The organism is Pseudomonas hormoni, assembly GCF_018502625.1.
Classification (GTDB): domain Bacteria; phylum Pseudomonadota; class Gammaproteobacteria; order Pseudomonadales; family Pseudomonadaceae; genus Aquipseudomonas; species Aquipseudomonas hormoni.
In genome coordinates this window covers 4,598,263-4,653,665 of the sequence record NZ_CP075566.1, presented here as the reverse complement: position 1 = coordinate 4,653,665, position 55,403 = coordinate 4,598,263, and the positions used below count along the sequence as shown (strand labels likewise).

56 protein-coding genes, 1 other RNA gene and 1 riboswitch (2 of these 58 only partly in view) are annotated in these 55,403 nt (G+C 59.7%); of the genes, 40 read left to right on the top strand and 17 right to left on the bottom strand.

The window, feature by feature from the left end:
- Both KJF94_RS21635 and hemH read left to right on the top strand, forming a co-directional pair.
- A protein-coding gene (locus KJF94_RS21635) for a TIGR01777 family oxidoreductase (protein WP_214378640.1) crosses the window boundary here: on the top strand, window positions 1-113 show its final stretch. It extends 790 nt beyond the left edge of the window; 113 of the gene's 903 nt are visible here — the last part of the coding sequence; the start codon falls outside the window, past its left edge; the stop codon is at window positions 111-113.
- Between the two features lie 13 nt (window positions 114-126).
- Entirely contained in the window at window positions 127-1,152 is a 1,026-nt protein-coding gene (gene hemH, locus KJF94_RS21630) for a ferrochelatase (RefSeq protein ID WP_214378638.1), read from the top strand.
- 155 nt (window positions 1,153-1,307) lie between these two features.
- On the opposite strand, the gene KJF94_RS21625 is transcribed toward hemH, so the two are convergent.
- Both KJF94_RS21625 and upp read right to left on the bottom strand, forming a co-directional pair.
- A complete protein-coding gene (locus KJF94_RS21625; RefSeq protein ID WP_008025891.1) occupies window positions 1,308-2,582 on the bottom strand; it encodes a uracil-xanthine permease family protein in 1,275 nt (424 codons plus the stop codon).
- Between the two features lie 2 nt (window positions 2,583-2,584).
- Window positions 2,585-3,223 (bottom strand): uracil phosphoribosyltransferase, encoded by a 639-nt coding sequence (gene upp / locus KJF94_RS21620; protein ID WP_008025893.1) that lies wholly within the window; start codon window positions 3,221-3,223, stop codon window positions 2,585-2,587.
- 164 nt (window positions 3,224-3,387) lie between these two features.
- On the opposite strand from upp, the gene KJF94_RS21615 reads away from it, so the two are divergent.
- The 4 genes from KJF94_RS21615 to KJF94_RS21600 all read left to right on the top strand — a co-directional run bounded on the left by KJF94_RS21615 (window position 3,388) and on the right by KJF94_RS21600 (window position 5,430).
- Window positions 3,388-3,945 (top strand): hypoxanthine-guanine phosphoribosyltransferase, encoded by a 558-nt coding sequence (locus tag KJF94_RS21615; protein WP_109634772.1) that lies wholly within the window; start codon window positions 3,388-3,390, stop codon window positions 3,943-3,945.
- Between the two features lie 3 nt (window positions 3,946-3,948).
- Complete coding sequence (locus KJF94_RS21610; RefSeq protein WP_214378636.1) at window positions 3,949-4,422, top strand: WbuC family cupin fold metalloprotein; 474 nt, start codon at window positions 3,949-3,951, stop codon at window positions 4,420-4,422.
- Between the two features lie 171 nt (window positions 4,423-4,593).
- Window positions 4,594-5,079, top strand: a complete 486-nt coding sequence (locus KJF94_RS21605) for a hypothetical protein (RefSeq protein ID WP_214378635.1) — start codon at window positions 4,594-4,596, stop codon at window positions 5,077-5,079.
- Window positions 5,080-5,142: 63 nt separating this feature from the next.
- Window positions 5,143-5,430 (top strand): PA4642 family protein, encoded by a 288-nt coding sequence (locus tag KJF94_RS21600; RefSeq protein WP_084320437.1) that lies wholly within the window; start codon window positions 5,143-5,145, stop codon window positions 5,428-5,430.
- A gap of 191 nt (window positions 5,431-5,621) precedes the next feature.
- On the opposite strand, the gene mqo is transcribed toward KJF94_RS21600, so the two are convergent.
- Both mqo and KJF94_RS21590 read right to left on the bottom strand, forming a co-directional pair.
- Complete coding sequence (gene mqo / locus KJF94_RS21595; protein WP_214378633.1) at window positions 5,622-7,130, bottom strand: malate dehydrogenase (quinone); 1,509 nt, start codon at window positions 7,128-7,130, stop codon at window positions 5,622-5,624.
- Between the two features lie 737 nt (window positions 7,131-7,867).
- Entirely contained in the window at window positions 7,868-8,101 is a 234-nt protein-coding gene (locus KJF94_RS21590) for a hypothetical protein (protein ID WP_214378631.1), read from the bottom strand.
- 206 nt (window positions 8,102-8,307) lie between these two features.
- Here KJF94_RS21590 and KJF94_RS21585 point away from each other — a divergent pair, with 206 nt between their 5' ends.
- Window positions 8,308-8,892, top strand: a complete 585-nt coding sequence (locus KJF94_RS21585; protein ID WP_214378629.1) for a YajG family lipoprotein — start codon at window positions 8,308-8,310, stop codon at window positions 8,890-8,892.
- Between the two features lie 195 nt (window positions 8,893-9,087).
- Here KJF94_RS21585 and KJF94_RS21580 read toward each other — a convergent pair whose 3' ends face one another.
- Window positions 9,088-9,294, bottom strand: coding sequence for a hypothetical protein (locus tag KJF94_RS21580; protein WP_214378627.1), 207 nt, complete (start codon window positions 9,292-9,294; stop codon window positions 9,088-9,090).
- Window positions 9,295-9,489: 195 nt separating this feature from the next.
- On the opposite strand from KJF94_RS21580, the gene KJF94_RS21575 reads away from it, so the two are divergent.
- Window positions 9,490-9,768: a hypothetical protein gene (locus tag KJF94_RS21575; RefSeq protein ID WP_017340724.1), complete on the top strand. Its 279-nt coding sequence runs from the start codon at window positions 9,490-9,492 to the stop codon at window positions 9,766-9,768.
- Between the two features lie 143 nt (window positions 9,769-9,911).
- Here KJF94_RS21575 and KJF94_RS21570 read toward each other — a convergent pair whose 3' ends face one another.
- Entirely contained in the window at window positions 9,912-11,075 is a 1,164-nt protein-coding gene (locus KJF94_RS21570; RefSeq protein WP_214384928.1) for a 1-acyl-sn-glycerol-3-phosphate acyltransferase, read from the bottom strand.
- A gap of 142 nt (window positions 11,076-11,217) precedes the next feature.
- Between KJF94_RS21570 and KJF94_RS21565 the strand changes: the two genes are divergently transcribed.
- The 3 genes from KJF94_RS21565 to KJF94_RS21555 are packed head-to-tail and all read left to right on the top strand — an operon-like array spanning window position 11,218 to window position 12,329.
- On the top strand, window positions 11,218-11,400 hold the full coding sequence (locus KJF94_RS21565) for a CPXCG motif-containing cysteine-rich protein (protein ID WP_214378625.1): 183 nt from the start codon (window positions 11,218-11,220) through the stop codon (window positions 11,398-11,400).
- Window positions 11,401-11,409: 9 nt separating this feature from the next.
- Window positions 11,410-11,670, top strand: coding sequence for a putative signal transducing protein (locus KJF94_RS21560; protein ID WP_031319115.1), 261 nt, complete (start codon window positions 11,410-11,412; stop codon window positions 11,668-11,670).
- Between the two features lie 35 nt (window positions 11,671-11,705).
- Window positions 11,706-12,329, top strand: a complete 624-nt coding sequence (locus KJF94_RS21555; RefSeq protein WP_214378623.1) for an SOS response-associated peptidase — start codon at window positions 11,706-11,708, stop codon at window positions 12,327-12,329.
- 102 nt (window positions 12,330-12,431) lie between these two features.
- Here the strand turns inward: KJF94_RS21555 and KJF94_RS21550 are convergent, their stop codons facing one another.
- Window positions 12,432-14,573, bottom strand: a complete 2,142-nt coding sequence (locus KJF94_RS21550) for a methyl-accepting chemotaxis protein (protein WP_214378621.1) — start codon at window positions 14,571-14,573, stop codon at window positions 12,432-12,434.
- A 272-nt stretch (window positions 14,574-14,845) separates the two neighbouring features.
- Here KJF94_RS21550 and KJF94_RS21545 point away from each other — a divergent pair, with 272 nt between their 5' ends.
- The gene (locus KJF94_RS21545) at window positions 14,846-15,664 is read left to right on the top strand and encodes a M48 family metallopeptidase (RefSeq protein ID WP_214378620.1); all 819 of its coding nucleotides are present in this window, start codon (window positions 14,846-14,848) and stop codon (window positions 15,662-15,664) included.
- Window positions 15,665-15,787: 123 nt separating this feature from the next.
- Here KJF94_RS21545 and KJF94_RS21540 read toward each other — a convergent pair whose 3' ends face one another.
- The 3 genes from KJF94_RS21540 to KJF94_RS21530 form a co-directional block, all read right to left on the bottom strand.
- Window positions 15,788-16,372: a TMEM165/GDT1 family protein gene (locus KJF94_RS21540; RefSeq protein ID WP_214378618.1), complete on the bottom strand. Its 585-nt coding sequence runs from the start codon at window positions 16,370-16,372 to the stop codon at window positions 15,788-15,790.
- An 88-nt stretch (window positions 16,373-16,460) separates the two neighbouring features.
- A riboswitch (yybP-ykoY riboswitch) is annotated at window positions 16,461-16,586 on the bottom strand.
- A 39-nt stretch (window positions 16,587-16,625) separates the two neighbouring features.
- Complete coding sequence (locus tag KJF94_RS21535) at window positions 16,626-17,624, bottom strand: methyltransferase (RefSeq protein WP_214378616.1); 999 nt, start codon at window positions 17,622-17,624, stop codon at window positions 16,626-16,628.
- A gap of 34 nt (window positions 17,625-17,658) precedes the next feature.
- Window positions 17,659-18,624 (bottom strand): 2-hydroxyacid dehydrogenase, encoded by a 966-nt coding sequence (locus KJF94_RS21530; protein WP_214378614.1) that lies wholly within the window; start codon window positions 18,622-18,624, stop codon window positions 17,659-17,661.
- 307 nt (window positions 18,625-18,931) lie between these two features.
- On the opposite strand from KJF94_RS21530, the gene KJF94_RS21525 reads away from it, so the two are divergent.
- The 7 genes from KJF94_RS21525 to KJF94_RS21495 all read left to right on the top strand — a co-directional run bounded on the left by KJF94_RS21525 (window position 18,932) and on the right by KJF94_RS21495 (window position 29,646).
- Window positions 18,932-19,561, top strand: coding sequence for a LysE family translocator (locus KJF94_RS21525; RefSeq protein ID WP_214378612.1), 630 nt, complete (start codon window positions 18,932-18,934; stop codon window positions 19,559-19,561).
- Window positions 19,562-19,794: 233 nt separating this feature from the next.
- A complete protein-coding gene (locus tag KJF94_RS21520) occupies window positions 19,795-21,477 on the top strand; it encodes a fatty acid--CoA ligase (protein WP_214378610.1) in 1,683 nt (560 codons plus the stop codon).
- Between the two features lie 337 nt (window positions 21,478-21,814).
- Window positions 21,815-23,782 (top strand): DUF1302 domain-containing protein, encoded by a 1,968-nt coding sequence (locus KJF94_RS21515; RefSeq protein ID WP_214378592.1) that lies wholly within the window; start codon window positions 21,815-21,817, stop codon window positions 23,780-23,782.
- 28 nt (window positions 23,783-23,810) lie between these two features.
- On the top strand, window positions 23,811-25,175 hold the full coding sequence (locus KJF94_RS21510) for a DUF1329 domain-containing protein (RefSeq protein WP_017340712.1): 1,365 nt from the start codon (window positions 23,811-23,813) through the stop codon (window positions 25,173-25,175).
- Between the two features lie 174 nt (window positions 25,176-25,349).
- Window positions 25,350-28,088, top strand: coding sequence for a winged helix-turn-helix domain-containing protein (locus KJF94_RS21505; protein WP_214378590.1), 2,739 nt, complete (start codon window positions 25,350-25,352; stop codon window positions 28,086-28,088).
- A gap of 86 nt (window positions 28,089-28,174) precedes the next feature.
- Window positions 28,175-28,816: an MBL fold metallo-hydrolase gene (locus KJF94_RS21500; RefSeq protein ID WP_214378588.1), complete on the top strand. Its 642-nt coding sequence runs from the start codon at window positions 28,175-28,177 to the stop codon at window positions 28,814-28,816.
- Between the two features lie 101 nt (window positions 28,817-28,917).
- Entirely contained in the window at window positions 28,918-29,646 is a 729-nt protein-coding gene (locus KJF94_RS21495) for a YiaD family glycine zipper/OmpA-like lipoprotein (RefSeq protein WP_214378586.1), read from the top strand.
- 266 nt (window positions 29,647-29,912) lie between these two features.
- Here KJF94_RS21495 and KJF94_RS21490 read toward each other — a convergent pair whose 3' ends face one another.
- Complete coding sequence (locus tag KJF94_RS21490; RefSeq protein ID WP_214378584.1) at window positions 29,913-30,347, bottom strand: Z-ring associated ZapG family protein; 435 nt, start codon at window positions 30,345-30,347, stop codon at window positions 29,913-29,915.
- Window positions 30,348-30,491: 144 nt separating this feature from the next.
- Here KJF94_RS21490 and KJF94_RS21485 point away from each other — a divergent pair, with 144 nt between their 5' ends.
- The 3 genes from KJF94_RS21485 to zapE all read left to right on the top strand — a co-directional run bounded on the left by KJF94_RS21485 (window position 30,492) and on the right by zapE (window position 33,686).
- Entirely contained in the window at window positions 30,492-31,121 is a 630-nt protein-coding gene (locus KJF94_RS21485; protein WP_214378582.1) for an alpha/beta hydrolase, read from the top strand.
- 24 nt (window positions 31,122-31,145) lie between these two features.
- Window positions 31,146-32,501, top strand: coding sequence for a tryptophan--tRNA ligase (locus tag KJF94_RS21480; RefSeq protein ID WP_214378580.1), 1,356 nt, complete (start codon window positions 31,146-31,148; stop codon window positions 32,499-32,501).
- Between the two features lie 90 nt (window positions 32,502-32,591).
- The gene (gene zapE / locus KJF94_RS21475; protein WP_084320460.1) at window positions 32,592-33,686 is read left to right on the top strand and encodes a cell division protein ZapE; all 1,095 of its coding nucleotides are present in this window, start codon (window positions 32,592-32,594) and stop codon (window positions 33,684-33,686) included.
- Window positions 33,687-33,861: 175 nt separating this feature from the next.
- Here the strand turns inward: zapE and KJF94_RS21470 are convergent, their stop codons facing one another.
- Window positions 33,862-34,758 carry a GlxA family transcriptional regulator gene (locus KJF94_RS21470; protein WP_214384927.1) on the bottom strand — a complete coding sequence of 299 codons (897 nt, stop codon included), beginning with the start codon at window positions 34,756-34,758 and terminating at the stop codon, window positions 33,862-33,864.
- Between the two features lie 244 nt (window positions 34,759-35,002).
- Here KJF94_RS21470 and KJF94_RS21465 point away from each other — a divergent pair, with 244 nt between their 5' ends.
- A complete protein-coding gene (locus KJF94_RS21465) occupies window positions 35,003-36,139 on the top strand; it encodes an acyl-CoA dehydrogenase family protein (RefSeq protein WP_084320466.1) in 1,137 nt (378 codons plus the stop codon).
- Between the two features lie 136 nt (window positions 36,140-36,275).
- Here the strand turns inward: KJF94_RS21465 and KJF94_RS21460 are convergent, their stop codons facing one another.
- A complete protein-coding gene (locus tag KJF94_RS21460) occupies window positions 36,276-37,316 on the bottom strand; it encodes an NADP(H)-dependent aldo-keto reductase (protein ID WP_017340698.1) in 1,041 nt (346 codons plus the stop codon).
- Between the two features lie 245 nt (window positions 37,317-37,561).
- Between KJF94_RS21460 and rplM the strand changes: the two genes are divergently transcribed.
- The 7 genes from rplM to KJF94_RS21425 all read left to right on the top strand — a co-directional run bounded on the left by rplM (window position 37,562) and on the right by KJF94_RS21425 (window position 42,449).
- Entirely contained in the window at window positions 37,562-37,990 is a 429-nt protein-coding gene (gene rplM, locus KJF94_RS21455) for a 50S ribosomal protein L13 (RefSeq protein ID WP_007905295.1), read from the top strand.
- 14 nt (window positions 37,991-38,004) lie between these two features.
- A complete protein-coding gene (gene rpsI, locus KJF94_RS21450) occupies window positions 38,005-38,397 on the top strand; it encodes a 30S ribosomal protein S9 (protein WP_002555064.1) in 393 nt (130 codons plus the stop codon).
- A 267-nt stretch (window positions 38,398-38,664) separates the two neighbouring features.
- On the top strand, window positions 38,665-39,258 hold the full coding sequence (gene petA, locus KJF94_RS21445; RefSeq protein ID WP_008060255.1) for a ubiquinol-cytochrome c reductase iron-sulfur subunit: 594 nt from the start codon (window positions 38,665-38,667) through the stop codon (window positions 39,256-39,258).
- Entirely contained in the window at window positions 39,258-40,469 is a 1,212-nt protein-coding gene (locus tag KJF94_RS21440; RefSeq protein WP_007943720.1) for a cytochrome b, read from the top strand. Before petA ends, KJF94_RS21440 begins: the two co-directional genes overlap by 1 nt.
- Window positions 40,469-41,251, top strand: coding sequence for a cytochrome c1 (locus KJF94_RS21435; protein ID WP_214378578.1), 783 nt, complete (start codon window positions 40,469-40,471; stop codon window positions 41,249-41,251). Before KJF94_RS21440 ends, KJF94_RS21435 begins: the two co-directional genes overlap by 1 nt.
- Window positions 41,252-41,401: 150 nt before the next feature.
- A complete protein-coding gene (locus KJF94_RS21430; RefSeq protein ID WP_007905304.1) occupies window positions 41,402-42,019 on the top strand; it encodes a glutathione S-transferase N-terminal domain-containing protein in 618 nt (205 codons plus the stop codon).
- A 16-nt stretch (window positions 42,020-42,035) separates the two neighbouring features.
- Window positions 42,036-42,449 (top strand): ClpXP protease specificity-enhancing factor, encoded by a 414-nt coding sequence (locus tag KJF94_RS21425; RefSeq protein WP_214378576.1) that lies wholly within the window; start codon window positions 42,036-42,038, stop codon window positions 42,447-42,449.
- 117 nt (window positions 42,450-42,566) lie between these two features.
- Here KJF94_RS21425 and KJF94_RS21420 read toward each other — a convergent pair whose 3' ends face one another.
- From KJF94_RS21420 to KJF94_RS21405, 4 genes are all read right to left on the bottom strand, one after another.
- Complete coding sequence (locus KJF94_RS21420; RefSeq protein WP_214378574.1) at window positions 42,567-43,145, bottom strand: BON domain-containing protein; 579 nt, start codon at window positions 43,143-43,145, stop codon at window positions 42,567-42,569.
- Complete coding sequence (locus KJF94_RS21415) at window positions 43,142-43,735, bottom strand: phosphoheptose isomerase (protein ID WP_008025961.1); 594 nt, start codon at window positions 43,733-43,735, stop codon at window positions 43,142-43,144. The genes KJF94_RS21420 and KJF94_RS21415 overlap by 4 nt, the downstream gene beginning before the upstream one ends.
- A gap of 104 nt (window positions 43,736-43,839) precedes the next feature.
- Window positions 43,840-44,202 (bottom strand): YraN family protein, encoded by a 363-nt coding sequence (locus KJF94_RS21410; RefSeq protein ID WP_214378572.1) that lies wholly within the window; start codon window positions 44,200-44,202, stop codon window positions 43,840-43,842.
- Window positions 44,202-46,013, bottom strand: a complete 1,812-nt coding sequence (locus tag KJF94_RS21405) for a penicillin-binding protein activator (RefSeq protein WP_214378570.1) — start codon at window positions 46,011-46,013, stop codon at window positions 44,202-44,204. Before KJF94_RS21405 ends, KJF94_RS21410 begins: the two co-directional genes overlap by 1 nt.
- A gap of 176 nt (window positions 46,014-46,189) precedes the next feature.
- Here KJF94_RS21405 and rsmI point away from each other — a divergent pair, with 176 nt between their 5' ends.
- The 10 genes from rsmI to murD form a co-directional block, all read left to right on the top strand.
- A complete protein-coding gene (rsmI, locus tag KJF94_RS21400; RefSeq protein ID WP_214378568.1) occupies window positions 46,190-47,095 on the top strand; it encodes a 16S rRNA (cytidine(1402)-2'-O)-methyltransferase in 906 nt (301 codons plus the stop codon).
- Between the two features lie 75 nt (window positions 47,096-47,170).
- Window positions 47,171-47,524, top strand: an RNA gene (gene rnpB / locus KJF94_RS21395) — RNase P RNA component class A.
- A gap of 354 nt (window positions 47,525-47,878) precedes the next feature.
- Window positions 47,879-48,334 carry a division/cell wall cluster transcriptional repressor MraZ gene (mraZ, locus tag KJF94_RS21390; protein ID WP_008025967.1) on the top strand — a complete coding sequence of 152 codons (456 nt, stop codon included), beginning with the start codon at window positions 47,879-47,881 and terminating at the stop codon, window positions 48,332-48,334.
- Complete coding sequence (rsmH, locus tag KJF94_RS21385) at window positions 48,331-49,278, top strand: 16S rRNA (cytosine(1402)-N(4))-methyltransferase RsmH (RefSeq protein ID WP_084320472.1); 948 nt, start codon at window positions 48,331-48,333, stop codon at window positions 49,276-49,278. The genes mraZ and rsmH overlap by 4 nt, the downstream gene beginning before the upstream one ends.
- Window positions 49,275-49,568, top strand: a complete 294-nt coding sequence (ftsL, locus tag KJF94_RS21380; RefSeq protein WP_032828607.1) for a cell division protein FtsL — start codon at window positions 49,275-49,277, stop codon at window positions 49,566-49,568. Before rsmH ends, ftsL begins: the two co-directional genes overlap by 4 nt.
- A complete protein-coding gene (locus KJF94_RS21375; RefSeq protein WP_214384926.1) occupies window positions 49,568-51,307 on the top strand; it encodes a peptidoglycan D,D-transpeptidase FtsI family protein in 1,740 nt (579 codons plus the stop codon). Before ftsL ends, KJF94_RS21375 begins: the two co-directional genes overlap by 1 nt.
- Window positions 51,307-52,770 carry a UDP-N-acetylmuramoyl-L-alanyl-D-glutamate--2,6-diaminopimelate ligase gene (locus KJF94_RS21370; protein ID WP_214378566.1) on the top strand — a complete coding sequence of 488 codons (1,464 nt, stop codon included), beginning with the start codon at window positions 51,307-51,309 and terminating at the stop codon, window positions 52,768-52,770. Before KJF94_RS21375 ends, KJF94_RS21370 begins: the two co-directional genes overlap by 1 nt.
- Window positions 52,763-54,130 (top strand): UDP-N-acetylmuramoyl-tripeptide--D-alanyl-D-alanine ligase, encoded by a 1,368-nt coding sequence (locus tag KJF94_RS21365; protein ID WP_214378564.1) that lies wholly within the window; start codon window positions 52,763-52,765, stop codon window positions 54,128-54,130. The genes KJF94_RS21370 and KJF94_RS21365 overlap by 8 nt, the downstream gene beginning before the upstream one ends.
- Window positions 54,130-55,212: a phospho-N-acetylmuramoyl-pentapeptide-transferase gene (gene mraY, locus KJF94_RS21360; protein ID WP_008037292.1), complete on the top strand. Its 1,083-nt coding sequence runs from the start codon at window positions 54,130-54,132 to the stop codon at window positions 55,210-55,212. The genes KJF94_RS21365 and mraY overlap by 1 nt, the downstream gene beginning before the upstream one ends.
- 6 nt (window positions 55,213-55,218) lie before the next feature.
- Window positions 55,219-55,403: the start of a UDP-N-acetylmuramoyl-L-alanine--D-glutamate ligase gene (gene murD, locus KJF94_RS21355; RefSeq protein WP_214378562.1), read on the top strand. 1,162 nt of this gene lie beyond the right edge of the window; 185 of the gene's 1,347 nt are visible here — the first part of the coding sequence; its start codon is at window positions 55,219-55,221; its stop codon lies beyond the right edge, outside the window.

Genomic DNA, 55,403 nt, shown 5'->3' with positions numbered 1-55,403 from the left:
TGCTGTTGCTGGGCGGCCAGAAAGCCGTGCCGGCGCGTTTGCTGAAAGCGGGTTTCACATTCCAGTTCACTGATTTGCGCGCGGCCCTGGACGACCTGTCCAGCCGCCTTTGAAATAGGACGTTGCATGACCGATCACGCGTTGCTTCTGGTCAACCTGGGTTCACCTGCCTCCACCTCGGTGGCGGATGTGCGCAGCTACCTCAATCAATTTCTGATGGACCCGTATGTGATCGACCTGCCGTGGCCGGTGCGACGCTTGCTGGTCTCGCTGATTCTGATCAAGCGCCCGGAGCAGTCGGCCCACGCCTACGCCTCGATCTGGTGGGAGGAGGGCTCGCCGCTGGTGGTACTCAGCCGTCGCTTGCAGCAGGCCATGGCCACACAGTGGACCCACGGGCCGGTGGAACTGGCAATGCGTTACGGCGAGCCGTCAATTGAATCGAAACTGGTGCAGCTCGCTGCCCAGGGCCACAAGAAAATTACCCTCGCGCCGCTTTATCCACAGTTCGCCGACAGCACCGTAACTACGGTGATCGAGGAAGCCCTGCGGGTCGTGCGGGAGAAGCAACTCGACGTGCAGTTCTCGATTCTCCAGCCGTTCTACGATCAGCCGGAATACCTCGATGCGTTGGTGACCAGCGCCAGGCCTCATCTGGAGCAGGATCATGATCACCTGCTGCTGAGCTTCCACGGTTTGCCGGAGCGGCACCTGACCAAGATCGATCCGACAGGGCATCATTGTTTCAAAGGCGATAATTGCTGCCAGAACGCTTCACCAGAAGTACTGGCGACGTGTTACCGCGCCCAATGCCTGCGCACGGCGTCCGAGTTTGCCAAGCGCATGGGCTTGCAGGATGGCAAGTGGTCAGTGTCGTTTCAGTCGCGATTGGGTCGGGCGAAATGGATCGAACCCTACACCGAAGCGCGCCTCGATGAACTGGCGGGAATGGGCGTGAAGAAGGTGTTGGTGATGTGCCCGGCGTTCGTTGCCGATTGCATCGAGACGCTTGAGGAAATCGGCGATCGTGGGAGAGAACTGTTCCGCGAAGCGGGGGGAGATGAGTTGGTGCTGGTGCCGTGTCTCAATGATGATCCGCAGTGGGCGCGGGCGTTGAACACTTTGTGCGAAAGAGCGCCATTGGCGCTGTAATTAGCACCACTGTGGCGAGGGAGCTTGCTCCCGCTGGGTCGCGAAGCGGCCCCAAAATTCTCGCAGTCGATGAGGATTTTGTGAGTGCTGCGCACTCAAGCGGGACGGTGCGGCGATCCGACAAGCTCCCTCGCCACAGGGTGTCGCGTCAAGGTTTAGAGCAGCGGCTCATCCGCCTTCTTGTGCTTCCAGCTGTCATTCCCCGGCAGCAACAGGTTCAGCGCAATCGCCACCACCGCGCACAGCGCGATGCCTTTGAGGCCGAAGTCATCCGGGCCGGTGCCGGTGCCGACCAGCACACCGCCAATCCCGAACACCAGCGTCACCGACACAATCACCAGATTGCGCGCTTCGCCCAGGTCGATCTTGTGGCGAATCAGGGTGTTCATCCCCACCGCTGCAATCGAACCGAACAACAGGCACAGAATCCCGCCCATCACCGGCACCGGAATGCTTTGCAGCAGCGCGCCGAACTTGCCGATGAACGCCAGGCTGATGGCAAAGATCGCCGCCCAGGTCATGATTTTCGGGTTGTAGTTCTTGGTCAGCATCACCGCGCCCGTCACTTCGGCGTACGTGGTGTTGGGCGGACCGCCGAACAAACCGGCTGCAGTGGTGGCAATGCCGTCGCCGAGCAGGGTGCGGTGCAGGCCGGGCTTTTTCAGGTAGTCGCGACCGGTCACGCTACCGACGGCGATCACGCCGCCGATGTGCTCGATGGCTGGAGCCAGGGCTACCGGAACGATGAACAGAATCGCCTGCCAGTTGAATTCCGGCGCGGTGAAGTTCGGGATCGCGAACCACGGTGCAGCGGCAATCTTCGCGGTATCAACCACGCCGAAATAGAACGCCATCGCAAAACCTACCAGCACGCCGGAGATGATCGGCACCAGGCGGAAAATGCCTTTGCCGAACACGGCGACGATCAGGGTGGTCAGCAGCGCTGGCATCGAGATCAGCATGGCGGTCTGATAATGAATCAGCTCGCTACCATCGCCAGCCTTGCCCATCGCCATGTTGGCGGCGATCGGCGCCATGGCCAGGCCGATCGAGATGATCACCGGACCAATCACCACCGGTGGCAGCAAGCGGTCGATGAAGCCGGTGCCTTTGATCTTCACGGCGAGGCCGAGGAAGGTGTAGACGAAACCGGCCGCCATCACGCCGCCCATGGTCGCCGCAAGGCCGAACTGGCCCTTGGCGAGAATGATCGGGGTGATGAAGGCGAAGCTCGATGCGAGAAACACTGGCACCTGACGCCCGGTGACGATCTGGAACAGAATCGTCCCCAGGCCCGCCGTGAACAGCGCCACGTTCGGGTCGAGGCCGGTAATCAGCGGCATCAACACCAGTGCGCCGAACGCCACGAACAGCATCTGGGCGCCGGACAGCACCGTGCGCCAGAGCGGATCGTTGAACTCTTGCTGCATGGTCACGCGTCCTTCTGCTTGGTGCCGAAGATCTTGTCACCGGCATCGCCCAGGCCGGGGATGATGTAACCGTGTTCGTTCAGTTTTTCGTCAATGGAAGCGGTGTAGATGGTCACGTCCGGGTGAGCCTTCTCCACGGCGGCGATGCCTTCCGGCGCGGCAACCAGCACCATGGCGCGGATGTCACGGCAACCGGCTTTTTTCAGCAGGTCGATGGTGGCGACCATGGAACTGCCGGTGGCGAGCATCGGGTCGATGATCATTGCCAGGCGTTCGTTGATTTCCGGAACCAGTTTTTCCAGGTAGGTGTGGGCTTGCAGCGTCTGTTCGTTGCGGGCCACGCCCACGGCGCTGACTTTGGCGCCCGGGATCAGGCTGAGCACGCCTTCGAGCATGCCGATACCGGCGCGCAGGATCGGCACCACGGTAATCTTCTTGCCGGCGATTTTCTCGACCGACACGGTGCCGCACCAGCCTTCGATGTCGTAGGATTCCAGGGGCAGGTCTTTGGTGGCTTCATAGGTCAAAAGGGCGCCGACTTCCTGAGCGAGCTCACGGAAATTCTTGGTGCTGATGTCTGCGCGGCGCATTAGGCCAAGTTTATGACGGATCAGCGGATGGCGGATCTCGAGGATGGGCATGGGAAAGGCTCCGGCGGCGGGCAAAAAAACCGGCCTAGATTAATCTATCCGAGGGTGTTGTCCTATAGACATAGAGTACGTTAGTCCACAAACGCTTGATCTGGCCGTGCGGGATGCGTACCTTTGCCCGCTTTTCCCGAATCCCGTCCCCCCTGGAGAGCGCCATGTCCGCTGATCTCGAGCATATCCGTCAAATCATGCGAGAGGCTGACTGCCTGTACACCGAAGCTGAAGTCGAGGCGGCCATCGCCCGCGTCGGTGCGCACATCAACGAACAACTGGCTGACACAAATCCGGTGGTGTTCTGTGTGATGAACGGCGGCCTGATTTTCGCCGGCAAGCTGCTCACCCACCTGCAATTCCCGCTGGAAGCGTCCTACCTGCACGCCACCCGCTATCGCAACGAAACCAGCGGCGGCGACCTGTTCTGGAAAGCCAAGCCTGAAGTGTCGTTCATCGACCGTGACGTGCTGATCATCGACGACATCCTCGACGAAGGTCACACCTTGGGCGCGATCATCGACTTCTGCAAACACGCTGGCGCGCGCAAGGTGCACACCGCCGTGCTGATCGACAAGGACCACGACCGCAAGGCTCGCCCGGACCTGAAAGCCGATTTCGTCGGCCTGCCGTGCATTGACCGTTACATCTTCGGTTACGGCATGGACTACAAAGGCTACTGGCGTAATGCCAATGGAATTTTCGCCGTTAAAGGGATGTAAGCAATGAGCGGGCCGAGCTTTCTTGATCAATCCTTGTTCAATGAATTGGCCGGGAAGGCTGCGGCAAATCCGCGTGGACGGCAGCATCACAACTTCCATCAGATGGAAGAGGCTTGCCATCGCATGGCGGTGGGTTTGCAGCCGTCCACGTACATCCCGCCTCATCGGCATCTGGGGGACAACAAGGCTGAAACCTTGTTGGTCCTCAAAGGGCGGCTTGGCGTGCTGATTTTCGATGAGGCCGGTGTGGTGGTGCGCAAGCAAATCCTGCAGGCCGGTGGCGACTGTGTGGGTGTCGACCTGCCCACCGGAGTGTTTCATGGTTTGGTGGTGCTGGAAGCCGACAGTCTGATGTTCGAGTGCAAGGCCGGGCCTTATCGCCCGGTTGGCGAAGGTGAGCTTGCTCACTGGGCGCCGCGTGAAGGCGAGCCGGGTGTGGCCGAGTACCAGGCCTGGATGCGCGCTCAGTTCGATTGATACACCCCCCTGTGGGAGCGAGCCTGCTCGCGATAGCGGTCTATCTGACAACGTTATGTTGGATGTGCCGACGCTATCGCGAGCAGGCTCGCTCCCACAATGGATCGTGTTCACAGATCCACTTCCATGTACACATGCTAGAGTGCTCGGCCCCGCCCTCCGGAGCCTGTCATGAGCCTTTTGATCCGCAGTTGCGCCGCCCTGTTGCTGACCCTCAGCCTGCCCCTGGCCGCCGCGCCGGCACCGATGCATGCGCAGTTCCTGCCGCCGGATGACCTGACCCTGCGTGACGCCGAACCCGAGCAGCAACAACTGCTGCAGGTCACCGAATATTCGGTAGTGGTCGGCAGTCAGCGCCAGTCCACCCAGCAGCCGATCCCGGTGACGTCTCCGCTGCTGATCCGCCTCAAGGGCAAATCCTTGAACAAGGGCGCGACCATCAATCAGGTGCTGGTCAACTTCGATGGCGAAAGCAAAAGCCTGAAAAAGCCGATCTACGACAACAAGACCAAAACCCTGACGCTGTTTTATCCGATGGCGCAGTACCGCGTGGTGATCGACTTGTTGCGCAATGACACGGTGTATTGTCAGTTCCTCAGCTACGCCAATGGTCATGTCTGGGCCGATCTGCACACCGGCGCCGTTCGTCCGCGTTGAGCCTGGCGGCCAGTGAGGGGTAAACTGCCCGCCCCGTGAAATGTCTGCGAGCTGGAGTCGGCAATGCGTAAAGATAAGAAGCAAGTGATTGGTGACGAGATCGGCGATGAGCAGATCAAGTTGTTTCTCGATTTCGAACCGGTCGACGCCACTTCGCCGTCCCTGCACAAACTGATCAAGGCTTACCGTGGCCTGCGCATCGACGACTTCGAGCGTTTTCTGACGTTCTTTGTTGAAGCCGGTCTGGATTTGAACGGCAAGGATGAGCACGGCAATGACTTTGTGACCCTGATCAAGGATCAGCGCAACGCGGCCGAGTACATCGAGCTGATCGACAAAGCTCGCGGCTGATCCAGGCTTTGTGGCGAGGGAGCTTGCTCCCGCTTGAGCGCGCAGCGCTCACAAAATCTACGCCGTTCGCAGAATTTTGGGGCCGCTTCGCAGCCCAGCGGGAGCAAGCTCCCTCGCCACAGGGATTGTTTCACCGGCATAAAAAAACGCCCCGCTCTCAATGAGAACGGGGCGTTTTTTATGCGCGACGATCAAGCGTAGCTTGGGGTCTCGCTGCTTTCTTCAACCAGTTCCAGCGCGATGTTGTTCTGCGTATTGATCTTGCGATACAGCGCAGCATCGGTTTCCAGAACCTTTTCACGGGCCGGGAAGATTTCCGCCAGTTTGGCAGCCCACTCGCCGGACGCTTTGGTCGGGAAGCATTTCTCGATCAGCTCCAGCATGATGGAAACGGTCACCGACGCGCCTGGCGAAGCGCCGAGCAGTGCCGCAAGGGAACCGTCCTTGGCCGCGACCAGTTCGGTGCCGAACTGCAGGACGCCGCCCTTTTTCGGGTCTTTCTTGATGATTTGCACCCGTTGGCCGGCCACTTCCAGGCGCCAGTCTTCGGCTTTCGCTTCAGGGTAGAAACGACGCAGGGAATCCAGGCGTTGCTCCATCGACTGCATCACTTCGCTGACCAGGTACTTGGTCAGGTCCATGTTGTTTTTCGCCACGGCCAGCATCGGGCCGATGTTGCCGGCACGTACCGACATCGGCAGGTCCATGAAGGAGCCGTGCTTGAGGAACTTGGTGGTGAAGCCGGCATAAGGTCCGAACAGCAGAGACTTCTTGCCATCGACCACGCGGGTATCCAGGTGCGGCACGGACATCGGTGGCGAGCCCACGGCGGCCTGGCTATACACCTTGGCCTGGTGGTGTTTGACCACTTCCGGGTTGTCGCAACGCAGCCACTGGCCACTGATCGGGAAGCCGCCGAAGCCTTTGCTTTCTTCGATGCCCGAGGCTTGCAGCAACGGCAATGCCGCACCGCCCGCGCCGAGGAAGACGAACTTCGCGTCGACTTCGCGGGAGTTTCCGCTGTTGACGTCCTTGATGCTGACGGTCCAGCCGCCGTTGTTACGCTTCAGGCCTGTCACGCGCTTGCAGTACTTGACCTGGGCATCGGGTGCGCTGGTCAGGTGCTTGAGCAATTGGTTGGTCAACGCGCCGAAGTTGACGTCGGTGCCGTTCATCACGCGGGTGGCGGCGATGACTTCGTCAGCCGGACGACCAGGCATCATCAATGGCATCCAATCCGCCATTTTTGCCTTGTCTTCGGTGTATTCCATGTCGGAGAAGGCGTGGTGCTTGCTCAGCACGTTGAAGCGTTCCTTGAGGAAGGACACGCCGCTGTCACCTTGCACGAAGCTCAGGTGCGGGACCGGGCTGATGAAGGACTTGCACGAACCGAAGGTGCCTTTTTTGGTCAGGTACGACCAGAACTGCTTCGACACCTCGAACTGGGTGTTGATATGCACGGCTTTCTTGATGTCGACGGTGCCGTCGGCGGCCTGCGGCGTGTAATTGAGCTCACACAGCCCGGCGTGACCGGTACCGGCGTTGTTCCACGGGTTCGAACTCTCCGCGGCACCGGAATCCATCAGCTCGACGACTTCCAGCTTGATCGCGGGGTCGAGCTCTTTGAGCAGTACTGCGAGGGTGGCACTCATGATGCCGGCCCCAACCAGTACTACGTCGACTGCTTCGTTATGCGCCATTTAACGCGTCTCCAAAATCTGCAGCACCAAATTGTCGGCATGGCTGCCAGGCGTTCCGGGGCGAGTCAGTGATGCCCCTGGTACTCATGGCAGTGTCGCCATGTCCGAATCTTCGCAATTTATCGCAACTTCGACGGAGGCTACCGGCCGGGTCAATGAGGTCTATGAACTCATTTCAACGCGCGACTGGCAATTCGACTTATGGTCGAGACATCCGTTTGTGCAACCAAATCCGTAGCGGACAGGCTTCAGGCTCCGGTGTTCGAGGAATACTCGGTCCTGTGTCGTTGGGCTGTTCCAGACGCTAATGGTGCATATTCAGACGCAAAACTATTCATTTGCTCGCCACACTCTTGTGAAGTTGTGAAAACCCGTTTTTTTCACGCTCTTTTGAAGACGTGAACCTCAAAAAAGGGCTGCCCCAGCCTGGCACCGTGCCCGGATGGATTGCCGCCATGGGATACATGACAGGCAAAACGGGCAAACAGCTCAGTGACCGAGCGTAATGACAGCTCTGCAGATTCGCGAAAAGTGGGGGTTTTGCTCAAGGAACAGCAAGCGCGCCAGCTTCACTCGATCTGTGTGGGCGGCTCTCTGTGGGCGGTGCGGGGTGCCAATACCGAAGCATTGACGATGCTGCGAGGCCCGATCAGGAGACGTCCTTATAATCGGGGGGAGATTGTATCTAAGAAACGCAGGGAAATGGGCGTGTTTAATGACTTTTATTAGGCGTCTGGTCAGCTGGCCAACAGCTGCTGCGCCCGCGCGCGCGGTTGGTGCTGGCTGACACGGGCGCTGGCGGGCAGGGGATGGTGCAGCCAGTTGAGGCGAATTTCTTCGATTTCGACCCAGCCATCGCCCATCGGCTGCAGGCTGCACTGCTTGAATGCCTGGCAATGACCATTGCGGTCGAGCAGGGCGAAGCAGCGATGCAATGGGCGTGGAGCAAACAGCGAGATCAGGTGGCGCATGGCAAAGTACCTTGAAGGGGTGACTGCCGTGAAGGTTGTCAGAGCGCCGTGACATGCAAGTGTATGGGCGGTGACATCTGTGTGACAGGAACCGGCTTCCCAAGGGTTTGTCAGACATTTCAGTATTCACTGCGAGGTGCTAGTTAGCGACGATGGCGCACCGCTATACTGCCGGCCTGTTTGTGCCTGATTCTGGAGAGAAGAGCATGTTGCAACGCCTGTTGTTCGGTTTGATCACTGTGACCAGTTTGACCCTGGTTGGCTGCGCCCACAGCCCGCAACAACTGAACCCGGAACCCAAGCTCACGACTCAGCTGGCGCCGGTCGGCCATGGTCAGCCAGTGGTGGTGCGTGTGGTGGACGGTCGTCCTTCGCCAACCCTGGGCACCCGTGGCGGTCTGTATCCGGAGACCAGTGCGATCACGGTGCAGGGCGCGCAGATCCTGCCGAAGTTGCAGGCCCAGGCCGAAGCGGCCGTGCGTTTGCTGGGCTTTACCCCGACATCCAATGCGATGAATGCTCCGCAACTGACGGTGACCCTGGCCGAGCTGAAGTATCAGTCGCCGAAGGAAGGCATGTACGTGACCGAGGCAACCATCGGCGCGACCTTCCGCTCCGACGTACAGAACGCCAACCGCCGCTACAGCGGACGTTATGGTGCGTCGCTGGATCAGCGTTTTGGCATGGCGCCAAATCAGGAAACCAACACCAAGCTGGTCAGCGATGTGTTGAGCGACGCGTTGACGCGTCTGTTCAAGGACCCGACGATTGGTCAGATTCTCGGCGAGTAATTTTCGCTGGATTGAAAAAAGCCCGGTGCCAGCAATGGCTCCGGGCTTTTTTGTGCCTGCTTATTTTGGTGGGCCTGCCGCCATCCCTTGTGGGAGCGAGACCGGCTTGCCGGCGATGGCGGCGTGTCAGACGACTGTAATGTTGAATGTTGAGCCCTCATCGCGAGCAGGCTCGCTCCCACAGGAGGGGCGGGGTCAGGCAGCCTGCGAATAGAAATCCAGCACACTCACGCCCGTCAGCAAATCCGCCTCCGGTAAATCCGCATGTTGATGCCCGCCCAGTGCGCAATACACCAGCCAATGGCGATCCTGAACGTTGAAGGCAAGGCTGCCGACCAAGGCTTGTTGTTCGTCGCTTTGAGCGATGAGGTAGAGGCGATCCTGGTTTTCGGCGTGCAGCATGACGGTTTCCGTGTCGGTTTCGATGGGCCGAGAGACTGGCGCATGCAGATGACGAAGCCGTGACACAGGGCAGGAATCTGCCAGATGGTGAGTTATTTGTCGTAAAGCGGCGGGCACGAGGGGCGGCTTTCGGTAGAATCCGCGCCGCGGTCGTCGGTCCGGCGTTCGCCACACCTGTTTTGACTGAGGTTTGTGATGTCGCTGCATTTGATGACGCTGTTTACCGCCCATCCCGCCAAATTGATCAACCTGCTCGCCTTGCTGTTTGCCTTCCCGGGCAGCTGGTTGCTGCACGCTACGCGTCGCCGCGAACAACGCGCGCAGGCCAGTCTGGCAGCGCAGCGTCAGAGCCGTCCCAGTGAAGAGCCTGTACTGGATTGGGCGACCTTGCGCATGAACCGGTTTTTCTATCGCTTCGGCTTTGCCTGCCTGGGGTTGGCGTTGCTGGTGTCGTGGATCAGCACGCGGGTGTGAACTAGCACAAAACCTGTGGCGAGGGAGCTTGCTCCCGCTGGACTGCGCAGCAGTCCCCTTTCTTATTGACAAGAAGTGGAGCCGCTTTGCGGCCCAGCGGGAGCAAGCTCCCTCGCCACAGGGCGCCGTTGTCGTATCCGGGTTTAAAGCGGCAATCCCGCCTTGACCCGGTACTGATTGCGAACCGGCGTAGCGTATTGCAGCACCAAGAACGGCCGATGCTCTTGCGGGCAAGCGTCCAGGCGCTGTTGCCATTCTTCCTGGGCCTTCGCCAGTTCGTCGGCTGCAAACACTTCAGCCGCTTTCGGCACCTGCAACTGCGGATCGGCATCTTTCCACTGCGCGTAAGCCAGATAGTGCACCGGGAACAAGCGGTAGCCGCCGAGGATCTGCCTGTCCATTTCGATCGCCAATTGCTTGGTGTCTTCGTACAGCTCGGTGATCGGCGCGGCGAAGTTCACGTGGACACGGCCCTTGTAGCCGGTGATGCCCTTGGCGATGCTGACGTCGTCCTCGCCCGGCACTTTGGTGTAGCTGCCGGTGGTGGCGCGGATGAACAGCTCGCGCGCCTTGGCCTGGTCGCACGGGTCGTACTCGTAGCTGATCGACACCGGGGTGACGTTCAGCGAGCGGATGACTTCGCCGAACGGCTCATCCTTGCGGCTCATGTGGAACATCTTGAGGATCGCCGACTCGGTGCGGTCGTCGCCGTCCTTGGCCCGGCCTTCGGCCTGAGCGATCCAGATCGAGGCGCAATCGTTGCGGATCGAGTGGTTGATGTAGGCCGACAGCAGTTGATAAGCGGCCATTTTTTCCCGGCGACCGGTGATCGAACGGTGCACGATGAAGCTCTTGTTCAGGCGCATCAGGTCGCTGACGAAGGGTTTTTGCAGCAGGTTGTCGCCAATCGCGATGCGCGGTGTCGGCAGACCGGCGTGGTACACGGCATAGTTGACGAAGGCCGGGTCCATCACGATGTCGCGGTGGTTGGCGATGAACAGGTAGGCGCTGCCGGACTTGAACTGCTCCACGCCGGTGTACGTCACACCGTCGGTGGCGCGCTCGATGGTGTGGTCAACGTACACCTCGACTTTGTCCTGCAACGTGGCCACCGAATGGACACCGGCGAACTCACGGCGCAACCGATGGGCTATAAGGGGTTTGAGCATCCAGCCGAAGGCACCGGCATAACGCGGGAAGCGGAAGTGGATGAGGATATCTAGAAACGCCTTGTCGCCGAGCAGCCGGTTCAGTACCGCTGGGACTTCGCTGTCGTCGTAAGGTCGGATGGCATCGAATTCGCCCATCATGCTCTCTTGTTAGAAACGGCTAGGGTAAGTAAAGGTTTTGATCGAAAACCAACGGGGCACGGTCTGAAAAGGTAGCCAGACAAAAATAGCCCTGCAAATAGACCGGCGATTATACGCACAAGTCACCCGGGAGACCGCGATGCTGGAAACTGCGCAATATGAATGTCCGTATTGTGGTGAAGAGGTTGAGACGACGGTGGATCTGTCCGGCGGCGATCAGACCTATATCGAGGACTGTCAGGTGTGCTGTCGGCCGATAACGTTTGTGTTGCAGGTTGACGGAGAGGAATGGCATCTCGAAGTGTTCAGTGAAAACGAGTAAGGGGCATCTATGCAGCGAATCTATGAACCGGAAAACCTGATGGAAGGCGAGCTGCTGCAAGGCATGCTGGCCAGCGAGGGCATCGAGGCGCATCTGGTCGGGCGTGATTTGCTCGGTGGCAGCGGGGAGTTGCCCATCTTTGGTCTGCTGGGGTTGTCGGTCGATAATGACCAGGCCGAATACGCCCGTGAGTTGATCGCCGCGTACAATGCCGCGCTGCCGCTACCCGGCGATGAACCGGAAAGCTTTCCCGGCACGCTGGTCTGTTAGGCTGACGTTCGTTTTATCAAGAGTCGTGTTGCCCCATGTGTGGACGTTATGCCCTGTTTCGCTGGAACCCCGCCTTCGCGGCCCTGCCTGGCTTTCCCGCCGATCAGCAGGCCCAGTGGAATATTTCCCCAAACGATTCGGTGTTGATGCTGCGTGCCGTCGCTGACGGTCAGCGAGAGTTGGCCCGCGCGCGCTGGGGCTTGACGCCGCCGTGGCTGACCGATCTGTCCCGAACGCCGGCCCATGCCCGGGCCGAAACCGTGGCCGAGCAACCGATGTTCCGCCAAGCCCTGCGCGAGCGCCGGTGTCTGCTGCCGGCCAACGGTTTTTACGAATGGCGCGGCACGACGCGCAAGCGGCCTTACTGGCTGACGCCCGGGGAGGGTTCGACGCTGTTTTTTGCGGCGATCTGGGAAGCGTATCCGGTGCAGGAGCAGGTGTGGTTGAGCACGGCAGTGATCACGCAGCCGGCCGCGAGTCAGCGTCGGCCGTTGATTCTCGATGCGGCAGGGCAAGAGGCGTGGCTTGATCCCGAGACGCCTTTGCATGTGTTGCAGGGGTTGCTGGCCAGTGAGCCCGCTGCGTTGCGCGAGCGGGTGTTGGCGAATCTGGTGAATGATCCGAAGCTGAATGGGCCGGAGTGTTTGACCCCAGGTTGAGTGAAGTGATGTCTATGCTGACGCCTTCGCGGGCAAGCCTCGCTCCTACGGATTAGGTGATTTCCTGTAGGAGCGAGGCTTGCTCGCGATGGGGCCTCTGGATCAAACCTTGAACTGATTGATCAACCGCCGCTGCTGTTCAGCCAGCTTGGTCAGATCCGCACTCGCTGCGCTCGACTCATCCGCCCCACCGGCCACTTCATTGGCCACCTGCCCAATGTTGATCACGTTACGGTTGATGTCATCCGCCACCGCGCTCTGTTCCTCGGCCGCACTGGCAATCTGGGTGTTCATGTCGTTGATCACCGACACCGCCTGAGTGATCGCATCCAGCGCTTCGGCCGCTTTCGCCGCGTGTTGCACGCTTTCATCGGTACGGTTCTGGCTGTCCTCCATCACCCGCACCACATCGCGCGTGCCTTGTTGCAGCTGTTGGATCATGGTCTGGATTTCTTCAGTGGCCTTCTGGGTTTTCTGCGCCAGGTTGCGCACTTCATCGGCCACCACCGCAAAGCCACGGCCCTGTTCACCGGCACGTGCCGCTTCGATGGCCGCGTTCAAGGCCAGCAGGTTGGTCTGCTCGGCAATCCCGCGAATGGCCGTGAGAATCGCGTTGATGTTCTCGCTGTCCTTGGCCAGGGTTTGCACCACGCCCACAGCCTTGCCGATTTCCACCGCCAGCACACCGATCGAATTCGACGTGTCCCGCACGATCAGTTTGCCCTGAGCCGCCGCCTGATCCGCATGGCTGGCCGCTTGCGCCGCCTGGGTCGCGTTACGCGCCACGTCCTGAGCAGTGGCGGTCATTTCATGCACCGCTGTGGCGACCTGATCGATCTCGAGCATTTGTTTTTGCACGCCAATATTGGTGCGAATAGCGATGTCAGCGGTGTGTTCCGACGAATCGCTGACGCTCTGCACCGACGTCACGACCTGAGTGATCATCGCCTGCAACTTGGCGAGGAAGGTGTTGAAGCCTTTGGCGATTGAGCCCAGTTCGTCGGCGCGATCACTGGTCAGGCGGCGCGTCAGGTCGCCTTCGCCTTTGGCAATGTCGTCGAGCATGGCGACCATCTGTTTAAGCGGCCGGGCAATGCCGTGGCCCACCAGCCAGATCACCAGCAAGCCGATGCCGGCAATCAGCAGGCCGACCATGGCCATGCCGAAGGTGTCGGATTTGCGCTGTGTGCCGAGGTCGGCCTGGAGTTTTTGCAGGTCGGCCATCACCGCGTTCAGCGGCAGTTGCAGCATCAGGGTCCAGCGCGCATCGGTCTGGCCGATGCCGAATGGCAGGTACAACTCGATCCGCCCCTGGGTCTTGTCGACGGTGTAGGTCACTTCGCCGCGCTTGAGATTGGCCATGTTGGCGATCTGTTGGTTGTCGAGGATGTCGCTGACCTTCTCGCCGAATTTGCTCGGGTCCTTGGTGTAGGCCACGATCCGGCCATTGCCGCCGATCAGCGCCATGACACCCGAGCCGTTGTACAGCTTCTGGTTCGCGCCCAGGAGCATTTCCTGGATGAAGTTCACCGACAGGTCGGCGCCGACGATGCCCTGGAAGGCGCCGTCGAGCATGATCGGCTCAATAAAGGAGGCGAGCATGACGATCTTGTCACCGACCTTGTAGGGCGCCGGATCGATCACGCAGGATTTTTTGGTTTCTTTCGAGCACAGGTAGTACTCGCTGGCGCGCACGCCGGTGGACAGGGTTTTCTGGTCGTCGACGTCCACCAGTTTGTCCAGGCCCAGGCTGCCGTCTTCATTGCGGAACCACCATGGCAGGAAGCGGCCGTTAGCGGCGTCGATGCCCACCACCTTGGTGTCGACGTAGGCTGCGTCATTGTGGTCGAGGGCGTTTTTTTCCCAACCGATGTAGGTGCCGAGAATTTTCGGGTTTTTGGCGACGTTTTCCTTGATCAGGCTGATCAATTGCTCGCGGCTCAGGTTCAGTTGCGGCTGGCCATCGGCGCCCGGTGTGCCGATCAAGGCGTTGACCCGCACCAGCCCGCCGGCGATCAGCAGCGGCGCTTCGAGTTCACGCTGGATCTGGCTGACCTGGGTTTGCGCCAGGGACGTGAGGCGCTGTTCGATGACTTGCTCGAATTGCGCCTGGGTCCGCTCCTGAACCATGTCTTGGGTCCGGGCACCGGAAAACAGGGCATAAAGCACCAGCGCGGCGACTACGCTAAGAACGATGGCACCGGCGAGGGCCGCCACGGAAAACTGAATCGACTTGAATTTCATGGGTGCTCCGCACGCAAGAGGACATCTGCGCTGCTGTATCGGCAGGGGGGTCGAGGGCCATGAGCGAGGCAGGGTGAAATGGCTGTTTTGGAGTGGTAGATGTCGCAAATGAATCATTGCGGGCCGTTACTGGCCGCGGCGGGGAGGCTATGTGAATTTTTTCCTACGGCGATGGGAGCTTTATCCGAAATATGCGTCTGAATGTCTGTTGTATCTGGCGCCGATACATTTCCCCGCCTAGGATACCCGGCATGTTTTCAGGGAGTTTTTTGATGAACAAGCGATTGGTTTTGTGTGCTCTGAGCGCGGGTCTGTTGCTCGCCGGTTGTCAGTCGGTCAACACCACCAGCGGCGGTGCCGTTGGCGTGGAGCGCAAGCAGTACATGTTCAGCATGTTGTCCACGGACGAGGTCAACCAGATGTACGCCCAGTCTTACCAAAAGACGGTTGGCGAGGCGAGCAGCAAAGGTGTGCTGGACAAGACCAGCAACGATGCCAAGCGCATCCAGACGATCGCCAATCGACTGATTGCCCAGGCGCCGATTTTTCGTCCTGATTCGGCCCAGTGGAAATGGGAAGTCAACCTGATCAAGAGCGACGAACTCAACGCCAACTGCGGGCCTGGCGGCAAGATCATTTTCTACACCGGGCTGATTGACAGCCTGAAACTGACCGACGATGAAATCGCCGCGATCATGGGCCATGAAATCGCCCACGCCTTGCGCGAGCACGGTCGTGAAGCAATGTCCAAGGCCTACGGCATCGAAATGGCCAAGCAGGGCGCTGGTGCCTTGTTCGGCCTGGGCCAGGACAGCCTGGCGCTGGCAGACACCGTGGCCAACTATGGCATGACGTTGCCCAACAGCCGCTCCAACGAAAACGAGGCTGACCTGATCGGCCTGGAACTGGCAGCTCGCGCCGGTTACAACCCGAACGCCGCGATCACCCTGTGGAACAAGATGAGCAAGGCCTCGGAAGGTTCGCCACCGGAGTTCATGAGCACTCACCCGGCGTCGTCCAGTCGGATTGCTTCGTTGCAGGCGGCGATTCCGAAGGTGATGCCTCTGTACGAGAAAGCGCCGAAGTCCTGATAGATATGTGTTGATGCCGCTGTCGCCTTCGCGGGCAAGCCTCGCTCCTACAGACTTGCGCTGACCTGTAGGAGCGTGGCTTGCCCGCGAAGAACGATTACACGGTGTGACTAACCGAACGCGTCAAACCCACCCACTGCTCTGCATCGCCTTGTACACCGCGACAATCGCCAGGATGAAGAACGCCGAAGCCGCCAGGCGACGAATCAACGTCAAGGGCAATTTATCCGCCGCAAAGTTACCCGCCAGTACCACCGGCACGTTGGCAATCAACATGCCCACGGTGGTACCGATGATCACCAGCCACAATTCCGGGTATTGCGCGGCGAGCATCACGGTCGCGATCTGGGTCTTGTCGCCGATTTCCGCGAGGAAGAACGCAATCAACGTCGTCAGGAACGGCCCGAACTTGCGGGCGGTGCTGGCTTCGTCGTCATCCATCTTGTCCGGCACCAGGGTCCACAACGCCGTCGCGGTGAAGCTCGCGGCGAGAATCCAGTGCAACATCGCATCCGAGAAGAAACTTCCGACCCAGGCGCCTACCGCACCGGCTGCCGCGTGGTTGGCCAGGGTGGCGGCGACGATGCCGGCGATGATCGGCCATGGTTTGCGAAAACGGGCAGCGAGAATGAGCGCGAGCAGTTGCGTCTTGTCGCCGATTTCGGCCAAGGCAACGATTGCGGTGGGAACGAGAAGTGAATCCAGCATCAGGGTTTTCCTAAGGGGCGGGTCGACACGGCTATGACACGTACAGCCTTCCCGCCCCGGGTAAGGTGTTCGTGTCATAGGTCTTGTCAAACCCTGGCGATCCGTCTGATGCGGACGCTTGGGTCGCATACGCCATGGTCTGAGGACCAAGTATGTTGACGTATGCCGGACGAGCATGGCGCTCGTGGGAGACTACTCCCCTAGGACGGAGCGGATTCTGCCTAGGCAAATCCGATTGGGCAAGTACAAATTTCTAACCGCGTTTGGCCCGGTAGATTCTGAAACCCTGTCCTTCGGCCTTGATCGCACACACGCCAAGGTGCTCTTCGATCAATGGCTGATATTTCAGGAAGCTGTTCGCGACCAGGCGCAGTTCACCACCATTTTTCAGATGTTTGGCTGCTTTTCGCAGCAAGTTCTCGGTAGCGAAATAGTCTGTGTGTACGCCGACATGGAACGGCGGGTTGCTCAGGATCGCGCTCAAACCCATCGGCGCCGCATCGATGCCGTCACCGGTAATCACCTCGGCTTCCAGACCGTTGGCAGCCAAGGTCAAGCGACTGCTGGCGGCCGCAAAAGCATCCACGTCGAGCAGCGTGACCTGGTTGTGCGGATAACGACGTTTGACCGCCGCGCCCAACACGCCCGCGCCGCAGCCGAAATCCAGCAAATGACCGCTCGGCAATTTGTCCAGATGTTCAAGCAACAATGCACTGCCGCGATCCAGGCGACCGTGGCTGAACACGCCCGGCAGGCTGATGACTTTCAACGGACCTTCGGCCAGCGGCAACTCATAAGTCTGAGCCAGGCTTTCCAGCGATTTGGCCACTGGCGCATCGGCCACGGTGACCTGCCAGAGCTGGCAATGACGCGCGCTGTCGAGCTTGCGCGGTTTGCCGAACGGGTTCAGTTGCTTGGCCGCGCCTTCGATGCCGCTGCGTTTTTCACCCACCAGATACAGCTCGCGACCGGCCAGGCGCGAGGCGAGGGCGTTGAGGATGTAGTCGGTAAGGTCCTTGGATTTGGGCAGAAACACCACTGCGGTATCGAATTCGCGCTCGGGCGCGGTCACGCCGAAGTGGCTGCGCTCGGCGAAGCGAGCGTCCAGCGCGGCCTGGTCGCCGGCGTGCCAGCACCAGCCATGGGCGTCGGGCAGGCGGCCCAGCAAATCATCGGCGGGCAAACCGGCCAGCAATACCGAACCCTGGAATAACTCGGCCTGACGAAGCAGTACTTCACTGCGCGGATCCATACTCTGCTCCCTGAAAAAAAAGTGCCGCAGTTTATCAACTGACGACCCGCAGCGCCTTACCGCTGAAGTATCCCTGAGCGTTTTCGGTCAATTGGCCAACGATCCGCTGCCGCGCCTCGCGACTGCCCCAGGCGTTGTGCGGTGTGACGATCAAGCGTGGAATGTCGGCGGCGAGTAACGGGTTGCCGACGGTCGGCGGTTCGACGCTCAACACGTCTGTGGCGGCGCCGCCCAGGTGGCCGTTGCGCAAGGCATCGGCCAGTGCTTGTTCGTCGATCAAGCCACCACGGGCGGTGTTGACTACAAAGGCACCCGGTTTCATCGAAGCCAGTTCGCGAGCGCCGATGAAGTGACGAGTGTGGTCGTTGAGCGGGCAGTGCAGGGTCAGTGCATCGATCTGCGGCAGCAACTCATCCAGCGGCAAACGGTCTGGCCGGGCAGGGCGCCCCGGAATCTGCCCGAGCAGCACGCGCATGCCGAAGGCTTCAGCCAGTCGTGCGACCGCGCCCCCCAGCTCACCGTGACCGAACAAGCCCAGGGTTTTGCCTTCCAGTTCGACGATCGGGTAGTCCAGCAGGCAGAACTGTTTCGCTTGTTGCCAGCGACCTTCGCCGACCGCTTTCTGATAATCGGCGAGGCGCGTCGCCAGGTTGAGCAGCAACATGATCGTGTGCTGCGCCACCGACGGCGTGCCGTAACCCTGGCAGTTGCAGACGGTAACGCCGTGGGCGCGGGCGGCGGCGAGATCGACGTTGTTGGTGCCGGTGGCGGTGATCAGGATCAGCTTCAGCTCGGGGCTGGCGGCAATGGCCGCGGCGTCGATCTGGATTTTGTTGCTGATGGCGACGGTCGCGCCTTTGAGGCGTTCGATCACCTGATCCGGAGTGGTCTGCGCGAACAGCTGCAATTCGTCGAAGCAATCACGCAATGGGTTGAGGTCGAGGTCGCCGAGGTCCAGCGAGGGATGGTCGAGGAAAACGGCGCGGCGAGGGTTCGTCATCAACTGTACCTTTTGTGCATTGAATTGAAGGCGTAATCTGCCGAGCCTACCAGATAGAAACAAATGGTTACTTACTGGCTGGTCTGGCACAAAGCCTGTGGCGAGGGAGCTTGCTCCCGCTCGGTTGCGAAGCAGCCGTAAGCCGTAAGCCGAATGACGCAGTGCGCCTGACAAAACGCGGTCGCCTGGTTCGGGGCCGCTGCACAGCCCAGCGGGAGCAAGCTCCCTCGCCACAAAAATGAAGATGGCAAAAAGGTGAGTTCACCTTGAAATTTTTTATTGATCGGCCTGCCCCATAGGAGCCCCCATGTACTGGACAGAGTTCTTGACCGTTGCCCTCATCCATTTGCTGGCCGTGGCCAGCCCCGGCCCGGACTTTGCCGTGGTGGTGCGTGAGAGCGTGACCCACGGTCGTCGCGCCGGCACCTGGACCGCGCTGGGCGTCGGCACGGCAATTTTCCTGCACGTCGGCTATTCGCTGCTCGGCATCGGCCTGATCGTGTCCCAGTCGATCGTGCTGTTCAACGCATTGAAATGGGCCGCCGCCGCTTACCTGCTGTACATCGGCTTCAAGGCCCTGCGTGCGCAACCGGCCAAACCGGTGGCTGACGACCTGCACAAGGAAGCCGGCGAGCGTACGGCTCGCGGCGCTTTCACATCGGGTTTCGTGACCAACGGTCTGAACCCGAAAGCCACGCTGTTCTTCCTGTCGTTGTTCACCGTGGTGATCAATCCGCACACACCGCTGGCAGTGCAAGCGGGTTACGGGATTTACCTCGCAGCGGCGACCGCTGTCTGGTTCTGCCTGGTGGCGATGCTGTTCAGTCAGCAACGCGTGCGCGCCGGTTTCGCCCGCATGGGCCACTGGTTCGACCGGACCATGGGCGCGGTGCTGATCGCCATCGGCGTGAAACTCGCGTTCACCGAGATGCATTGATCATGTAGGAGCCGGCTTGCTGGCGATGGCATCGCTGCGGTCTGTCAGATAGACCTTGGCGTTCCTGTCGCCTGCAAGCCGACTCCTGCAGGTCTGGATGGCAGTTGAATGCTGGCGCAACGCTAGCATTTGCTGAATGTTGCAAATCATTCCTTCGGCTGATTTGGTTGTCATGGAAGGGCACTAGAGTGCTTACTTTCAGTCACGACCGTGCAGTCAGAAAAGGGATTCTTATGTTGCAGACTCGCGTTATCCCCCCAGCCGAAGGCGCTTACCAGTATCCGTTGCTGATTAAACGGCTGCTGATGTCTGGCGCGCGCTATGAGAAAACCCGCGAGATCATCTACCGCGACCAGTTGCGCTACAGCTATCCGACCCTGATCGAACGGGTCGCACGCCTGGCCAACGTACTGACGGCAGCCGGCGTCAAGGCCGGCGATACCGTGGCGGTGATGGACTGGGACAGCCATCGTTATCTGGAATGCATGTTTGCCATCCCGATGATCGGCGCGGTGATCCACACCATCAACGTGCGCCTGTCGCCGGAACAGATCCTCTACACCATGAACCACGCCGAGGACCGCTTCGTGCTGGTCAACAGCGAGTTCGTCGGGCTGTACAACGCGATTGCCGGTCACCTGACCACGGTGGAAAAAACCCTGCTGCTGACCGATCTGCCGGAAAAAACCGCCGACTTGCCGAACCTCGTCGGCGAGTACGAGCAATTGCTGGCGGCCGCGAGCACGCAGTACGACTTCCAGGACTTCGACGAGAACTCGGTCGCGACCACGTTCTACACCACCGGCACCACCGGCAATCCCAAAGGCGTGTATTTCACCCACCGGCAACTGGTGCTGCACACCATGGGCGTGTCGACCATCATGGGCGCCATCGACAGCGTGCGGCTCTTGGGTACCAACGACGTGTACATGCCGATCACCCCGATGTTCCATGTGCACGCCTGGGGGTTGCCGTATGTGGCGACGATGCTCGGGCTCAAGCAGGTTTATCCGGGGCGCTACGATCCGGAATATCTGGTGGAGCTGTGGCGCAAGGAAAAGGTCACCTTTTCGCACTGCGTACCGACCATCCTGCAAATGGTCCTCAACGCCAAGGCTGCGCAAGGCACTGATTTCGCTGGCTGGAAAATCGTGATCGGTGGCAGTGCGTTGAATCGTGCGTTGTACGAAGCTGCCAAGGCCAAGGGCATTCAGTTGACCGCCGCTTACGGCATGTCGGAAACCGGGCCGCTGGTTTCCTGCGCGCACCTCAACGACGAGCTGATGGCCGGTACCGAAGACGAACGCACCACGTATCGAATCAAGGCCGGCGTGCCGGGGCCGTTGGTGGAGGCGGCGATCGTCGACACCGACGGCAACTTCCTGCCCGCCGATGGCGAGACCCAGGGCGAACTGGTGCTGCGCGCGCCGTGGCTCACCGAAGGTTATTTCAATGAGCCGCAGAAGGGCGCCGAGCTCTGGGCCGGCGGCTGGCTGCACACCGGAGACGTGGCGACACTGGACGGTATGGGCGTGATCGATATTCGCGACCGGATCAAGGACGTGATCAAGACCGGCGGTGAATGGATTTCCTCCCTGGACCTCGAAGACCTGATCAGTCGCCATGCAGCGGTACGCGAAGTAGCAGTGGTGGGGATTGCCGATCCGCAGTGGGGCGAGCGTCCGTTTGCCTTGCTGGTGATCCGCGAGGGCCATGCAATCGGGGCCAAAGAACTCAAGGAACACCTCAAGCCGTTTGTGGAGTTGGGGCACCTGAGCAAGTGGGCCATCCCGAGCCAGATCGCCCTTGTTACTGAAATTCCCAAGACCAGCGTCGGCAAGCTCGACAAGAAGCGCATTCGCGTCGACATCACCGAGTGGCAAGCCAACAACAGCACCTTCCTCTCGACGCTTTAAGCGTCTTCCGGCGTGCCCGAAAAGGCACGCCAGCCCCACCAAGCAAGCGCTTGGCTTGTCAAATCCGAATTTTCAGCCATCCTTCCCGTGCCGACAGGTGTCGGTCTGGCGAAAGGACTGTTCCAGAGTGGCTGGCAGCTGCAAATCACACTTTAGAGGGATCAAGCAGTACTACCTGCTGGCTATAGTCCGCTCAAGGATTTTTAAGAACGGGGCAAACGCACAAAACGGGGCGATGCAACTTTGGAGTGACTTCGGGAAGCCTTGGCTCCCGGTCAGCCACAGCGTTTTTAAAAGTACTCACTGCCATAACAATAATGCACATGGAGTAGCGTCGATGACATCAGTAAACCAGTTCTGGCGCCGGGCTAAACTGCCCCTGGCTGTCAGTCTTGCCTCTACGCTCGCCGGGCCCGCATTCGGCGTCAGTTTCAACGTTGGTGAAATCGAAGGTCAGTTCGACTCATCCCTGTCGATCGGTGCCAGTTGGTCTACCGAGAGTGCCAACAAGAACCTCATCGGCGTCAACAACGGCGGTCGCGGCCTGTCCCAGACCTCTGATGACGGTCACTTGAACTTCAAGAGCGGGGAAACCTTCTCGAAGATCTTCAAAGGCATCCATGACCTTGAATTGAAATATGGCGACACCGGCGTCTTCGTCCGGGGCAAATACTGGTATGACTTCGAACTCCAGGACGAAAGCCGTCCGTTCAAGGACATCAGCAACGACAACCGCAAGGAAGGCGCCAAGTCTTCCGGCGGGCAGATCCTCGACGCCTTCGTCTACCACAACTACTCGATTGCCGATCAGCCGGGTTCCGTGCGTCTGGGCAAGCAGGTAGTGAGCTGGGGTGAAAGTACCTTCATCGGCGGCGGCATCAACTCGATCAACCCGATCGACGTTTCCGCGTTTCGCCGTCCAGGTGCCGAGATCAAGGAAGGCCTGATCCCGGTCAACATGTTCTACGTGTCCCAGAGCCTGACCGAGAACCTTTCCACGGAAGCGTTCTATCAACTGGAATGGGACCAGACCGTTACCGACAACTGCGGCACGTTCTTCTCGCAACCGGACGTGATCTCGGATGGCTGCGACCAGAACCTGGCCGTGCTGCGGACCCGTAATGGGATCAACAGCTCTCTGGGGGCATTGCCGCCCGGGGCGCGTAACGCTGTCATCAACACCCTGGCCGCCCGTGGCGTGAACTGGGGCAACCCGGATGAGGGTGCCATCGTTCGTCGTGGTCCGGATCGTGACGCGCGTGACAGCGGCCAGTTCGGCGTGTCCTTCAAGTACATGTTCGAGCCGCTGGACACCGAATTCGGCGCCTATTTCATGAACTACCACAGCCGTGCGCCGATTTTCAGTGGAAAGGGGGCTCCGGCGAGTGCCTATAACGCGCAGGCACTGGGTGGTGCTCTCGGCGGCGCACTGATTGGCGCGGGCATTCCGCCCGGCCAGGTTGGTGCCATCGTGGGTGGCGCGAACGGGCTGGCGGCGCAAACCCTGCCATTGGTGGTAGCGGCTAACTCCAGCTACTTCGTCGAGTACCCGGAAGACATTCGCCTGTATGGCCTGAGCTTCTCCACCACGTTGCCTACCGGTACCGCGTGGAGTGGTGAATTCAGCTACCGTCCGAACGCACCGGTACAACTCAACACCACCGACATCCTCTTTTCCGGCCTGACGCCACTGAACCCTAACGTTTCCGTGCTGCAAGGTCGTCCAGGCGAGGATCAACATGGCTATCGCCGCAAGGAAGTGAGCCAGCTGCAGACGACCTTCACGCACTTCTTCGACCAAGTGATGGGCGCTGAGCGACTGACCCTGGTGGGCGAGGTGGGCTGGACCCACGTCGGCGGCCTGGAAAGCACCTCGAAAGCACGTTACGGCCGTGACCCGAGCTACGGCCCTGGCCCATTGCCAGGCGGTCAGTGCCAGGCATTGAACGCCAGCACCCTGGGAGCAGGCGGACCACAAAACAACGTCAATCGCTACTGTGAAAACGATGGCTTCACTACCACAGACTCCTGGGGTTATCGCGCTCGTGCCATCTGGGACTACAACAGCGTATTCGCCGGTGTAAACCTCAAGCCGAACATTGCCTGGTCCCATGACGTGGACGGTTACTCGCCAGGCCCTGGCGGCAACTTCGAGGAAGGTCGCAAGGCGGTCAGCCTGGGTCTCGACGCCGAGTACCAGAACACCTACACCGCTTCCCTGGCGTACACCAACTTCTTTGACGGCAAGTACACCACCGTGGATGACCGCGACTTCGTTGCGCTCAGCTTCGGCGTGAACTTCTAAGCACTGCATTTTCAGGACGAACACACCTATGAAAACAACAAAGAGTCTGTTCCACGCTGGATTTCTGGGGCTTACGCTGCTGGCGACCAGCGTCATGGCAGCGGTCCCTGCGGCCGAAGCGGACAAGCTGGGCAAGAGCCTGACGCCGATGGGCGCCGAGATGGCCGGCAATGCCGACGGTTCGATTCCGGCCTGGAAGCCGTTGCCGAAAAACGCAGGCGCTGTCGACAGCAAAGGTTTCCTGTCCGACCCGTACGCCAGTGAAAAACCGCTGTTCACCATCACGGCGCAGAACGTCGACCAGTACAAGGACAAGCTTGCTCCGGGCCAGTACGCGATGTTCAAGCGCTACCCGGAAACCTTCAAGATGCCGGTCTACCCGTCCCATCGCGGCGCGACCGTGCCGGATGACGTGTTCGCTGCCATCAAGAAAAACGCCACTGCCACGGAGTTGGTATCCGGCGGCAACGGGTTGAAGAATTTCGAGACAGCCGTACCGTTCCCGATTCCAAAGACCGGCATTGAGGTTATCTGGAACCACATCACCCGCTATCGCGGTGGCAGCGTGACCCGTCTGGTGACCCAGGCCACGCCGCAGCCGAACGGCTCGTACAGCCTGGTGTACTTCCAGGACCAGTTCGTATTCCGCGACAAGATGAAGGATTACGATCCGGCGAACCCGGGCAACATCCTGTTTTACTTCAAGCAGGAAGTGACCGCGCCGGCACGTCTGGCCGGTGGTGTGCTGCTGGTGCACGAAACCCTCGATCAGGTGGCGGAACCGCGTTCGGCGTGGGTCTACAACGCTGGTCAGCGTCGCGTGCGCCGTGCCCCGCAAGTGTCCTATGACGGGCCGGGTACTGCGGCGGACGGCTTGCGTACCTCCGACAACCTGGACATGTACAACGGTGCACCGGATCGTTACGACTGGAAGCTCGAAGGCAAGAAAGAGATGTACATCGCCTCCGACAGCTACAAGCTCGACGATCCGAAGCTGAAGTACAGCGACATCATCAAGGCCGGTCACATCAACCAGGACCTGGCTCGTTACGAGCTGCGTCGGGTTTGGCATGTCGTGGCAACCCTGAAGGAAGGTCAGCGTCACATCTACGCCAAGCGTGACTTCTACATCGACGAAGACACCTGGCAAGCAGCGGTGATCGATCACTACGACGGTCGTAACCAACTGTGGCGTGTGGCAGAAGCTCACTCCCAGAACTACTACAACGTTCAGGTGCCGTGGTACACCCTGGAAACCCTGTACGACCTGCAGTCCGGCCGTTACTTGGCTCTCGGTATGAAGAACGAAGAGAAATCGGCGTATAACTTCGGTTTCACTGCCACTACCAGCGACTTCACACCGGCGGCATTGCGTCAGTCCGGGGTTCGTTAACCTGAACTGAACTGAGGCCGCATCCTCGAAAAAAGCCCCGACTGGTTCGGGGCTTTTTTTTGCGCGTAGACTTTTTGTAGCCATTTGTAGCAATAACCTTCAATACCTCTTCGTTTACCGCTAGTCTGCGGACATCTGCAACGCCGCCAACAGCAATTCAAACAAGAGCCGGCCATGACTGATCTGTCCCCACTCCCGGGCCCTGCAAGCGTTGCCGTCGCGACACTGGACGGTCGTTTCTTTCGGCCACCGCTGCCTGACGGGCACGTGCTGCGGCCTCGTTTGTGCGAGCGCCTGAGTGCCGGTCTCGGTGGCAGGCTGTTGCTGGTCAGCGCACCGGCGGGGTTCGGCAAGAGTTCGCTGGCAGTTGAGTTTTGTCAGGGGCTGCCCGCTCACTGGCAAAGTCTGTGGCTGGGGTTGAGTCCGCGAGACAACGACCCCGGTCGTTTTCTCGAGCGGTTGCTCGAAGGCCTCCAGGACTTTTTTCCGCAGTTGGGCAGGCAGTCCCTGGGCCTGTTGAAAATGCGTCAGCGGCATCAGCCGTTTGCCTTCGAAGAATGGCTGGACGGTTTGCTCGACGAGTTGGCCGTGCATTTGTTGCCGACGGCACCACTGCTGCTGGTACTCGATGACTACCATCTGGCCCAGGGCCCGGTGCTCGATCGTTGCCTGCAATTTTTCCTCAATCATCTTCCTGACGGCTTGCTGGTGATGGTCACCAGTCGCCAGCGTCCAGACTGGCATCTGGCACGTCTGCGCCTGTCGCGGCAATTGCTCGAGTTGCATGAGCAGGATCTGCGCCTGACACACGACGAAGCCTTGACCCTGCTCGATCGACACAGCACGTCCTTGCGCGGCGAAGCGCTGGAGAGCCTGATCCAGCGCAGCGAGGGCTGGGTCGCTGGCTTGCGTTTCTGGTTGCTGGCGGCTTCCGAGGCCGGCTCCGAGGGCGCATTGCCGCAATCCTTGCATGGCGGTGAAGGGCTGATTCGCGATTACCTGCTCGAAGAAGTCATCGATTGCCTGCCCGCCGAGGTGCAGTCATTTCTGTATGACACAGCGCCTCAGGAGCGTTTTTGCAGCGAGTTGTGCGACGCTGTTCGCGAGGCGCATGACAGTGCCGAAATCCTGAGTTTTCTGCTCGCGCATCAGGTGTTCCTGGTGCCGCTGGACGAACACGGTCACTGGTATCGTTATCATCATCTGTTTTCCGACCTGCTGCGTACCCGGCCTACCCGTCAGGCAATGGTGCCGGCGGCCAGCCTGCACCTGCGCGCCTGTCGCTGGTTCAATGCTCAGGGCCTGCTCGATGAAGCAGTGGAGCAGGCGTTGCGCGCCGGGCACCTGGACGTGGCGGCCAACCTGGTACAGAACCTTTCCGAAGAACAACTGCTGGCAGAACAGAACGTCGGCATGTTGCTGCGCTGGAAAATGGACTTGCCCGACAGCCTGCTGATCAGCACGCCACGCTTGATCGTGCTCTACAGCTGGGCGCTGGGGCTGGCCTGTCAGCTGGATGCCGCCGAAGAGCTGGCCAGTCACCTGAGCCGCTTCCTGCCGGCGCCGTCGGCCACTGCGCAGAAGTCCATGCTGGCGCAATGGCTGGCCTTGAGTGGCATCATCGCCCGCGGTCGCGGCAATCGCGAGTTGACGCTGCTGTATTGCACCGAAGCGCTGGAGAGTCTTCCGTCCAAGCGTTACGGCCAGCGCCTGATGTGCCTCTCAACCCTGTCCAACCTGGCCATTGCCGACGGCGACTTATGGCGGGCACGTGGCCTGAACCGTGATTCTCTGGAGCTGGCGCAACGGGTGGGCAATCCATTGTTCGAAGCGCTGGCCCATTACGATCGCGCCCGGGTATTGCAGGCGCGAGGGGAGATTCTGCGTTCGCTGGATGAAGTTCGCCAGGGGCTGCAACGCCTGCAAGGATTGTCGCCGCAACGGCTCTATGCCGTACGCGCCCGGCTGACCTTGTACGAGGGGTTTCTGCTGGCCTTGCGTCTGCAACCGCAGACGGCGCGGGTGCGCTTGCAGGCGGGGTTGACTGAAGCCCGCGCCTGTCGCGACATCAGCGTATTGATCGGCCATTGCGTGATCGCCAGGCTCGAAGGCAGCAGCGGCGAATATGCCAAGGCGTTTGCTGAACTCGCCGAAGCCGAACGGCTGATGCACATCTGGGACGTACCGCCGATCTACTATCTGGCGATGATCACCCTGGTCAAATGCGAACTCTGGCTGGCTCAGGGGCGTACCGATCTGGCGGAGGCCTGGCTCGCGCGACTGGGTCAGACCTACAACGGCGAACAGCCGGCAGCGCCCCCGGAATTCCATCCGCAACTGCCGCTGCATATCGAGTTGCAACAGGCCTTGCTGGAGGTCATTCAGGCGCAGCCGATGCTGGCCGAGGGACGCTTGAATGCGTTGCTCGAGCATGGTCAGCAAACCGGTCGGCAGTTGCTCAGTGTGATGGCCCTGACGCAGAAAACCGAACTGCTCCTTGCGCACAACCGTGAGCCTGAAGCCCGGCAAACCTTCGCTCAGTCCCTGGAAGCGGCCAGTGGCGGCGCGCTGCAGCCTTTTGATGGCTTGTTGAGCAAATACCCCGACTGGCTTCGCGAGCAACTGCAGAACTGCGCGAAAGCAGTGGTTTCGCAGAGCCTTTCAGAACGGCTCCCCCTTGTCGCTGCGCGCATTGCCCCGGAGCCCTCACAAGCCTGCGAACAGCTCAGCTCCCGCGAACTGTCGGTTCTGAAACTCATTGCCCAAGGCTGCTCGAACCAGGAAATCAGCGACCAGCTGTTTATTTCCCTGCACACGGTTAAAACCCATGCCAGCCACATCAACAGCAAGCTCGGGGTTGAGCGGCGCACGCAGGCGGTGGCACGGGCGAAGGCGTTGGGTGTTTTGGGCTGACGTCGTTTGTCGATACACATGGCGGTAAAGGGCGGGATGCCAATGTGTGCGAAAATCCCCCGTCCCTGTTTATCGAGCATGCCCCGATGTCCCAGAAACCGACCCTCATCCGCGAAACCTTCCCCGTTGGCCCTTTGCAGTGCAACTGCACGATCATCGGCGATCCGGTCACGAAAAAGGCCATCGTGGTCGATCCGGGCGGCAATCACGAGCTGATCCTGGCTCGGCTGGACGCCCTGGGCTTGAAGGTGGTCAGCATCATTCACACCCACGCGCACCTGGATCATTTCCTGGCCTCCGGTCAGTTGAAGGAAAAAACCGGCGCGACCTTGCACCTGCACAAGGAAGATCAGTTCCTCTGGGACAATCTGGAGATGCAATGCCAGATGTTCGGTGTGCCTTATACCCCGGTTCCATCCCCCGATCGCTGGTTGGCCGATGATGAAGAACTGGCCTGCGGTTGCGGCGTGGCATTGCACACGCCTGGTCATACGCCGGGTTCCATGAGCTTCTGGTTTTCCGAAGCTAAGCTGCTGATTGCCGGTGACACTCTGTTTCGTCGCGGGGTGGGGCGCACGGATTTGTGGGGTGGCGATCAGGCGACCATCGTGCGTTCGATCAAGCAGCGTCTGTATACCCTTGATGAAGATGCGACAGTGGTGACTGGGCACGGGCCGGACACGCGTCTGGGTGATGAAATGCGCGACAACCCTTTTGTGCGGGCTTAACGGTTACCGATGGAATTTTCGTCGCCCGCAATGATCCAACGCCCGCTAAGGCCGATGCCTTGTTCCGTTGCACCATAGAATGCAGAAAGTAGGAGCTCTTCATGTTCACCAAGCAGCGTTTGATTATTGTCGCTACGGCTGTGGCCTTGCTGTCAGGCTGCGCCTCGCCTAACCCTTACGACAACCAGGGCCAGGCCGACGGTGGTTCCACAGGCATGAGCAAAACCGCGAAATACGGTGGCCTTGGCGCTCTGGCCGGCGCACTCGCAGGTGCTGCCATTGGCCACGACAACCGAGGCAAGGGTGCGCTGATCGGTGCCGCCGTGGTGGGGGCTTCCGCTGCCGGTTACGGTTACTACGCCGACCAGCAAGAGAAAAAGCTGCGCGCCAGCATGGCCAATACCGGCGTCGAAGTGCAGCGTCAGGGCGATCAGATCAAGCTGATCATGCCGGGCAACATCACGTTCGCCACCGATTCGGCGAACATCGCTTCAAGCTTCTATCAGCCGCTGAACAACCTGGCAGGCTCGCTCAAGGAGTTCAGCCAGAACCAGATCGAGATCGTCGGCTACACCGACAGCACCGGCAGCCGTCAGCACAACATGGACCTGTCCCAGCGTCGGGCTCAGAGCGTGGCGACTTACCTGACTTCCCAGGGTGTGAGTGGTACCAACCTGTCGGCGCGCGGTGCCGGCCCGGATAACCCGGTTGCCAGCAATGGTGACGTCAATGGCCGGGCGCAGAACCGTCGGGTCGAGGTCAACCTCAAGGCGATTCCGGGCCAGCAGTATGGCGGCCAGCAGCAGGGTACGGTTCAGCAGTATCCCTAACCGTCTGACTGAACCCCAGGCGTAAAAAAACCGTCCGATCCTCAACAGATCGGGCGGTTTTTTTGTATCGCCAGTTCTGGCCCCTTCGCGGGCAAGCCCGCTCCCACAGGGATTTGTGTATGACCAATATCTTGTGATCGACATAGAACCCTGTGGGAGCGGGCTTGCCCGCGAAGAGGCCAGAACAAGCGATGAAAACTTCAGAACTGAAAAAGCCCCCGGACAATCACTCATCCGGGGGCTTTTTCATGTCGCGCGAAACCTGATTACTTCTTCAGGCCGTAATGCTCATCAAGCATGCCCGGCGCGTTTGGGGCTTTTGGAGCGTAGTCGCGAGGCGGTTCCTGATTGCGCGGCGGCGTCAGGCGCTCCCGTGGGGCTGCTGCTGCGTCGGCGTGCAGCGAGGCCAGCAGGCGTTGGCGGGTCTGCTCGTCCAGGGCCAGGCGGTTGGCGCCCTCGGCGAGATGATCCTGCACTTCCTGATAGCTCTGAGTCAGTTTCTTGACCAGGGTTGCAGTGCTGTTGAAGTGGGTGACCACCTCGTTCTGATAACTGTCGAAACGTTCCTGAATGTCATCCAGCTGACGTTGTGTGCTGCTCGGCGCGGCGTTCGGCACCAGGCGAGCGATCAGGAATCCAACGGCGACACCCACAACCAGGGCAAGAGTCGGCAACAACCAAACTAAGAGCGAGTGTTCCACGAGTCCTTCCTCTATAAACGGCTTTGCTTTACGTTAACGGCTCGAACCTGCGCTGTATACCGCGATTCACTCGCAATACATCGGCACAGACAATTTGCTAGACGAGTCGACCCGATTCGAGGTCACGGAGTTCCTTCCTTGCTTATGCGCGAAACCCCTGTAGTGATTGATGGCCCGGTCGGTCAACTGGAAGCACTTTACCTGAACAACGAAGCGCCTCGCGGCATCGCGCTGATCTGCCACCCGAACCCGGTGCAGGGCGGCACCATGCTCAACAAAGTGGTCTCGACCCTGCAGCGCACCGCGCGCGATGCCGGTTTGATTACCTTGCGTTTCAATTACCGTGGTGTCGGTGCCAGCGAAGGTTCGCACGATATGGGCACCGGTGAAGTCGACGATGCTCAAGCGGCGGCCGCATGGTTGCGGGCGCAACATCCTGATTTGCCGCTGACGCTGTTCGGTTTCTCCTTCGGCGGATTTGTTGCAGCCAGTCTCGGCGGGCGCCTGGAAACGAAGGGCGAACAACTCAAGCATTTGTTCATGGTCGCGCCAGCGGTGATGCGCCTCGGCGATGAAGACCCACTGCCGCAGCAGGGCGAGCTGACACTGATCCAGCCGGAAACCGACGAAGTCATCGACCCGCAAGCCGTCTACGACTGGTCCTCGAAACTCGAGCGCCCCCATGAGCTGCTTAAAGTGGCAGAATGCGGACACTTTTTTCATGGCAAGCTGACCGATCTCAAGGATCTGATCCTGCCGCGTCTTTCGAATTGATTGCAGTCTGACAAGCGATTACCCATGACGACTCGTACCCGTATCCTCACCGGCATCACCACCACCGGCACGCCGCACCTGGGCAACTACGCCGGCGCCATCCGCCCGGCGATCCTTGCCAGCCGCGACAGCAATGCCGATTCGTTCTACTTCCTGGCCGACTACCACGCCCTGATCAAATGCGATGACCCGCTGCGCATCCAGCGTTCGCGTCTGGAAATCGCCGCGACCTGGCTGGCCGGTGGCCTGGATGTGGACCGCGTGACGTTCTATCGCCAGTCCGACATCCCGGAAATCCCCGAGCTGACCTGGCTGCTGACTTGCGTCGCCGCCAAGGGCCTGCTTAACCGCGCCCACGCCTACAAGGCCTCGGTGGACAAGAACGTCGAAACCGGCGAAGACCCGGATGCAGGCATCACCATGGGCCTGTACAGCTACCCGGTGCTGATGGCCGCGGACATTCTGATGTTCAACGCCCACAAGGTGCCGGTCGGTCGTGACCAGATCCAGCACGTGGAAATGGCCCGCGACATCGGCCAGCGCTTCAACCACCTGTTTGGCCAGGGCAAAGAATTCTTCACCATGCCTGAAGCGCTGATCGAAGAAAGCGTTGCGACGCTGCCAGGCCTCGACGGTCGCAAGATGTCGAAGAGCTACGACAACACCATCCCGTTGTTCAGCAGCGCCAAAGAGATGAAAGACGCAATCTCGCGGATCGTCACCGACTCCCGCGCACCGGGCGAAGCGAAAGATCCAGACAATTCGCACCTGTTCACCCTGTTCCAGGCCTTCGCCACCCCGGCGCAGTCCGACGAGTTCCGCAGCGAACTGTTGCAGGGCCTGGGTTGGGGCGAGGCGAAGAATCGCCTGTTCCAGCTGCTCGACAGCGAGTTGGGCGAGTCCCGCGAGCGTTATCACCAACTGATCGAACGCCCGGCTGATCTGGAAGATATCCTGCAAATCGGTGCGAAAAAGGCTCGTTCGGTGGCGACACCGTTCCTCCACGAATTGCGTGAAGCGGTCGGCTTGCGTTCTTTCGTCGCCCAGACCCAAGTTGCAGCGACCACCAAAAAGAAAGCCGCGAAAGCCGCGCGTTTTGTCAGCTTCCGTGAAGATGACGGCAGTTTCCGTTTCCGTCTGCTGGCGGCCGATGGCGAGCAACTGCTGCTGTCGCGCAACTTCGCCGACGGTAAAACCGCCGGTCAGGTGACCAAGCAATTGCAAGCGGGCCAGTCTTTGGACGTGCGCAGCGAAGACCTGAGTTTCAGTGTCTGGCTGGAAGGCGAGTGCGTTGCCGATAGCCCGGCCTTCGCCGACAGCGCGGCTCGCGACGTCGCCATCGACGCCCTGCGGATTGCGCTGACACCGGTTCAGGAATAATCAACGGCTCGGTCCGACCAAGGGCCGATTGCCATTCCCACGGGCCGTCGCTACAGTGACGGCCCGTTTTTGTTGCCTTGCTAACGAATTATGACGCCCCTAGAACGATATCAAGCTGATCTGAAACGCCCGGAATTCTTCCATGACGCCGCGCAGGAAACCGCCGTGCGCCATTTGCAGCGCCTGTACGACGATCTGGTCGCAGCCTCGCAGAACAAACCGGGCCTGCTCGGCAAGCTGTTTGGCAAGAAAGAACAGGCGCCGGTCAAGGGCCTGTATTTCTGGGGTGGCGTAGGCCGCGGCAAGACCTACCTGGTCGACACCTTCTTCGAAGCGCTGCCGTTCAAGGAAAAGACCCGCACTCACTTCCACCGCTTCATGAAGCGCGTGCACGAAGAAATGAAGACCCTCGGCGGTGAGAAAAACCCGCTGACCATCATCGCCAAGCGTTTCTCCGACGAGTCGCGAGTAATTTGTTTCGATGAGTTCTTCGTCTCCGACATCACCGACGCGATGATCCTCGGTACGCTGATGGAAGAGCTGTTCAAGAACGGCGTGACCCTGGTCGCGACTTCGAACATCGTGCCGGACGGTCTGTACAAGGACGGCCTGCAACGCGCGCGCTTCCTGCCGGCCATTGCGCTGATCAAGCAGAACACCGAGATCGTCAACGTCGACAGCGGCGTCGATTACCGTCTGCGTCACCTCGAGCAAGCGGAGCTGTTCCACTTCCCGCTCGACGAAGCGTCCCACGAAAGCCTGCGCAAAAGCTTTCGCGCCCTGACGCCGGAATGCACGGCCGCCATCGAAAACGATGTGCTGATGATCGAGAACCGCGAAATCCGCGCCTTGCGCACCTGCGATGACGTGGCCTGGTTCGACTTCCGCGAACTCTGCGACGGCCCGCGCAGCCAGAACGATTACATCGAGCTGGGCAAGATCTTCCACGCCGTGTTGCTCAGCGGTGTCGAGCAGATGAGCGTCACCACCGACGACATCGCCCGACGCTTTATCAACATGGTTGACGAGTTCTACGACCGAAACGTCAAGCTGATCATTTCCGCTGAAGTCGAGCTGAAGGATCTCTACACCGGCGGTCGCCTGAACTTCGAGTTCCAGCGCACCCTCAGCCGTTTGCTGGAAATGCAGTCACACGAATTCCTGTCCCGGGCGCATAAGCCGTAGACATGCGAAAACATAAAAAAGGCCTGCATTGCAGGCCTTTTTTTTCGGATTTTCGACAGGCGCCGCTAATCTGTAGGAGCAAGGCTTGCCCGCGATTGCAGCGATACGGTGTGTCAGGCAAACCGCGTCATCGTTCATCGCCAGCAAGCTGTGCTCCTACAGGGGCGCAGTGGGCTTACGCCGCTTGCTGAAACTGCTGTCGATACTGGTTCGGCGACAACTCAGTGTGCTGGCGGAACAGTCGCGCGAAGAAGCTCGCATCGTCATATCCGACTTCATAACTGATAGTCTTGATGCTTTTGCGACTACCGGACAGCAAGCCCTTTGCCGTTTCAATGCGCAGGCGTTGCAGGTAATGCAGCGGCTTGTCGCCGGTGGCGGTCTGGAAGCGGCGCATGAAGTTGCGGATGCTCATGCCATGCTCGCGCGCCACGTCTTCGAAGCGGAACTTGTCGGCGAAGTGTTCCTCGAGCCAGTGCTGGATCTGCAGGATGATCACGTCCTGGTGCAGCTTCTGCCCGCCGAAACCGATGCGTCCCGGCGAATAGCTGCGCTGCACTTCATAGAGAATGTCGCGGGCTACGGCCTGGGCCACGTTGGCGCCGCAGAAGCGCTCGATCAGGTAGATGTAGAGGTCGCACGCCGAGGTGGTGCCGCCGGCGCAATACAGGTTGTCGGCGTCGGTCAGGTGCTTGTCCTGATTGAGCTGAACCCTCGGGAAACGCTCGGCAAAGGCGTTGAAGAAGCGCCAGTAGGTGGTCGCTTCCTTGCCATCGAGCAGTCCGGCTTCGGCGAGCCAGAACACCCCCGTGGCCTCACCGCAGAGTACCGCACCGCGAGCATGTTGCTGGCGCAGCCAAGGCAGGACCTGTGGATAACGTTGGCAAAGGGTTTCGAAATCGTCCCAGAACGCCGGGAGGATGATGACGTCAGCGTTTTCGAGGCCGCCGTCCACCGGCATGATCACATCGCTGAAGCTGTTCACCGGTTTGCCATCCGGGCTGACCAGCCGCGTTTCGAACGCCGGTGTCAGGCCCTGGCCCAGTTGTTTGCCATAACGCAGACTGGCCAGGTGGAAGAAATCCTTGGCTTGCATGAGGGTGGAAGCGAAAACCCGGTCGATAGCCAGGATGCTGACGCGCCGCAAGGGCGTGGAGACTTGGTTAGACATAATTCAACTTTATTCTTATAGGGGAAAGTGGTCACCGGACGGCTGGATCGTCTTATTTTTTGTCTGATGTGTCCAGTGTCCTGTATCGGACGTGCGGCTTAGTCTCTGAAGGTCAATTCTCTCTAACAATAACGACAGGTGTCGCATGATCCCCAGAACCTTGTTCAGTCCTGAGCACGAACTTTTTCGCGACAGCGTGCGAACGTTCCTCGAGAAAGAGGCCGTGCCGTTTCATGCTCAATGGGAGAAGCAAGGCTATATCGACCGCCAGCTCTGGAACAAGGCAGGGGAGGCGGGGATGCTCTGTTCGCACCTGCCGGAAGAATACGGTGGGCTGGGGGCAGACTTTCTCTACAGCGCGGTGGTGATCGAAGAGGTGGGACGTCTGGGGCTGACCGGCATCGGTTTCTCCCTTCATTCCGACATCGTCGCGCCGTACATCCTGCATTACGGCAGTGAAACGCTGAAACACAAATACCTGCCGAAACTGGTGTCTGGCGAGATGGTCACTGCGATTGCCATGACCGAGCCGGGCGCCGGTTCCGACCTGCAAGGGGTGAAAACCACCGCGGTGCTCGATGGCGACGAATACGTGATCAACGGTTCGAAGACCTTTATCACCAACGGCTATCTCGCGGACCTGGTGATTGTCGTGGCCAAGACCGATCCGAAGGCGGGCGCGAAGGGCACCAGCCTGTTTCTGGTTGAGGCGAACACGCCTGGCTTCGCCAAGGGCAAACGCCTGGAAAAAGTCGGCATGAAGGCACAGGACACGTCGGAGCTGTTTTTCCAGGATGTTCGAGTGCCCAAGGAAAACCTGCTGGGGCAGGCCGGGATGGGGTTTGCGTATCTGATGCAGGAACTGCCGCAGGAGCGTCTGACGGTCGCTGTGGGCGGATTGGCGTCGGCTGAGGCTGCGCTGCAATGGACGCTGGAATATACCCGCGAGCGCAAGGCGTTCGGCAAGGCGATTGCCGACTTCCAGAACACCCGTTTCAAGCTGGCGGAAATGGCCACTGAAATTCAGATTGGCCGGGTCTTCGTCGATCGCTGTCTGGAGTTGCACCTGCAAGGCAAGCTCGATGTGCCGACGGCGGCGATGGCCAAGTATTGGGGCACGGACCTGCAGTGCAAGGTGCTCGACGAGTGCGTGCAGTTGCATGGCGGCTACGGGTTCATGTGGGAATACCCGATCGCCCGGGCGTGGGCGGATGCGCGGGTGCAGCGGATTTATGCCGGCACCAATGAAATCATGAAGGAGATTATTGCGCGGTCGCTTTGATGTGCGGTGACGGTTAGATCGTCATCGCCGGCAAGCCGGTCTCGCTCTCACAGGGTTCTATGTCGATCACACATGTGTGGTTCGACGCAGATCAACTGTGGGAGCGAGCCTGCTCGCGATTGGGTTTATGAATCCATCAAGGTGCCGGATTCGGGTGATCCTTGTGAATCGCCTCAATCCCCGCCAACACTTCATCGGAAAGTTTCAGCTCGAAGCTGGCAATGTTGCTGTCCAGCTGTTCCAGCGTCGTCGCTCCGATGATGTTGCTGGTCACGAACGGCTGCTGCGTCACGAACGCCAGCGCCATTTGCGCCGGGTCCAGGCCGTGCTCACGGGCCAGAGCCACATAACGGCTACACGCTGCTTCCGACTGTGGATTGAAATAGCGGCTGAAGCGGCTGTAGAGGCTCAGGCGACCCTTCGGCGGACGCGCGCCACCTTCGTACTTGCCCGACAGGAAGCCAAACGCCAGCGGCGAATAGGCGAGCAGGCCGCACTGTTCGCGGATGGCGATTTCCGCCAGGCCGACTTCGAAGCTGCGGTTGAGCAGGTTGTACGGGTTCTGGATCGATACAGCGCGCGGCCAGCCACGGGCTTCGGCCAGCGCCAGGAAACGCATGGTGCCCCACGGCGTTTCGTTGGACAGGCCGATGTGGCGGATCTTGCCAGCCTTGACCTGCTCGTCCAGTGCTTCGAGGGTGTCCTCCAGCGGCGTCAGGTTGGCTTCGATTTTGTGTTTGTAACCCAGTTGACCGAAGAAGTTGGTGCTGCGCTCCGGCCAGTGCAACTGATAGAGATCGATGTAATCGGTTTGCAGGCGTTTCAGGCTCGCATCCACCGCTTCAGTAATGTGCTGGCGGTTGTGGCGCAGGTTTTTGTCGCGGATGTAGTCGATGGTGTTGCCGGGGCCGGCGATCTTGCTGGCCAGGATCCAGTCGGCACGATCGCCGCGGCTTTTGAAGTAATTGCCGATGTAGCGCTCGGTGGTGGCATAGGTATCGGCCTTTGGCGGTACCGGGTACATCTCGGCGGTGTCGATGAAATTGATCCCGGCGCTTTTGGCCCGTTCAATCTGTGCGAAGGCTTCAGCCTCGCTGTTTTGCTCGCCCCAGGTCATGGTTCCGAGGCAGATGGCGCTCACGTTCAGATTGGTTCGGCCTAGCTGTCGATAGTCCATCGGGTGCTCCTTGGGCAAAACAATCATAAAAGCAGGTTGAAATATTTTTCGCAATCTGCATAATTGCGCACCTCTTTCTGCAGTGGAAGTGATGCGCCGCCGCCGAAGAATCTTGCCGTTGAACGGACGCGCCGACCCGAGCCCCCGAAAGCGTCTGTATCCGGCTGCCTTTGACTTGTCAAAGTACGCACTATTCAGTAAGATCCGCCGTCTAATTTACAGGGCGGCCCCTGAGGCTATAAAGAATGAAAACTTTTACTGCTAAACCGGAAACAGTACAGCGCGACTGGTTTGTCGTCGACGCTGCAGGTCAGACCCTGGGTCGTCTGGCCACCGAAATCGCGAGCCGTCTGCGTGGCAAGCATAAAGCTGAGTACACTCCTCACGTTGACACCGGCGATTACATCGTTGTTATCAATGCCGAGCAGATTCGTGTAACCGGTGCTAAAACCACCGACAAAATCTACTACTCCCACTCCGGTTTCCCGGGCGGCATCAAGTCGATCAACTTCGAAAAGCTGATCGCTAAAGCCCCTGAGCGCGTGATCGAGACCGCGGTCAAAGGCATGCTGCCTAAGAACCCGCTGGGTCGCGACATGTATCGTAAGCTGAAAGTCTATGCGGGCGCTGTACACCCTCATACTGCTCAGCAGCCCCAAGAACTGAAGTTTTAACGGAATAGTTCATTATGTCGGCGACTCAAAATTACGGCACTGGCCGTCGCAAGACCGCAACCGCACGCGTTTTCCTGCGTCCGGGTACTGGTAACATCTCCATCAACAACCGTTCGCTGGATAATTTCTTCGGCCGCGAAACTGCCCGCATGGTAGTTCGTCAGCCGCTGGAATTGACTGAGACTGTCGAGAAGTTCGACATCTACGTCACCGTGATCGGCGGTGGTGTAAGTGGTCAAGCTGGCGCAATCCGCCACGGTATCACTCGCGCACTGATGCAGTACGACGAAACCCTGCGTGGCGCTCTGCGCAAAGCTGGCTTCGTTACTCGCGATGCTCGTGAAGTTGAACGTAAGAAAGTCGGTCTGCGTAAAGCGCGTAAGCGTCCGCAGTACTCGAAGCGTTAATTCGCTTTCACGTTCAAAAAGAACGCCCAGTTTCCTCACGGAGCTGGGCGTTTTTTTATGCGTGCGATTTATCAAAGAATTGCTCTGTGACAACTTGCCACAGCCGTAGAGCCCCTATACTGCAAGGCTTGGCAGTGGAGCCCTTCGGTAATTACCTTGTCAGAATTGGGGCTTTTCATTACCATTCGGCAAAATTTTTATAAGTACATAGTTTTACTTAGTAGATGCCTGATTTAACAGGCCACAAAGCTGATGGGAGAGGACTGAATGAGCAATGACGGCGTGAATGCAGGCCGGCGTCGCTTCTTGGTAGCAGCCACATCCGTGGTGGGTGCTGCAGGAGCGGTGGGGGCTGCGGTCCCGTTCGTGGGGTCATGGTTTCCCAGTGCCAAGGCGAAAGCCGCAGGTGCACCGGTGAAAGTGAATGTCAGCAAAATCGAGCCAGGCCAGCAGATGATTGCTGAGTGGCGCGGTCAGCCGGTGTTCATCGTCCGCCGTACCGAGGAAATCCTGGGGAATCTGAAAAAGATCGAGGGCCAGTTGTCTGACCCGACCTCCAAGAACTCGACTCAACCGACTTATGTCGACCCGGAAACGCGTTCGATCAAGCCAGAGGTTCTGCTGCTGATCGGTATCTGCACACACCTCGGTTGCTCGCCGACCTTCCGTCCAGAAGTGGCACCTGCGGATCTGGGCAAGGATTGGGTAGGTGGTTATTTCTGCCCTTGCCACGGTTCCCACTACGATTTGGCTGGCCGCGTCTACAAGTCGCAACCCGCGCCTTTGAACCTGCCAGTTCCCCCGCATTCCTATGAGACCGATGACATCATTGTCGTTGGCGTCGATACGGAGAAAGCGTGATGAGCAAGTTCATGGATTGGGTTGATGCGCGCTTTCCCGCGACCAAAATGTGGGAAGACCATCTCAGCAAGTACTACGCCCCGAAGAACTTCAACTTCTTCTATTTCTTTGGCTCCCTGGCACTGCTCGTTCTGGTCAACCAGATCGTCACCGGTGTCTGGCTGACCATGAGCTACACCCCGTCGGCGGAAGAAGCATTCGCCTCCGTCGAATACATCATGCGTGACGTCGAGTACGGCTCGATCCTGCGTCTGCTGCACTCCACCGGCGCTTCGGCGTTCTTCATCGTGGTCTATCTGCACATGTTCCGTGGCTTGCTCTACGGTTCGTACCAGAAACCACGTGAGCTGGTGTGGGTCTTTGGCATGCTGATCTACCTGGCACTGATGGCGGAAGCCTTCATGGGTTACCTGCTTCCGTGGGGCCAGATGTCCTACTGGGGGGCCCAGGTGATCATCTCGCTGTTCGGTGCGATCCCGGTCATCGGTAACGACCTGACCCAGTGGATCCGTGGTGACTACCTGATTTCCGGTATTACCCTGAACCGCTTCTTCGCCTTGCACGTGGTTGCCCTGCCGATAGTGATCCTCGGTTTGGTGGTGTTGCACGTTCTGGCGCTGCACGAAGTCGGCTCGAACAACCCGGACGGCGTGGACATCAAGAAATACAAAGACGAAAACGGCGTACCGCTGGACGGCATTGCCTTCCATCCGTACTACACCGTGAAAGATATCGTCGGCGTGGTGGTGTTCCTGTTTATCTTCTGCTCGATCGTGTTCTTCTTCCCGGAAATGGGCGGCTACTTCCTTGAGAAGCCGAACTTTGAAGTGGCGAACGCGTTCAAGACGCCAGAGCACATCGCTCCGGTTTGGTACTTCACCCCGTTCTACGCGATTCTGCGGGCGGTTCCGGACAAGCTCCTGGGCGTTATCGCCATGGGCGCGGCCATCGCTGTGCTGTTCGTCCTACCATGGCTGGACCGTAGTCCGGTCAAGTCGATGCGCTACAAGGGCTGGTTGAGCAAGATCTGGCTCTGGGTGTTCTGCATTTCGTTCGTGATTCTGGGCGTGCTGGGCGTTCTGGCGCCGACTCCAGGCCGTACGCTGCTGTCGCAGGTGTGTACCTTCCTGTACTTCGCCTACTTCATTCTGATGCCGTTCTACACCAGGCTCGAGAAGACCAAACCGGTTCCGGAAAGGGTGACTGGCTGATGAAAAAGCTATTTGCTGTACTGATTCTTGCTGTTTTGCCTGTACTGTCCTTCGCGGCTGAACACGGTGGTCCCGAGCTGGAAAAGGTCGACATCGACGTTTCCGACAAGGCGGCCATGCAAGACGGCGCGCGTACGTTCGCCAACTACTGCATGGGTTGCCACAGTGCCAAGTTCCAGCGCTACGAGCGTGTTGCCGATGATCTGGGCATTCCTCACGATCTGATGCTGTCGAAGCTGGTGTTCACGGGTGCCAAGATCGGCGACCACATGAACATCGGCATGCAGCCGGCTGACGCCAAGACCTGGTTCGGTGCTGCGCCGCCTGACCTGACCCTGGTGGCTCGTGTTCGTGGTACCGACTGGCTCTACGGTTACCTGAAGTCGTTCTACGAAGATCCGTCGCGTCCTTGGGGTGTGAACAACAAGGTCTTCCCGAACGTGGGCATGCCGAACGTCCTGGTAGGCCTGCAAGGTCGCCAGGTCGTAGGTTGCAAACAGGTGCAGATCGTCGAAGACGGCAAGAAGCAATATGATCCGCTGACCGGTACCGCGCTGACTCATGAAGCGTGCGATCAGCTGACCATCGTGCCGAAGAGCGGTGCTCTGACCGAAGAGCAGTTCGATGAGAAGGTCAAGAATCTGGTAACCTTCCTCGCTTACTCGGCTAACCCGGTTAAGCTGCAGCATCAGCGCATTGGTACCTACGTCTTGCTGTACCTGGCGTTCTTCTTCGTATTCGCCTACTTGCTCAAGCGCGAATACTGGAAAGATGTGCACTGATAAAGATTCAAGCAATTGCTGTTAATCGCGCGCGCCCAAGGGCGTCTCTGAAGGTGTAACGAGCCTGGTGATCCAGGCGTTACGGGAGGCGCCCTCTGGGCGCGCGCGCTTTTCCGCTTCCGATAATTTCAACAAGCGAGGAGGACCGCCATGGGCGTGACCAATCGGTTGGCCTGTTACTCCGACCCCGCCGACCACTATTCCCACCGAGTGCGCATCGTACTTGCAGAGAAGGGTGTCAGCGCCGAGATCATTTACGTGGAAGCTGGCCGCCAGCCGCCTAAACTGATTGAGGTGAACCCTTACGGAAGCCTGCCCACCCTGGTCGATCGTGACCTGGCGCTGTGGGAGTCGACCGTGGTGATGGAATATCTGGATGAGCGTTACCCGCATCCGCCTCTGCTGCCGGTTTATCCAGTGGCGCGTGCCAACAGCCGTCTGCTGATTCATCGTATTCAGCGTGACTGGTGTGGCCTGGTGGATCTGATCCTGGATTCTCGGACCAAGGAAGCTGCCCGTGTCGTCGCTCGTAAAGAGCTGCGCGAAAGCCTGACTGGCGTGTCGCCGTTGTTTGCCGACAAGCCGTTTTTCCTCAGCGAGGAACAAAGTCTGGTGGATTGCTGCCTACTGCCAATACTCTGGCGCTTGCCGATTCTGGGTATTGAACTGCCGCGGCCTGCCAAGCCGCTGCTTGATTATATGGAGCGCTCGTTTGCGCGTGAGGCTTTCCAGGCGAGTCTGTCTGGTGTCGAACGCGATATGCGCTAAGGCTTAAGGAGCCGCTATGAACTCCAGTCGACCTTATCTGGTCCGCGCGCTCTACGAGTGGATTGTGGACAACGATTGCACCCCGCACATGCTGGTCAATTCCGAATATCCGTCGGTGCAGGTGCCACAAGGTTTCGCCAGTGACGGACAGATTGTCCTGAACGTATCGCCGGCCGCCGTGCGTCATTTGCACATGGACAACGAAGCGGTCAGCTTCGAAGGGCGCTTCGGTGGCGTGCCGCACACCCTGTACGTGCCTATCGCATCGATCCTGGGCATTTACGCCCGGGAGAACGGTCAGGGCATGGTGTTCGATCTGGAATCGCCTATGGAAGACGATGAAGAGATCGAGCCGGATGATGATCTTCCGCCACCGGACAGTGAGCCGCCGCGTCCCAGCGGTCGACCCAGTTTGAAAGTGGTGAAATAAAAAAAGGGTGATCCGCAAGGATCACCCTTTTTTATTTCATGTAGGAGCCAGGCTTGCCGGCGAAGGCGTCCTGGAAATCGCCTTCGCCGGCAAGCCTGGCTCCTACAGGAGGATGTGTCAGTCGATGTACTCAAACAACTTCACAATCTTCTGCACCCCGGAAACACCCTGCACCAGATTGGTCGCCTGAGCCGCTTCCTGTTTGGTCAGCAGGCCCAGCAAGTAAACGATGCCATTTTCAGTGACAACCTTGATGCGCGAGCCCGGGATGTTCTTGTCGGTGAGCATCTGGGTCTTGATCTTGGAGGTCAGCCAGGTGTCGTTCTGGCGGGCAAGGAAGCCGGAAGGTGGCAGCACTTGCAGTTCGTTGTGCACCGTCTTCACGCGCTGGACGGCGGCGGCGGCCTGTTCGGCCTTGGCCTTGAGATCCGCGCGTGGGGTTTGGCCGGCGAGCAGCACGACACCGTTGAAGCTGGTGACGACGATGTGCGAATCGTTGTCCAGGGCCGGATCGGCCTTGGCGATGTTCACGCCGACCTTGGTGTCGATCAGAGAGTCGTCGATCTTGCTGCCTAAGGTACGCGTGCCGCGGTCATCATCGATCGGCGCTTCACGGCTGGCGTTAACCACCGAGGTGCAGCCGCTGATGCCAAGGCACAGGGTCAAGGCCAGAAGGCCTAGGCGATTAGGGGTCATTCTTCACTCCCGAACAGTTGGCTGTCGATCAAGTCGCAAAGGCAATGGATCGCCAGCAGGTGGACTTCCTGAATACGTGCGGTGACGTTGGCCGGTACGCGAATCTCGACGTCCTCGGGCAACAGCAGCGACGCCATGCCGCCGCCATCGCGACCGGTCAATGCTACGACAATCATTTCGCGATCATGTGCGGCCTGGATGGCTTGAATTATGTTTGCCGAGTTGCCGCTGGTGGAAATCGCCAGCAATACGTCGCCCGGCTGGCCGAGCGCGCGGATTTGCTTGGAGAAGATTTCGTTGTAGCTGTAGTCGTTGGCGATCGAGGTGATCGTCGAGCTGTCGGTGGTCAATGCGATGGCCGGCAGGCTCGGGCGCTCGCGTTCGAAGCGGTTGAGCAACTCGGACGAGAAATGCTGGGCGTCACCGGCAGAACCGCCGTTGCCGCAGGAAAGCATTTTGCCTTCGTTGAGCAGGGCGTTGACCATCACTTGGCTGGCTTGCTCGATGTGCGGTGCAAGTACGTCCATCGCCATTTGCTTGGTGTCGATACTGGCCTGAAAAAGCTGGCGAATTCGGGATTGCATGTCCATCTGTGTGACCTTAATTAGCGCGGCTACTCGGCACATGAATGTGCAGCCCGCAAAGCAAAGAGCAAAATTGTTGGGTGAAAGTGTCCGTTTCGGGACGCACGCGATCAGCTGTCGAAGGCATTCTGCAGCCAGTTCAACTGATCGTGGTTGCTGTCGATGGCGACCACGTCGAAACGGCAAGGGGAATTGGCCCAACGCGACTCGCGCTGAAGAAAATACTGCGCGGCAAAAATCAGTTTCTGCCGTTTGCGCTCATCGATGCTATCGAGCGCGCCACCCCATTGAGTGTTTTTTCTGTAGCGAACTTCAACGAATACTACTGTATCGCCATCAAGCATGACCAGATCAAGCTCGCCGCGTTTACACAACCAGTTCTGCGCCAGCAGGCGCAGACCTTGTTGTTGAAGATGCTCGAGCGCATGGCGCTCGGCATCTTTACCGCTTTGCTGGCGTGACCTGTCAGGCATCAGCGCGGGGTGTCCGGCAGGCGTTGAACCTGGCCGCTGACGAACTGGGCCCATGGCAACTGACGCACCACGCGTTGGTTCTGCGTCATGCCCAGACTACCCGATTGACCTTCGATGCGGCTGTCCGGCAACGCCTTGAGTTGCCCCAGGCGTGGTGCCAGACGATAGGCATCGACGCCCATCGCATACAGACGACCCAGGCTGCCGCCGGCTTGTGGCCATTGTGCTGTCACTTGTTTGCGCAGTGGATCGTTGGCATCCAGCAGCCATGGGGTTTCGCAAAAGCGAATGCCGTTCATGTCGTTGTACTGGTTGACGTCGCCGCTGGCGCTGAACACGTGGGACGTGGCGTAAACCGGCACATCACCGGCGTACTGGAAGTTCAGGGTCGGTTTGATCTGCTGGGCTTGCTGAGGTGTAGCGGCCAGGAAGATGAACTCGATGTCCTGGCGGCGCGACGGCTGGGCGGCTACCTGCGAGCCAACAGTGCTTTGCAGGCTCTTGGCGCGGCCTTCGCTCTGGCGCAGCTGGAACATGTCGGCAATCTGCTGGGCCAGTTGCACCGGTTGGTCTACGCGTTCGGTGGCAACGATGCTACCGCCGTTGGCTTGCCAATCCTGGCTGAATGCTCTGAGTACGCGATCGCCCCATTCGCCTTTCGGCACCATGATGGCGGCGCGATGCAGGCCGTCGGCGCGTGCGCGGCGGGACACTTCGCGGGCTTCGTCTTCAGCGGCAAGACCGAACTGGAACAGCTGCGCCGGGCCTTGTTCGCCTTCGCTGTAATTCAGCGCCAGGGTGGTGATCGGCAGTTGTGGGCGAGCGCTGAGCTGTTTGACCAGCGGCTTTTCCAGTGGCCCGACGACCAGTTGCACGCCATCGGCCTGGGCCTTGCGATAGAACTCGTCGAGGGAGGTCAGGCGCGAGCTGTCATAGAACTCGATGGCTGGCGGCTTCTGACCGGCTTGTTGAGCCTGGTAATGAGCCGCCATGAAACCTTCACGAAGCGCTTTGCCGACCGATGCCAGCGGGCCGTCTTGCGGCAGCAGCAGGGCGATCTTGCTCAGGGGCTGGCTGGCCAGTTCCTTGAGTTTGGTCAGTGGCAGCGGCAGCTGGACGGCGGCCGGGTGTTTAGGGTTCTGGGCGCGCCAGTTATCGATCGCGGCTTGCTGCTGCTCCAGGGTGCCAGCGGTTTTCACGGCCAGCGCCAGGCCCATCCAGCCACCGAGGTCGTCGTTGGTGGTCGGCTGCAGTTGATCGGTCGGCAGCGAGGCGATCAGGGTCCAGATCGCTTCGTGGTTTTTGCTTGCCGCTTCACCGCTCAGCATCGGCGCGATGAAAATACGCTCCCGTGCGGCGGCGAGGGTCTGGCCATCGGCCTCGAGGGCGCGGGCATGCACGGTGCCGGTGCGAACCTGTTGTTCGACAGGCAATTCGCCCAGGCGCTGCAGGCTCGGGTGGCTCAAGGCAGTCAGCGCTGCTTTCGGCTGATTGCGCACCATGGCCAGTTCAGCCGCCAGGGTGCTGGCGAACACCTGTTGGCCAGGCTTGAGTTGTTCGACCGGCACTTGTTGCAGGATTTGCGCGGACTGGCCGGCATTGCCCTGGCGATAAGCCAGGTCTGCCGCACTCAGGCGAAGCAGCGCAGCTTGCTCCGGCGTTTTGCTTTTGGCGGCCTGATCGAGCAGTTGCTCGATGCTGGCATCCGGGGTCCGTGGAAGTTCGCCAAGGCTGGAAGAGGGCGAGCTGGCGCAAGCCGCCAGCAAGGCAGCGAGGCAGAGGGCAGTGAACAGCCGCAGGCAAGCGATCATGTAGTGTTCCTGATACTCGATCAAATTAGCGTGGAATTGTACCCAAGCGCTGGCCGGGGCGCGATGTTGCTGGCGTGAATCGATCAATTTAGCTCGTACAAATGTTGCAGCACCGCACAAATGCCTGAAAAAACCGGGCTTGCTTGCGCGTATCGAAAACATCGCTACGCGCTACAATGGCGGCTTTTACCGATCATGAGGTGTGCGCTTTGACTGCTCCAGGTGCTTTGAATTCCGCTGCTGGCTCGCTTTATGTGGTGGCGACGCCCATCGGCAACCTGGACGACATCAGTGCGCGTGCGCTGAAGATCCTGCGCGAAGTGGCATTGATCGCCGCCGAAGACACGCGTCACTCCCAGCGATTGATGCAGCACTTCGGCATTCCCACGCCGCTGGCGGCCTGCCATGAACACAACGAGCGGGATGAAGGTAGCCGCTTTATTACCCGCCTGCTCGCCGGCGACGATGTGGCGCTGATCTCCGATGCCGGGACGCCGCTGATTTCCGATCCGGGTTATCACCTGGTGCGTCAGGCTCGCGCGGCGGGAATCAACGTGGTGCCGGTTCCGGGCGCCTGTGCATTGGTCGCGGCGCTGTCGGCGGCGGGCCTGCCGTCAGACCGTTTCATCTTCGAAGGCTTCCTGCCGGCCAAGGCTGTCGGTCGTCGTGCTCGTCTTGAGCTGGTTAAAGAAGAGCCGCGCACGCTGATTTTCTACGAAGCCCCGCACCGCATCCTTGAATGCCTGCAGGACATGGAGCTGGTATTTGGTGGCGAGCGTCCGGCGTTGCTGGCGCGGGAGCTGACCAAAACCTTCGAAACCCTGAAAGGCCTGCCATTGGCCGAGCTGCGGGAGTTTGTCGAGTCGGACAGCAATCAGCAGCGCGGTGAGTGCGTGGTGTTGGTCGCGGGCTGGTCCGCCCCCGAAACCGAGGACGCCGTCAGCAGTGAAGCCATGCGCATCCTCAACCTGTTGCTCGAAGAGATGCCGCTCAAGCGTGCCGCCGCATTGGCGGCGCAAATAACCGGCGAGCGCAAGAATGTTCTGTATCAGGTCGCGCTGGATAAACAGAAGGGCGAGTAAAACCCGACGTGCTGGAGTGGCTGCAGGCGTTTATCGCTTGTTCTTCGGCCGCTCTGCCGTTAACCTTCGCGGCGGAGAGTCGATCGGACAGTCGCTGCCCTCTATGAAAATTAGGGGGGGGAGGAAAGTCCGGGCTCCATAGGGCGAAGTGCCAGGTAATGCCTGGGAGGCGTGAGCCTACGGAAAGTGCCACAGAAAATAACCGCCTAAGCGCTTCGGCGCCGGTAAGGGTGAAAAGGTGCGGTAAGAGCGCACCGCACGTCTGGCAACAGTTCGTGGCTAGGTAAACCCCACTTGGAGCAAGACCAAATAGGGTCCCAAGGCGTGGCCCGCGCTGGGACCGGGTAGGTTGCTAAAGATGTCCAGTGATGGCCATCGTAGACGAATGACTGTTCAAGACAGAACCCGGCTTACAGATCGACTCTCCACCTTTTTCCCTCCCTGTTTGAATGATTGAGCAGGGCGCTCGTAATGGCAGTTTCCCTCCTTGCACAATCCATCGCATATCCTCTTTTGTAATACCGAAAAAATCTTACTCTTAACAAACTACTTTAACTTCTGAACGCAGCCTTCAGTGCTGATTCAAGTTATTGGACAGATTCATCCGCCAGATTCTCGTTGCCTCTCCTAATACGCTCCTAAATCTCAGTTCTGTAAGGGTTTTCCTTTAATCCGCGCCTTGACGGTGCGGTGGCCGCATTCCTATAGTGTGCGCAAGTGGCGGAAAGTGGCATGAAGTGGGTTTTTTGAACGCAAAACGCTAATATTTGGAGAAGCGCTGTCGTGTTTCGCGGAGCTAACGCTATCAGTCTCGACGCAAAGGGCCGTCTCGCCATGCCGAGCCGGTACCGTGACGAGCTCGTTTCGCGTAGTTCCGGGCAGTTAATCGTCACAATTGATGCCGTTGATCCGTGTTTGTGTGTTTACCCCCTCGATGAGTGGGAAATTATTGAAACCAAACTGCGCGCACTGCCTTCGCTTCGCGAAGAGAACCGCCGCCTGCAACGTTTGCTGATTGGTAATGCCGTCGACCTCGAGCTCGATGGCAGTGGTCGTTTTCTGGTTCCGCCGCGTCTTCGTGAATATGCCCGATTGGACAAGCGCGCGATGCTGGTAGGCCAACTGAACAAGTTCCAATTGTGGGACGAGGATGCCTGGGATGCGGTTTCTGCCGCTGACCTGGCTGCTATTCAACAACCGGGCGCCATGCCTGATGAACTGCGTGATTTGATCCTGTGACTATTGATAGCGGCTTTAACCACATCACCGTACTGCTTGACGAAGCCGTCGAGGCTCTCGCCGTACGTCCTGATGGCTGCTATCTGGACGGCACGTTCGGGCGCGGCGGGCACAGCCGGTTGATCCTCAGCCAGCTCGGTCCGGAGGGTCGGTTGCTCGGATTCGACAAGGATCCTCAAGCGATTGCCACCGGGCAGACGCTAGCGGCCGAAGACGGCCGCTTTGTCGTTGTGCAGCGCAGCTTTGCCGAGCTCGGTTCGGAAGTGGCCGAACGCGGTCTGGCCGGCAAGGTCAGCGGCGTTTTGCTCGACCTGGGCGTGTCCTCGCCGCAGCTCGACGACCCTGAGCGCGGCTTCAGTTTCCTCAACGATGGCCCGCTCGACATGCGCATGGACCCGTCCCGCGGGATCAGCGCTGCCGAGTTCGTCAACACCGCGCCGGTGGAAGAAATCGCCCGGGTGTTCAAGGAATACGGCGAAGAACGTTTCTCCGGCCGCATGGCCCGTGCCGTGGCCGAGCGTCGCGACATCAAGCCGTTCGAGCGCACCGGCGACCTGGCTGAAGTTCTGAAGGTCGCCAACCCGGCGTGGGAAAAGGGCAAGAACCCGGCGACCCGTGCGTTCCAGGGCCTGCGCATCCACGTCAACAATGAACTGGGCGATCTGGAAGCCGGTCTCGAAGCCGCGCTGGAATGCCTGGAAATCGGCGGCCGTCTGGTGGTCATCAGCTTCCATTCGCTGGAAGACCGCATCGTCAAACTGTTCATGCGCAAGCTGGTGAAAGGCGAAGCCGACAACCTGCCGCGCAACCTGCCGGTACGTCACGTCGCCTTCGAACCGAAAATCAAAGTCCATGGCAAAGCGCAGTCCGCCTCCGAGGCCGAACTCAAAGCCAACCCACGTTCCCGTAGCGCCGTCATGCGCGTCGCGGAGAAGCTGCGGTGAGCAAGCTTTTCGCCAAGCCACTGCCCGGCGGAAGCTTTTTCATGCTGCTGCTGTTCGTTGGCGTGCTCGTGTCGGCCATCGGCGTGTCGTACAGCGCCCACTGGAACCGTCAGCTGTTGAACTCGCTGTACAACGAGTTGAGCGTGCGCGACAAGGCGCAGGCGGAATGGGGTCGGTTGATTCTCGAGCAGAGCACCTGGACCGCGCACAGCCGTATCGAAGTCCTGGCCACCGAACAACTGAAGATGCACATCCCTGGCGCGGCTGACGTGCAGATGGTGGCGCCATGATGAAACTCGAAGGCGCAATGTTCCCATGGCGGTTTCGTCTGGTGGTAGGTTTGCTCGGCGTCATGGTCGCGGCGATTTGCTGGCGCATCATTGACCTGCAAGTGGTCGACCGTGCCTTCCTGAAAGGTCAGGGCGATGCACGCAGCGTTCGTCACATCCCGATTCCGGCTCACCGTGGTCTGATCACCGACCGTAACGGCGAGCCTTTGGCCGTCAGTACACCGGTCACCACCCTGTGGGCCAACGCCAAGGAAATGCAGCTGGCCAAAGAGAAGTGGCCTGCACTGGCGGCCGCGTTGGGTCAGGATCCGAAAGCCCTGGCCGAACGCCTCGAAGCCCAGGCCAACAAAGAATTCATTTATCTGGTGCGCGGGCTGACGCCTGAGCAAGGCCAGTCCGTGCTCGACCTGAAAGTACCGGGCGTTTACGGCATCGAAGAATTCCGCCGTTTTTACCCGGCTGGCGAAGTGACGGCGCACATGGTCGGCTTTACCGACATCGATGACCACGGCCGTGAAGGCGTCGAACTGGCTTATGACGAATGGCTCGCCGGTGTCGCCGGCAAGCGACAGGTCATCAAGGACCGGCGCGGTCGACTTATCAAAGATGTTCAGGTGACCAAAAACGCCAAGGCCGGCAAGCCCTTGGCGTTGTCCATTGACCTGCGTCTGCAATACCTGGCCAACCGCGAGCTGCGCAACGCGATCATCGAGAACGGCGCCAAGGCCGGCAGCCTAGTGATCATGGATGTGAAGACCGGCGAGATCCTCGCCATGGTCAACCAGCCGACCTACAACCCGAACAACCGTCGCAACCTGCAGCCGGCGATGATGCGTAACCGCGCGATGATCGACGTGTTCGAACCGGGTTCGACGATGAAAGCCATCTCCATGAGCGCCGCGATCGAAACCGGCCGCTGGAAACCGACCGACACCGTCGAGGTGTATCCAGGCTCCTTGCAGATTGGCAAGTACACCATCAAGGATGTCTCCAAGACCGAAGGTCCGGTGCTCGACCTGACCGGCATTCTGATCAACTCCAGTAACGTCGGCATGAGTAAGGTCGCGTTCGATATCGGCGGCGAAACCATTTTCCGTCTGGCACAGAAAGTCGGCCTCGGCCAGGACACCGGTCTCGGCTTCCCGGGCGAGCGCGTGGGCAACCTGCCGAACTACCGCGAATGGCGCAAGGCTGAAACCGCGACGCTGTCCTACGGCTACGGTATTTCCGTGACCGCGATCCAGCTGGTCCACGCCTTCTCGGCCCTGGCCAACAACGGTCGCCTCGCGCCACTGACCCTGATCAAGACCGACAAGGCGCCGCAAACCACGCAAGTGCTGCCGGAAGCGGTCGCGAAAACCATGCAGACCATGCTGCAACAAGTGATCGAAGCCCCGCGCGGTGTATTCCGTGCGCAGGTGCCGGCGTATCACGTCGGCGGCAAGTCCGGTACCGCACGTAAAACGTCGGTCGGCACCAAAGGCTATGCCGAGAATTCCTACCGCTCGCTGTTCGCCGGCTTCGGCCCGATGAGCGATCCGCGTTACGCCATCGTGGTGGTGATCGATGAACCGACCAAGGCCGGTTACTTCGGTGGCCTGGTATCGGCGCCGGTGTTCAGCAAAGTGATGTCCGGGACCTTGCGCCTGATGAACGTCACGCCGGACAACCTGCCACCCGTTCAACAGGCGAACGCAACACCGGTCGTTCCGCTGAAAGCCAATGGAGGGCGCGGCTGATGTCTCTGAGTCTGAACAAGATTTTCGCCCACGCAGGCCGCGATCTGTTGATCCGTGAATTGGCACTGGACAGCCGCAATGTGCGGGCAGGCGACCTGTTTCTCGCCGTCCCCGGTGGTAAGTTCGACGGTCGCGCGCACATCACCGACGCCTTGCAGCGCGGTGCAGCGGCCGTGGCTTATGAAGTCGAAGACGCAACTGTATTGCCAATCACCGATGTGCCGATGATTCCGGTCAAAGGCCTGGCGGCGCAGCTGTCGGACATCGCCGGGCGTTTTTACGGTGACCCGAGCCGCCACCTGAATCTGGTCGGCGTGACCGGCACCAACGGCAAAACCAGTGTGACCCAGCTGGTTGCCCAAGCGCTGGATCTACTCGGTCAACACTGTGGCATCGTCGGCACACTGGGTTCCGGTTTCTACGGCGCGCTGGAAAGCGGTGTGCACACCACACCGAACCCGATCGCAGTGCAAGCGACCCTGGCTGACCTGAAAAAGGCCGGCGCCAAAGCCGTGGCCATGGAAGTGTCGTCCCACGGTCTGGATCAGGGGCGCGTCACCGCGTTGGCGTTCGATGTGGCGGTGATGACCAATCTGTCCCGCGATCATCTGGATTACCACGGCACCATGGAGGCCTACGGCGAAGCCAAGGCCAAGCTGTTTGCCTGGAACGACCTGAAATGCCGGGTGGTTAACCTCGACGACGATTTCGGCCGGCAACTGGCCGCCGAAAAACGTGAATCGCGCTTGATCACCTACAGCCTGCTCGACAGCAGCGCCTACCTGTTTTGCCGCGAAGCGCAGTTCGACGACGAAGGTGCGCGCGCCACGCTGGTCACGCCGCAGGGCGAACACCATCTGCGCAGCACCTTGCTCGGTCGTTTCAATCTGAGCAACGTGTTGGCGGCGGTCGGCGCCTTGCTCGGTCTGGACTATGCGCTGGACGAAATCCTCAAGGTCCTGCCAAAACTCGAAGGCCCCGCCGGACGCATGCAGCGCCTGGGCGGTGGCACTCAGCCGTTGGTGGTGGTCGATTACGCCCACACCCCGGATGCGCTGGAAAAAGTATTGATGGCCCTGCGTCCACACGCCAAAGGCCGGCTGCTGTGCCTGTTCGGTTGCGGTGGTGATCGCGATCGCGGCAAGCGTCCGCTGATGGCGGAAGTGGTCGAGCGTCTGGCCGATGGCGTGCTGGTCACCGATGACAACCCGCGCACCGAAGACCCGGCCGTGATCTTCGATGACATCCGCGCCGGTTTCACCGATGTGGACAAAGTTACCTTCGTCGCCGGTCGTGGTCAGGCGATTGCACAATTGATCGCCAGCGCTTCGGTGGATGACGTGATTGTCCTGGCCGGTAAAGGTCACGAGGACTATCAGGAAATCAACGGCCAGCGCCACGACTTCTCTGATCTGGTCGAAGCGGATCACGCGTTGACCGCGTGGGAGGTGGCCCATGCTTAAGCACCTGAAACTGAGCGAACTGACCGGCGCGCTGAATGGCCGATTGATCGTCGCCGATGCCACGTTCGATGGCGTCAGCATCGACAGCCGTGCGATCAAACCGGGCCAACTGTTTATTGCCCTGACCGGTCCGCGCTTCGACGGTCATGATTATCTGAACGACGTGGCCAGCAAAGGCGCCGTCGGTGCCCTGGTCGAGCGCGAAGTCGCCGACAGCGCGCTGCCGCAATTGCTGGTCAAGGACACCCGTCAGGCGCTGGGTCAACTGGGCGCGATGAATCGTGCGGCGTTTGCCCATCCGGTGGCGGCCATCACCGGTTCCAGCGGCAAGACCACGGTCAAGGAAATGCTCGCGAGCATCCTGCGCACGCGCGGTCCGGTGTTGGCGACCCGTGGCAACCTGAACAATGACCTCGGCGTGCCGCTGACCTTGCTCGAACTCGCGCCCGAACACACCGCGGCCGTGATCGAACTGGGTGCTTCGCGTCTTGGCGAAATCGCCTACACCGTCGGCATGACCAAACCCCATGTGGCCGTGCTCAACAACGCCGGAACCGCCCACGTCGGCGAGTTCGGCGGGCCGGAAAAAATCGTTGAAGCCAAGGGCGAGATTATTGAAGGGCTGGCGGCCGATGGCGTCGCTGTGCTCAATCTTGACGACAAGGCATTCGAGATCTGGAAGACCCGCGCCGCCGGTCGCAAAGTCCTGACCTTCGCCCTGAGCAACGTCAGCGCCGACTTCTATGCCAGCGATCTGGACCGCGACGCTCGCGGTTGCCCGGCCTTCAACCTGCACAGTCCTGAAGGCGTGGAGCGCGTTCAACTGAACCTGCTCGGCACCCATAACGTTGCCAACGCCATGGCCGCCGCTGCTGCCGCGCATGCCCTGGGCGTGTCGCTGTTCGGTATCGCCACCGGCCTCGGCGCGGTGCAGCCGGTCAAGGGACGCACCGTCGCGCAACTGGCCACCAACGGCATGCGCGTGATCGATGACACCTACAACGCGAACCCCACCTCCATGTGCGCTGCCGTTGATATACTCGCCGGCTTTTCCGGTCGCACCGTTCTGGTGCTCGGGGATATCGGCGAGTTGGGCGATTGGGCGGAGCAGGGGCACCGCGACGTGGGCGAGTACGCCCGTGGCAGGGTTTCCGCACTTTATGCGGTCGGGCCAATGATGACCCACGCCGTGAAGGCTTTCGGTGAGCAGGCTTTTCACTTCAGTACCCAAGCTGAATTGATCAAGGCCCTCGGCGCCGAGCAAGACACAAACACCACCATTTTGATCAAGGGCTCGCGCAGCGCTGCGATGGAAAACATCGTCGCCGCTTTGTGCGGGTCCAGCCTGGAGAAACATTGATGCTGCTGCTGTTAGCGGAGTACCTGCAACAGTTCTACAAAGGCTTCGCGGTCTTCCAGTACCTGACCCTGCGCGGGATTCTTGGTGTGTTGACCGCGCTGGTCCTGTCGCTGTGCTACGGCCCGTGGATGATCCGCACGTTGCAGAACCGTCAGATCGGTCAGTCCGTTCGTAATGACGGCCCGCAATCGCACCTGTCCAAATCCGGTACGCCGACCATGGGCGGCGCGCTGATCCTGTCGTCGATCGGTGTCAGCACTTTGCTTTGGGCTGACCTGAGCAACCGCTATGTGTGGACCGTGTTGCTGGTCACGTTGCTGTTCGGTGCCATCGGCTGGGTCGATGACTATCGCAAGGTCATCGAGAAAAACTCCAAAGGCCTGCCGAGCCGCTGGAAGTACTTCTGGCAATCGGTGTTCGGCCTCGGCGCAGCGATCTTCCTTTATATGACCGCTGCGACGCCGGTCGAAACTACCCTGATCCTGCCGATGCTCAAGGACTACAGCATTCCGCTGGGTGCTGGCTTCATCGTCCTGACCTATTTCGTGATCGTCGGCTCGAGCAACGCGGTCAACCTGACCGACGGCCTCGACGGCCTGGCGATCATGCCGACCGTGATGGTCGGCGGTGGCCTGGGCATTTTCTGCTACCTGTCGGGTAACGTGAAATTCGCGGAATACCTGCTGATCCCGTACGTACCGGGCGCAGGCGAACTGATCGTGTTCTGCGGTGCGCTGATCGGTGCGGGCCTTGGTTTCCTCTGGTTCAACACCTATCCGGCACAAGTCTTCATGGGCGACGTTGGCGCACTGGCGCTGGGCGCAGCCCTGGGCACCATCGCGGTGATCGTCCGTCAGGAAATCGTCCTGTTCATCATGGGCGGTGTGTTCGTGATGGAAACCCTGTCGGTGGTCATTCAGGTTGCTTCTTTCAAGCTGACCGGTCGCCGCGTGTTCCGCATGGCGCCGATTCACCACCACTTTGAACTCAAGGGCTGGCCCGAGCCGCGCGTGATTGTCCGTTTCTGGATCATCACCGTGATTCTCGTGCTGGTTGGCCTTGCCACCCTGAAGCTGAGGTAGAAACTCGTGTCTCTGATCGCTTCTGACCACTTCCGCATCGTTGTCGGCCTCGGCAAGAGCGGCATGTCCCTGGTTCGCTTCCTGGCGAACCGGGGCACGTCGTTTGCCGTCGCCGATACGCGGGACAATCCACCGGAACTGGCCACGCTCAAGCGTGACTATCCGCACGTGGAAGTGCGTTGTGGCGAGCT

Excerpts from the sequence above, each read along its gene's own strand:
- hemH (WP_214378638.1), top strand. The coding sequence starts at position 127 with ATGACCGATCACGCGTTGCTTCTGGTCAACCTGGGTTCACCTGCCTCC.
- KJF94_RS21625 (WP_008025891.1), bottom strand. The coding sequence starts at position 2,582 with ATGCAGCAAGAGTTCAACGATCCGCTCTGGCGCACGGTGCTGTCCGGC.
- upp (WP_008025893.1), bottom strand. The coding sequence starts at position 3,223 with ATGCCCATCCTCGAGATCCGCCATCCGCTGATCCGTCATAAACTTGGC.
- KJF94_RS21615 (WP_109634772.1), top strand. The coding sequence starts at position 3,388 with ATGTCCGCTGATCTCGAGCATATCCGTCAAATCATGCGAGAGGCTGAC.
- KJF94_RS21610 (WP_214378636.1), top strand. The coding sequence starts at position 3,949 with ATGAGCGGGCCGAGCTTTCTTGATCAATCCTTGTTCAATGAATTGGCC.
- KJF94_RS21605 (WP_214378635.1), top strand. The coding sequence starts at position 4,594 with ATGAGCCTTTTGATCCGCAGTTGCGCCGCCCTGTTGCTGACCCTCAGC.
- KJF94_RS21600 (WP_084320437.1), top strand. The coding sequence starts at position 5,143 with ATGCGTAAAGATAAGAAGCAAGTGATTGGTGACGAGATCGGCGATGAG.
- mqo (WP_214378633.1), bottom strand. The coding sequence starts at position 7,130 with ATGGCGCATAACGAAGCAGTCGACGTAGTACTGGTTGGGGCCGGCATC.
- KJF94_RS21590 (WP_214378631.1), bottom strand. The coding sequence starts at position 8,101 with ATGCGCCACCTGATCTCGCTGTTTGCTCCACGCCCATTGCATCGCTGC.
- KJF94_RS21585 (WP_214378629.1), top strand. The coding sequence starts at position 8,308 with ATGTTGCAACGCCTGTTGTTCGGTTTGATCACTGTGACCAGTTTGACC.
- KJF94_RS21580 (WP_214378627.1), bottom strand. The coding sequence starts at position 9,294 with ATGCTGCACGCCGAAAACCAGGATCGCCTCTACCTCATCGCTCAAAGC.
- KJF94_RS21575 (WP_017340724.1), top strand. The coding sequence starts at position 9,490 with ATGTCGCTGCATTTGATGACGCTGTTTACCGCCCATCCCGCCAAATTG.
- KJF94_RS21570 (WP_214384928.1), bottom strand. The coding sequence starts at position 11,075 with ATGGGCGAATTCGATGCCATCCGACCTTACGACGACAGCGAAGTCCCA.
- KJF94_RS21565 (WP_214378625.1), top strand. The coding sequence starts at position 11,218 with ATGCTGGAAACTGCGCAATATGAATGTCCGTATTGTGGTGAAGAGGTT.
- KJF94_RS21560 (WP_031319115.1), top strand. The coding sequence starts at position 11,410 with ATGCAGCGAATCTATGAACCGGAAAACCTGATGGAAGGCGAGCTGCTG.
- KJF94_RS21555 (WP_214378623.1), top strand. The coding sequence starts at position 11,706 with ATGTGTGGACGTTATGCCCTGTTTCGCTGGAACCCCGCCTTCGCGGCC.
- KJF94_RS21550 (WP_214378621.1), bottom strand. The coding sequence starts at position 14,573 with ATGAAATTCAAGTCGATTCAGTTTTCCGTGGCGGCCCTCGCCGGTGCC.
- KJF94_RS21545 (WP_214378620.1), top strand. The coding sequence starts at position 14,846 with ATGAACAAGCGATTGGTTTTGTGTGCTCTGAGCGCGGGTCTGTTGCTC.
- KJF94_RS21540 (WP_214378618.1), bottom strand. The coding sequence starts at position 16,372 with ATGCTGGATTCACTTCTCGTTCCCACCGCAATCGTTGCCTTGGCCGAA.
- KJF94_RS21535 (WP_214378616.1), bottom strand. The coding sequence starts at position 17,624 with ATGGATCCGCGCAGTGAAGTACTGCTTCGTCAGGCCGAGTTATTCCAG.
- KJF94_RS21530 (WP_214378614.1), bottom strand. The coding sequence starts at position 18,624 with ATGACGAACCCTCGCCGCGCCGTTTTCCTCGACCATCCCTCGCTGGAC.
- KJF94_RS21525 (WP_214378612.1), top strand. The coding sequence starts at position 18,932 with ATGTACTGGACAGAGTTCTTGACCGTTGCCCTCATCCATTTGCTGGCC.
- KJF94_RS21520 (WP_214378610.1), top strand. The coding sequence starts at position 19,795 with ATGTTGCAGACTCGCGTTATCCCCCCAGCCGAAGGCGCTTACCAGTAT.
- KJF94_RS21515 (WP_214378592.1), top strand. The coding sequence starts at position 21,815 with ATGACATCAGTAAACCAGTTCTGGCGCCGGGCTAAACTGCCCCTGGCT.
- KJF94_RS21510 (WP_017340712.1), top strand. The coding sequence starts at position 23,811 with ATGAAAACAACAAAGAGTCTGTTCCACGCTGGATTTCTGGGGCTTACG.
- KJF94_RS21505 (WP_214378590.1), top strand. The coding sequence starts at position 25,350 with ATGACTGATCTGTCCCCACTCCCGGGCCCTGCAAGCGTTGCCGTCGCG.
- KJF94_RS21500 (WP_214378588.1), top strand. The coding sequence starts at position 28,175 with ATGTCCCAGAAACCGACCCTCATCCGCGAAACCTTCCCCGTTGGCCCT.
- KJF94_RS21495 (WP_214378586.1), top strand. The coding sequence starts at position 28,918 with ATGTTCACCAAGCAGCGTTTGATTATTGTCGCTACGGCTGTGGCCTTG.
- KJF94_RS21485 (WP_214378582.1), top strand. The coding sequence starts at position 30,492 with ATGCGCGAAACCCCTGTAGTGATTGATGGCCCGGTCGGTCAACTGGAA.
- KJF94_RS21480 (WP_214378580.1), top strand. The coding sequence starts at position 31,146 with ATGACGACTCGTACCCGTATCCTCACCGGCATCACCACCACCGGCACG.
- zapE (WP_084320460.1), top strand. The coding sequence starts at position 32,592 with ATGACGCCCCTAGAACGATATCAAGCTGATCTGAAACGCCCGGAATTC.
- KJF94_RS21465 (WP_084320466.1), top strand. The coding sequence starts at position 35,003 with ATGATCCCCAGAACCTTGTTCAGTCCTGAGCACGAACTTTTTCGCGAC.
- KJF94_RS21460 (WP_017340698.1), bottom strand. The coding sequence starts at position 37,316 with ATGGACTATCGACAGCTAGGCCGAACCAATCTGAACGTGAGCGCCATC.
- rplM (WP_007905295.1), top strand. The coding sequence starts at position 37,562 with ATGAAAACTTTTACTGCTAAACCGGAAACAGTACAGCGCGACTGGTTT.
- rpsI (WP_002555064.1), top strand. The coding sequence starts at position 38,005 with ATGTCGGCGACTCAAAATTACGGCACTGGCCGTCGCAAGACCGCAACC.
- petA (WP_008060255.1), top strand. The coding sequence starts at position 38,665 with ATGAGCAATGACGGCGTGAATGCAGGCCGGCGTCGCTTCTTGGTAGCA.
- KJF94_RS21440 (WP_007943720.1), top strand. The coding sequence starts at position 39,258 with ATGAGCAAGTTCATGGATTGGGTTGATGCGCGCTTTCCCGCGACCAAA.
- KJF94_RS21435 (WP_214378578.1), top strand. The coding sequence starts at position 40,469 with ATGAAAAAGCTATTTGCTGTACTGATTCTTGCTGTTTTGCCTGTACTG.
- KJF94_RS21430 (WP_007905304.1), top strand. The coding sequence starts at position 41,402 with ATGGGCGTGACCAATCGGTTGGCCTGTTACTCCGACCCCGCCGACCAC.
- KJF94_RS21425 (WP_214378576.1), top strand. The coding sequence starts at position 42,036 with ATGAACTCCAGTCGACCTTATCTGGTCCGCGCGCTCTACGAGTGGATT.
- KJF94_RS21420 (WP_214378574.1), bottom strand. The coding sequence starts at position 43,145 with ATGACCCCTAATCGCCTAGGCCTTCTGGCCTTGACCCTGTGCCTTGGC.
- KJF94_RS21415 (WP_008025961.1), bottom strand. The coding sequence starts at position 43,735 with ATGGACATGCAATCCCGAATTCGCCAGCTTTTTCAGGCCAGTATCGAC.
- KJF94_RS21410 (WP_214378572.1), bottom strand. The coding sequence starts at position 44,202 with ATGCCTGACAGGTCACGCCAGCAAAGCGGTAAAGATGCCGAGCGCCAT.
- KJF94_RS21405 (WP_214378570.1), bottom strand. The coding sequence starts at position 46,013 with ATGATCGCTTGCCTGCGGCTGTTCACTGCCCTCTGCCTCGCTGCCTTG.
- rsmI (WP_214378568.1), top strand. The coding sequence starts at position 46,190 with ATGGCGGCTTTTACCGATCATGAGGTGTGCGCTTTGACTGCTCCAGGT.
- KJF94_RS21375 (WP_214384926.1), top strand. The coding sequence starts at position 49,568 with ATGAAACTCGAAGGCGCAATGTTCCCATGGCGGTTTCGTCTGGTGGTA.
- KJF94_RS21370 (WP_214378566.1), top strand. The coding sequence starts at position 51,307 with ATGTCTCTGAGTCTGAACAAGATTTTCGCCCACGCAGGCCGCGATCTG.
- KJF94_RS21365 (WP_214378564.1), top strand. The coding sequence starts at position 52,763 with ATGCTTAAGCACCTGAAACTGAGCGAACTGACCGGCGCGCTGAATGGC.
- mraY (WP_008037292.1), top strand. The coding sequence starts at position 54,130 with ATGCTGCTGCTGTTAGCGGAGTACCTGCAACAGTTCTACAAAGGCTTC.